Below are 46,600 nucleotides of genomic sequence, written 5' to 3'. Positions count from 1 at the left end.
TTCGGAGGGGATTGCTGGGGACAACGTAGGTTTGTTGCTCCGGGGTGTAAGCCGGGAGGAAGTGGAGCGGGGGCAGGTGCTGGCGAAGCCTGGGAGCATTACGCCGCACACGAAGTTTGAGGCCTCGGTGTACATCTTGAAGAAGGAGGAGGGGGGCCGGCACACGGGGTTTTTTTCTGGGTACCGTCCGCAGTTTTACTTTCGGACGACGGATGTGACGGGGGTGGTGGAGTTGCCCTCTGGGGTGGAGATGGTGATGCCGGGGGACAACGTGACGTTTACGGTGGAGCTGATCAAGCCGGTGGCGTTGGAGGAGGGATTGCGGTTTGCCATTCGTGAGGGTGGGCGGACCGTGGGTGCCGGCGTGGTCACCAAGATCCTGGAGTGAGGTGAAGTATGCCCAAGATCCGCATCAAGCTACGGGGCTTTGACCACAAGACCCTGGACGCCTCGGCCCAGAAGATCGTGGAGGCCGCCCGGCGCTCCGGGGCCCAGGTCTCGGGTCCCGTGCCCCTGCCCACCCGGGTGCGGCGCTTCACCGTGATCCGGGGTCCTTTCAAGCACAAGGACTCCCGGGAGCACTTTGAGCTTCGCACCCACCACCGCCTGGTGGACATCCTGAACCCCAACCGCAAGACCATCGAGAGCCTCATGTCCTTAGACCTGCCCACTGGGGTGGAGATCGAGATCAAGACCGTGGGGGGTGGCAAATGAAGGGCATCCTGGGCATGAAGGTGGGCATGACCCGGATTTACCGGGAGGACCGGGCCATTCCCGTCACCGTGATCCTGGCGGGTCCTTGCCCGGTGGTCCAGCGGCGGACCCCGGAGAAGGACGGGTACACGGCGGTCCAGCTGGGCTTCCTGCCCCAGAACCCCAAGCGGGTCAACCGGCCCATGAAGGGGCATTTCGCCCGGGCCGGGGTGGGTCCGGTGCGCATCCTGAAGGAGATCCGCGACTTCAACCCTGAGGGCGACGTGGTGACCGTGGAAATCTTTAAGGCCGGCGAGCGGGTGGACGTGACCGGCACCTCCAAGGGCCGGGGCACGGCGGGGGTGATGAAGCGCTGGAACTTCGCCGGCGGCCCCGATTCCCACGGTGCCCACAAGATCCACCGCCACCCCGGGTCCATCGGGAACCGCAAGACCCCGGGCCGGGTCTATAAGGGCAAGAAGATGGCCGGCCGCTACGGGGCCGAGCGGGTCACGGTGATGAACCTCGAGGTGGTGGACGTCATCCCCGAGGAGAACCTCCTCTTGGTCAAGGGGGCCGTGCCGGGACCCAATGGGGGCCTGGTGCTGGTGCGCCAGACCAAGAAGGTGGCCAAGTAAAGGAGGGCATGGTGTACCAGATTCCTGTTCTCTCCTCTTCCGGCAAGCGGGAGCTTGCCGCCGATCTCCCCCAGGAGGTTAACCCCCATCTCCTATGGGAGGTGGTGCGCTGGCAGCTGGCGAAAAGGCGCCGGGGGACGGCCAGCACCAAGACCCGGGGCGAGGTGGCTTACTCCAGCCGCAAGATCTATCCCCAGAAGCACACCGGGCGGGCCCGCCACGGGGACATCGGCGCCCCCATCTTCGTGGGCGGGGGTACGGTCTTCGGACCCAAGCCCCGGGACTACAGCTACACCCTGCCCAAGAAGGTGCGGCAGGCGGGGTTGGCCATGGCCGTGGCCGATCGGGCCAAGGAGGGCAAGCTCCTTCTGGTGGAGGACTTCGCCGGGGTTAACGGCAAGACCAAGGAGTTTTTGGCCTGGGCCAAGGGTGCGGGGCTAGATGGATCGGAAAGCGTGCTCCTGGTGACGGCCAGCGAGCTGGTGCGCCGGGCTGCCCGGAACCTTCCTTGGGTGGTGACCCTGGCGCCGGAGGGGTTAAACGTCTACGACATCCTGCGCACCGAGCGCCTGGTCATGGACCTGGCGGCTTGGGAGGCCTTCCAGGCCCGCATGGGGGGTGAGGCATGAAGACCGCCTTTGACGTGATCCTGGCCCCGGTGCTTTCCGAAAAGGCTTACGCCGGCTTCGCCGAGGGCAAGTACACCTTCTGGGTCCACCCCAAGGCCACCAAGACGGAGATCAAAAACGCCGTGGAGGCGGCCTTTAAGGTCAAGGTGGTGGGGGTGAACACCATGACGGTGCGGGGCAAGAAGAAGCGCCTGGGCCGCTACCTGGGCAAGCGCCCCGACCGCAAGAAGGCCATCGTGCAGGTGGCCGCCGGGCAGAAGATCGAGGCCCTGGAGGGCCTCATCTAAACCTAAGCCGGGAGGGGGGCCCGGCCCCGATCCGGCAAGGGAGGCATAGAGGATGGCAGTCAAGAAGTTCAAACCCTACACCCCAAGCCGCCGTTTCATGACGGTGGCGGACTTCTCCGAGATCACCAAGACCGAGCCGGAGAAGTCCTTGGTCAAGCCCCTGAAGAAGACGGGGGGCCGCAACAACCAGGGCCGCATCACCGTGCGCTTCCGGGGGGGCGGCCACAAGCGGCTTTACCGCATCATCGACTTCAAGCGCTGGGACAAGGCGGGCATCCCCGCCAAGGTGGCGGCCATAGAGTACGACCCCAACCGCTCCGCCCGTATCGCCCTTCTGCACTACGCCGACGGGGAGAAGCGCTACATCATCGCTCCCGAGGGCCTGCAGGTGGGCCAGCAGGTGGTGGCGGGGCCGGATGCTCCCATCCAGGTGGGCAACGCCCTTCCCCTCCGCTTCATCCCCGTGGGCACCGTGGTCCATGCGGTGGAGCTGGAGCCCAAGAAGGGGGCCAAGCTGGCCCGCTCCGCCGGCACCAGCACCCAGATCCAGGGCCGGGAAGGGGATTACGTGATCCTGCGCCTGCCCTCGGGGGAGCTTAGGAAGGTGCACGGGGAGTGCTACGCCACCATCGGGACCGTGGGCAACGCCGATCACAAGAACATCGTCCTGGGCAAGGCGGGGCGCACCCGCTGGCTGGGCCGCAAGCCCCATGTGCGCGGCGCCGCCATGAACCCGGTGGACCACCCCCACGGCGGTGGTGAGGGCCGGGCACCCAGGGGCCGTCCCCCGGCCTCCCCTTGGGGCTGGCAGACCAAGGGGCTTAAGACCAGGAAGCGGCGGAAGCCCTCGAGCCGCTTCATCATCGCCCGCCGTAAGAAGTGAGGTGAGCCATGCCGCGTAGCTTGAAGAAGGGCGTTTTCGTAGATGACCACCTCTTGGAGAAGGTGCTGGAGCTGAACGCCAAGGGGGAAAAGCGGCTCATCAAGACCTGGAGCCGCCGCTCCACCATCGTTCCCGAGATGGTGGGCCATACCATTGCGGTCTACAACGGCAAGCAGCATGTGCCCGTCTACATCACCGAGAACATGGTGGGGCACAAGCTGGGAGAGTTTGCCCCCACCCGCACCTACCGGGGGCACGGGAAAGAGGCTAAGGCCACCAAGAAGAAGTAGCCATGGAAGCGAAAGCCATTGCCCGTTACGTGCGCATCTCCCCCAGGAAGGTCCGCCTTGTAGTGGACCTGATCCGGGGGAAGAGCCTCGAGGAGGCCCGCGCCATCCTGCGCTACACCCCTAAGCGGGGGGCCTATTACGTGGCCAAGGTGCTGGAGTCCGCCGCCGCCAATGCGGTCAACAACCACGACATGCTGGAGGACCGGCTTTTCGTGAAGGCGGCCTTTGTGGACGAAGGGCCCGCTTTGAAAAGGGTGCTTCCCCGGGCCCGGGGCCGGGCGGACATCATCAAGAAGAGGACCAGCCACATCACGGTGATCTTGGGAGAGAAACATGGGAAATAAGATCCACCCCATTGGGTTCAGGCTCGGTATCACCCGGGACTGGGAGTCCCGCTGGTATGCGGGCAAGAAGCAGTACCGCCACCTCCTGGTGGAGGACCAGAGGATCCGCGAGGTCCTCACCAAGGAGCTCTACCCGGCTGGTTTGGCCCGCATCGACATCGAACGGGCCGCGGACAACGTGGCCGTGACCGTGCACGTGGCCAAGCCGGGTGTGGTCATCGGCCGGGGCGGGGAGAAGATCAAGGTCCTGAGGGACACCCTTTCCCAGCTCACCGGCAAGAACGTGGCCCTGAACGTTCAAGAGATCCATAACCCCAACCTCTCCGCTCCTTTGGTGGCCCAGCGGGTGGCGGAGCAGATCGAAAGGCGCTTTGCCGTGCGGCGGGCCATCAAGCAGGCGGTGCAGCGGGTCATGGAGGCGGGGGCCAAGGGAGCCAAGGTGATCGTCTCCGGCCGCATCGGCGGCGCCGAGCAGGCCCGCACGGAGTGGGCCGCCGAGGGCCGGGTGCCCCTTCACACCCTTCGTGCTAACATAGACTACGGCTTCGCTTTGGCCCGCACCACCTACGGGGTGCTGGGGGTCAAGGCCTACGTGTTCCTGGGCGAGGTGATCGGCGGACAGAAGCCCAAGGCCCGCCCCGAGGGGCCGAGGGCGGAGGAAAAGCCCCGCCGCCGCCGCCCAGCGGTGCGCGTAAAGAAGGAGGAGTAGGCCATGTTGATGCCCAGGCGCATGAAGTACCGCAAGCAGCACCGGGGTCGCATGAAGGGGGCGGCCAAGGGGGGTGATTACGTGGCCTTCGGGGACTTCGGCCTGGTGGCCATGGAGCCCGCCTGGATCACCTCCCAGCAGATTGAGGCGGCCCGTGTGGCCATGGTGCGCCACTTCCGCCGCGGGGGCAAGATCTTCATCCGCATCTTCCCCGACAAGCCCTACACCAAAAAGCCCCTCGAGGTGCGGATGGGTAAGGGTAAGGGCAACGTGGAAGGGTATGTGGCGGTGGTGAAGCCGGGCCGGGTGATGTTCGAGGTGGCGGGCGTCACCGAGGAGCAGGCCCTCGAGGCCTTGCGCATCGCCGGCCACAAGCTTCCCATCAAGACCAAGATCGTGAGGAGGGACGCCTACGATGAAGCCCAGTGAGATCCGCAAGCTCTCTCCCAGTGAGATCGAGAAGCTGGTTCGGGAGAAGAAGCGGGAGCTGATGGAGCTTCGCTTCCAGGCCTCCATCGGCCAGCTCTCCCAGAACCACAGGATCCGGGAGACCCGGCGCCTCATCGCCCGGCTCCTCACGATCCTGAACGAGAGGAGGAGGGCCAATGCCTAAGAAGGTGCTGACCGGGGTGGTGGTGAGCGACAAGATGCAGAAGACCGTTTCGGTACTGGTGGAGCGCCAGTTTCCCCACCCCCTCTACGGCAAGGTGATCAAGCGCTCCAAAAAGTACCTGGCCCACGACCCCGAGGGGAAGTACAAGGTGGGGGACGTGGTGGAGATCATCGAGTCCCGCCCCATCTCCAAGCGCAAGCGCTTTAGGGTCTTGCGCCTGGTGGAGGGGGGCAGGCTGGACCTGGTGGAGAAGTACCTGGTGCGTAGGCAGAACTACGCCAGCCTTTCCAAGCGGGGAGGTAAGGCATGATCCAGCCCCAGACCTACCTGGAGGTGGCCGACAACACCGGGGCCCGCAAGATCATGTGCATCCGCGTGCTTAAGGGCTCCAACGCCAAGTACGCCACCGTGGGGGACATCATCGTGGCCAGCGTCAAGGAGGCCATCCCCCGGGGGGCGGTGAAGGAAGGCGACGTGGTGAAGGCGGTGGTGGTGCGCACCAAAAAGGAGGTCAAGCGCCCCGATGGCTCCGCCATCCGCTTTGACGACAACGCCGCCGTCATCATCAACAACCAGCTAGAGCCCCGGGGCACCCGCGTCTTCGGCCCCGTGGCACGGGAGCTCCGGGAAAAGGGCTTCATGAAGATCGTCTCCCTGGCTCCGGAGGTGCTCTGATGCAGGCCAAGCTACATGTGAAGAAGGGGGACATGGTTCTGGTGGCCTCCGGCAAGTACAAGGGCCAGGTGGGCAAGGTGAAGGCCGTGCTGCCCAAGAAGGGGGCGGTCATCGTGGAGGGGGTGAACATCGTTAAGAAGGCGGTGCGGGTGAGCCCCCAGCACCCCCAGGGTGGCTTTGTGGAGCAGGAAGCTCCCCTGCATGCCTCCAAGGTGCGCCCCATCTGCCCCGCGTGCGGCAAGCCCACCCGGGTGCGGAAGAAGCTCCTGGAAAACGGCCGCAAGATCCGGGTGTGCGCCAAGTGCGGCGGGGCTTTGGACGTGGAGGGATAAGATGCCGCTAGAGGTTGCGCTGAAGAATAAGTACTACGAGGAGGTACGGCCCGAGCTCATCCGCCGCTTCGGCTACCAGAACATCTGGGAGGTGCCTCGGCTGGAGAAGGTGGTGATCAACCAGGGGCTGGGGGAGGCCAAGGAGGATGCCCGCCTCCTGGAGAAGGCTTCCCAGGAGCTTGCCCTCATCACTGGCCAGAAGCCGGCCATAACCCGGGCCAAGAAGTCCATCTCCAACTTCAAGCTCCGCAAGGGGATGCCCATCGGCCTCAGGGTTACCCTGCGCGGCGATCGGATGTGGATCTTCCTGGAGAAGCTCCTTTCCGTGGCCCTTCCCCGCATCCGCGACTTCCGGGGGGTGAACCCGAACAGCTTTGACGGCCGCGGCAACTACAACCTGGGATTGAGGGAGCAGCTCATCTTCCCGGAGATCACCTACGATATGGTGGACGCCCTTCGGGGAATGGACATCGCGGTGGTGACCACCGCCCGGACCGATGAGGAGGCCAGGGCCCTTTTGGAGCTTCTGGGCTTCCCCTTCCGCAAGTGAGGCGAGCATGGCGAGAAAAGCGTTGATCGAAAAGGCCAAGCGTACCCCCAAGTTCAAGGTGCGGGCCTACACCCGTTGCGTGCGCTGTGGGAGGGCCAGGAGCGTGTACCGCTACTTCGGGCTCTGCCGGATTTGCCTTAGGGAGCTGGCCCACAAGGGGCAGCTTCCCGGGGTGAAGAAGGCCAGCTGGTAGGCCGTGGCCGGTCGGGGGGGTTCCCTCGAGACCGCATGGTCCAGGAGTGAGGTAAAAGGAGAGAGGAAATGTTGACGGACCCCATTGCCGACATGCTGACCCGGATTCGGAACGCCACCCGGGTCTACAAGGAGAGCACCGAGGTACCCGCCTCCCGCTTCAAGGAGGAGATCCTCAAGATCCTGGCGCGGGAGGGCTTCATCAAGGGGTACGAGCGGGTGGAGGTGGACGGCAAGCCTGTTTTGCGCATCCACCTCAAGTATGGGCCCAGGCGCCAGGGACCTGATCCCCGGCCCGAACAGGTCATCAACCACATCCGTCGCATCAGCCGTCCTGGGCGACGGGTGTACGTGGGGGTCAAGGAGATTCCCCGGGTGCGCCGCGGCCTGGGGATTGCCATCCTGTCCACGCCCAAGGGCGTCCTTACCGACCGGGAGGCCCGGCGTCTGGGCGTGGGCGGGGAACTTATCTGCGAGGTGTGGTGATGTCTAGGATTGGCCGGCTTCCCATTCCCTTGCCCAAGGGGGTCACTGTGGAGGTGACCCCGGGGCTCGTCAAGGTGAAAGGCCCCAAGGGCGAACTTTCCGTGCCCATCTCCCCGGAGATGCGGGTGGTGGTGGACGGAGGGGTGGTGCGGGTGGAGCGGCCCTCGGATGAGCGCCGGCACAAGAGCCTGCACGGCCTCACCCGGACCCTCATCGCCAACGCCATCAAGGGGGTTTCCGAGGGGTACGTGAAGGAGCTCCTCATCAAGGGCATCGGCTACCGGGCCCGGCTTGCGGGACGGGCGGTGGAGCTCACCGTGGGCTTTAGCCACCCCGTGGTGGTGGAACCCCCGGAGGGCATCACCTTCGAGGTGCCCGAGCCCACCAAGATCCGCGTTCTGGGCATAGACAAGCAGAAGGTGGGCCAGGTGGCCGCCAACCTGCGCGCCATCAAGAAGCCCAGCGCCTACCACGAGAAGGGCATTTACTACGCGGGCGAGCCCGTCCGCCTTAAGCCCGGCAAGGCCGGGGCCAAGAAGTAGGGGGAACCATGGCACGGCTTACCGCATACGAACGCCGCAAGTTCCGGGTGCGTAACCGCATCAAGCGCACGGGCCGGCTCCGCCTGTCCGTCTTCCGGAGCCTTAACCACATCTACGCCCAGATCATCGATGACGAGAAGGGCCATACCCTGGTGGCCGAGTCCAGCCTGGCCCTGAAGCTGAAGGGCAACAAGACCGAGGTGGCCCGGCAGGTGGGGCGGGCCCTGGCGGAGAAGGCCAAGGCGTTGGGGATCACCAAGGTGGCTTTTGACCGTGGCCCCTACAAGTACCACGGCCGGGTAAAGGCTCTGGCGGAAGGGGCCAGAGAAGGGGGCCTGGAGTTCTAGGTCGCTTAGCGAGGAGGAAGCATGCCCGAGACCGACTTTGAAGAGAAGATGATCCTGGTGCGGCGCACCGCCAAGACCTACCAGGGTGGCCGCCGCTTCCGCTTCGGGGCCTTGGTGGTGGTGGGTGACCGGCAGGGCCGGGTGGGCTTGGGCCTGGGCAAGGCCAAGGAGGTGCCCCTGGCTGTGCAGAAGGCGGGGTACTACGCCCGTCGCAACATGGTGGAGGTGCCCATCCAAAACGGCACCATTCCCCACGAGATCGAGGTGGAGTACGGGGCCTCCAAGATCCTCCTGAAGCCCGCAGCCCCGGGCACGGGGGTGATTGCGGGGGCAGTGCCCCGGGCCATCCTGGAGCTGGCGGGGATCACGGATATCCTCACCAAGGAGCTGGGGAGCCGCAACCCCATCAACATCGCCTACGCCACCATGGAGGCCCTCAGGCAGCTTAAGACCAAGCAGGATGTGGAGCGCCTGCGGAAGGGTGGGGAGGAGTGATGGCCAAGCTCAAGGTTAAGTTGGTGAAGAGCCCCATCGGCTATCCCAAGGACCAAAAGGCGGCCTTGAAAGCCCTGGGGCTGACCAAGCTCCACAGGGAAAAGGTCCTCGAGGACCATCCCGCCATACTGGGCAACATCAAGAAGGTGGCCCACCTTGTGCGGGTGGAGGTGCTGGAATGAAGCTTACCGATCTAAAACCCAATCCTGGGGCCAACAAGAGGCGGAAGCGGGTGGGGCGGGGCCCTGGCTCCGGCCACGGCAAGACGGCCACCCGGGGTCACAAGGGGCAGAAGTCCCGCTCCGGTGGCCTCAAGGATCCCCGCCGCTTTGAGGGGGGGCGCTCCACCACCCTGATGCGCCTGCCCAAGCGGGGCATGCAGGGACAGGTGCCCGGGGAGATCAAGAGGCCCAAGTACCAGGGGGTGAACCTGAGGGACCTGGCCCGCTTCGACGGGGAGGTGACCCCGGAGGTGCTGGTCCAGGCTGGAATCCTGAAGAAGGGCTACCGGCTTAAGGTGCTGGGGGAAGGGGAGGCCAAGCCCCTTAGGGTGGTGGCCCACGCCTTTTCCAAGACTGCCCTGGAGAAGCTGAAGGCTGCGGGCGGCGAGGCCGTCCTCCTGGCTCCCTCGCCCGAAGGGCAAGCACCCAAGGAGGCTTAGGATGCTTAAGGCCTTCCGGAGCGCCCTGGCCATTCCCGAACTGCGCCAGCGGATCCTCTTCACCCTGCTGGTGTTGGCCGCCTACCGCCTGGGGGCCTTTATCCCCACCCCGGGGGTGGACCTGGACAAGATCCAGGAGTTCCTGCGCACCACCCAGGGAGGGGTTTTCGGCATCATCAACCTCTTTTCGGGCGGTAACTTTGAGCGCTTCTCCATCTTCGCCCTGGGAATCATGCCCTACATCACTGCCGCCATCATCATGCAGCTTTTGGTCAATGTGATTCCCACCCTGGAGAAGCTTTCCAAGGAGGGTGAGGAGGGCCGCCGCATCATCAACCAGTACACCCGCATCGGCGGCATCGCTCTGGGGGCTTTCCAGGGTTTCTTTCTGGCCACCGCCTTCCTGGGGGCGGAGGGGGGGCGTTTCCTGCTGCCCGGCTGGGCACCCGGTCCTTTCTTCTGGCTGGTGGTGGTGGTCACCCAGGTGGCGGGCATCGCCCTCCTTCTCTGGATGGCGGAGCGCATCACCGAGTACGGCATCGGCAATGGCACCAGCATGATCATCTTCTCGGGGATCGTGGTGGACTGGTTGCCACAACTTTTCCGCACCGCTGGCCTCATCCGCACCGGGGAGGTCAACCTGGTGGCCTTCCTGTTTTTCCTGGCCTTTATCGTCTTGGCCTTCGCCGGGATGGCGGCGGTGCAGCAGGCGGAAAGGCGCATTCCCGTCCAGTACGCCAGGAAGGTGGTGGGCAGGAGGGTCTACGGGGGGCAGGCCACCTACATCCCCATCAAGCTGAACGCTGCCGGCGTCATCCCCATTGTCTTCGCTGCCGCCATTTTGCAGATCCCCATCTTCCTCACCGCCCCCTTTCAGGACAACCAGGTGCTCCAGGCCATCGCCAACTTCTTCAACCCCACCCGGATCTCCGGCCTCCTCATCGAGGTGGTGCTCATCGTCCTTTTCACCTACGTCTACACCGCGGTCCAGTTCGATCCCAAGCGGATTGCGGAAAGCCTCCGGGAATACGGGGGGTTCATCCCGGGCATCCGCCCAGGCGAGCCCACGGTGAAGTTCTTGGAACACATCGTTTCCCGCCTGACCCTGTGGGGGGCCCTCTTCCTGGGCCTGGTGGCGGCGTTGCCCCAGATCATCCAGAACCTCACCGGGGTGAAGAGCATCGCCTTTTCCGGCATCGGCCTTCTCATAGTGGTGGGCGTGGCCCTGGACACCTTGCGGCAGATTGAGAGCCAGCTGATGCTGAGGAACTACGAGGGGTTCCTTTCCAAGGGCCGCATCCGCGGCCGCACGCGCTAGGAGGGAGGATGGGAGAAGCGGTGATCTTCTTAGGGCCGCCGGGGGCGGGAAAGGGCACCCAGGCGGCCAGGCTGGCGGAGGAGCTGGGCTTTAAGAAACTCTCCACCGGGGACATCCTGCGGGACCATGTGGCCCGGGGCACGCCCCTGGGGCAGCAGGTGAAACCCATCATGGACCGGGGGGACCTGGTTCCGGATGAGCTCATCCTGGCCCTTATCCGGGAGGAGCTTTCGGAGCGGGTGATCTTCGACGGCTTTCCCCGCACCCTGGCCCAGGCGGAGGCCCTGGACCACCTGCTTCAGGCTACCGGGACCCGGCTCCTTGGGGTGGTGCTGGTGGAGGTGCCGGAGGAGGAGCTCATCGCCCGGATGCTCAAGCGGGCGGAGCTCGAGGGGCGCTCGGACGACAACGAGGAGACCATCCGGCACCGGCTCCGGGTCTACCGGGAGAAAACCGAGCCCTTGGTGCAGTATTATGAAAAAACGGGTGCCTTGAGGCGGGTGGACGGCCTGGGTACACCCGATGAGGTCTACGCCCGCATCCGGGCAGCCCTGGGAATCTGATGGCCATCAAGCTGAAGAGTCCATGGGAGATTGAGCGCATGCGGGAGGCGGGGGCCCTCCTCACCGAGGTGGTGGAGGAGGTGGGCCGGCATGTGGAGCCCGGCATCACCACCAAGGAGCTGGACCGGATCGCCTACGAGGCCATAAAAAAGCGCAAGGCCAAGCCGGCCTTCCTGGGCCTTTACGGGTTTCCCGCCACCCTGTGCACCTCGGTGAACGAGGTGGTGGTCCACGGCATCCCCTCGGAGGAGCCCCTGAAGGAAGGGGATATCCTTTCCGTGGACGTGGGCCTCATCTACGGGGGGTTTGCCGCCGACATGGCCCGCACCTTTCCCGTGGGCAGGGTTTCCCCGGAGGCGGAAAGGCTCATCCAGGATACCGAGGCCGCCTTCTGGGAGGGGATGAAGTACCTTAGGCCCGGCTACCGCATCGGGGATGTGGCCCATGCGGTGCAGACGTTTCTGGAAAGCCGTGGGTATGGGGTGGTGCGGGAGTTCGTGGGGCACGGGGTGGGGCGGGAGATCCACGAGGACCCGCAGCTGCCCAACTTCGGCAAACCGGGAACGGGCCCCAAGATCCGGCCTGGCATGACCCTGGCCCTCGAGCCCATGGTCACCCTACGCCCGGCTTCTGTGGTAATATTGGAAGATGGCTGGACGGCGAGCGCCGGACCTGGCAACCTCGCCGCCCACTACGAGAACACCGTCTTGGTGACGGAGGAGGGCCCGGAGCTTCTCACCGGGGTTTCCCTGGTGCGGGCGCGGTAGGAGGGGTATGGCGAAGGAGAAGGACACCATTCGGGCGGAAGGCGTGGTTACCGAGGCTTTGCCCAACACCACGTTTCGGGTAAAGCTGGACTCGGGACCGGAGATCCTGGCCTACATCTCGGGCAAGATGCGCATGCACTACATCCGCATCCTGCCCGGGGACCGGGTGGTGGTGGAGATTACCCCCTACGACCCCACGCGGGGCCGCATCGTGTACAGGAAGTAGGAGGCGAGATGAAGGTACGGGCATCGGTTAAAAAGATGTGCGAGAAGTGCAAGGTGGTGCGCCGGCACGGCCGGGTGTACGTGATCTGCGAGAACCCCAAGCACAAGCAGCGGCAAGGGTAAGGAGGGAACGTGGCGAGGATTGCAGGTGTGGAGATTCCTAGGAACAAGCGGGTGGACGTGGCCCTCACCTACATCTACGGGGTGGGGCCGGCCCGGGCCAAGGAGGCTCTGGAGAAGACGGGCATCAATCCGGCGACCCGGGTGAAGGACCTCACCGAGGCGGAGGTGGTGCGCCTTCGGGAGTACGTGGAGAACACCTGGAAGCTGGAAGGTGAGCTCAGGGCTGAGGTGGCCGCCAACATCAAGCGCCTCATGGATATCGGCTGCTACCGGGGCCTCCGCCACCGCCGTGGATTGCCGGTGAGGGGGCAGCGCACCCGCACCAATGCCCGTACCCGCAAGGGTCCCCGCAAGACCGTGGCGGGCAAGAAGAAAGCCCCTAGGAAGTAGTTCTAGGGCCAGTGGATACTCCTAAAGCTGAGGGAGAGTATGGCCAGAAAAGCGACCAAGAAGAAAGTCAAACGACAGGTGGCCAGTGGGAAGGCGTACATCCACGCCTCCTACAACAACACCATCGTCACCATCACCGACCCGGACGGCAACCCCATCACCTGGTCCTCGGGTGGGGTCATCGGCTACAAGGGAAGCCGCAAGGGCACCCCGTATGCGGCCCAGCTGGCGGCCATGGATGCGGCCAAGAAGGCCATGGCCTATGGCATGCAGAGCGTGGACGTGATCGTGCGTGGCACCGGGGCGGGCCGGGAGCAGGCCATCAGGGCCCTCCAGGCCTCGGGCTTGCAGGTGAAGTCCATCGTGGACGACACCCCTGTGCCCCATAACGGCTGCCGGCCTAAGAAGAAGTTCCGCAAGGCTTCATAAGGAGTAGGAGAAGATGGGTCGTTACATTGGTCCAGTTTGCCGTCTTTGCCGCCGGGAAGGAGTCAAGCTCTACCTGAAGGGGGAGCGTTGCTACAGCCCCAAGTGCGCCATGGAGCGCCGCCCCTATCCTCCGGGGCAGCACGGGCAGAAGCGCACCCGCCGGCCTTCCGACTACGCGGTGCGCCTGAGGGAGAAGCAGAAGCTCCGCCGCATCTACGGGATCTCCGAAACCCAGTTCCGCAACCTCTTTGAGGAGGCCAGCCGCAAGAAGGGGGTTACGGGTACTGTCTTCCTGGGGCTTTTGGAGTCCCGCTTGGACAACGTGGTCTACCGGCTGGGCTTCGCCGCTAGCCGTCGCCAGGCGCGGCAGATGGTGCGCCACGGCCACATCACCGTGAACGGCCGCCGGGTGGACCTTCCCGCCTACCGGGTGAAGCCTGGGGATGAGATCGCCATCGCCGAGGGTAGCCGCAACCTGGCCTTCATCCGGGAGAACCTCGAGGCCATGAAGGGCCGCAAGGTGGGCCCCTGGCTCTCCTTGGATGTGGAGGGGATGAAAGGTAAGTTCCTGCGCCTGCCCGATCGGGAGGACCTGGCGCTTCCCGTGAACGAGCAGCTGGTGGTGGAGTTCTACTCCAGGTAGCCCTAAAGGGGCCCGGCTGGACCGGGCCCATGTGTTGCCGGCAAGGAGGTCTATGTTAGAGAGCAAGCTGAAAGCCCCGGTCTTCACGGTGCGCACCCAGGGGCGGGAGTACGGGGAGTTTGTCCTGGAGCCCCTGGAGCGGGGATTCGGCGTCACCCTGGGCAACCCCTTGAGGCGGATTCTCCTTTCCTCCATTCCCGGGACCGCGGTCACCAGCGTCTACATTGAGGATGTCCTTCACGAGTTCTCCACCATTCCTGGGGTCAAGGAGGACGTGGTGGAGATCATCCTGAACCTCAAGGAGCTGGTGGTGCGTTTCCTGGACCCCAAGATGCAGACCACCACCCTGGTCCTGAAGGCGGAAGGGCCCAAGGTGGTCAGGGCGGGGGATTTCGTGGTGCCCCCCGATGCGGAGATCCTGAACCCGGACCTCACCATCGCCACCTTGGACAAGGGGGGCAAGCTTTACATGGAGGTGCGGGTGGATCGGGGTGTGGGGTACGTGCCCGCCGAGCGCCACGGCATCAAGGACCGCATCAACTCCATTCCCGTGGACGCCATCTTCTCCCCCGTGCGCCGGGTGGCCTTCCAGGTGGAGGATACCCGGCTTGGCCAGCGCACCGACCTGGATAAGCTGACCCTGCGGATCTGGACGGATGGCTCCGTCACCCCCTTGGAGGCCTTGAACCAGGCGGTGGAGATCCTCAAGGAGCACCTTTCCTATTTCGCCAACCCCCAGGCCACCGCCCTGCCTGCCCCGGAGCCTGCCTCCGTGGAGCGTGCGGAAGGGGAGGAAGACCTGGACCTGCCCCTGGAGGAGCTTGGCCTTTCCACCCGCGTTCTCCACAGCCTCAAGGAGGAGGGGATCGAGTCGGTGCGGGCGCTTTTGGCCTTGAACCTCAAGGACCTTAAGAACATCCCCGGCATCGGGGAAAGGAGCCTCGAGGAGATCCGCGAGGCTTTGGCCAAAAAGGGATTCGCCCTAAAGGAGTGAGACCATGCGCCACCTGAAGTCTGGAAGAAAGCTGAACCGTCACTCTTCCCACCGCCTGGCCCTTTACCGCAACCAGGCCAAAAGCCTTCTCATCCACGGCCGCATCACCACCACCGTGCCCAAGGCCAAGGAGCTCACCGGCTTCGTGGACCACCTCATCCACCTGGCCAAGCGGGGGGACCTGCACGCCCGCCGCCTGGTGCTGAGGGACCTGCAGGACGTGAAGCTGGTGCGGAAGCTCTTCGACGAGATCGCCCCCAAGTACCAGAACCGGGCTGGGGGGTACACCCGGGTGCTCAAGCTGGCGGAACGCCGGCGGGGGGATGGGGCGCCCTTGGCCCTGGTGGAGCTGGTGGAGTAGGAGCGCCGAAAATAAGGGAAGGATGCCCCTAAGCGTCGGGCCCCGGGATGGGGTGCCGGCGCTTACGTGTTCTCTCCTCCCCGCCCCTGAAGGAGCCTGAGGAGCTGGTCTTCCAGCTCGCCGATGTAGGCGGCCAAAGTGTTCCCGTGCTTTTCCAGGGTTTCCGCCAGGCGGGCCTCGAGGGCCCGGATCTCCTCCTTCTCCGCCTCCGCCAGGCGCTTGAACTCCGCCTCCAGGTAGCCTCTAAGCTCGGTGTATCGGCTCTGCTCCGCCTCCTCGGCCAGCTTCTTGTAATGGAGAAGCTCCCGGGCGTAGCGCCGCACCTCCAAAAGGGCGGCGGTTTCCAGGCCGATGGTGAAGATGAGGTAGAGGAGGGAAACCACCCCCAGGGCCACCACCAGAACCAGGCCCAAGGGGGCTTCCACCCGGCTGAGGCCCAGGGATAGGGAGGTGGGCTTGGTGATCTCCCCCCAGTTGAGCCAGGAGAAGAGGACCAAAAGAAGGAGGACAAGGAGGGCAAAAAGGGTACGCGCGCTCATAGGTCAGCCTCCATAGGGCACTGGGGGGATTATACACTCTTCCCCATGGGCTACCTGTACCTGCTCCTGGCTGCCTTCCTTTGGGGTCTCATCGGCCCCGTAAGCCGCCTGGCCTTTGAGGAGGGGCTTACCCCCCTGGCCGTGGCCTTCTTCCGGGCAAGCGTTGCCTGGGTCTTCTTCGGCCTGCACGCCCTGCTCCTGCGCCAGGTTAGGGTGGAAAGGCGGGATGCCTTGCCCCTCCTTCTTTTCGGCCTGGTGGGGGTTTCCCTCTTCTACGGTTCCTATCAGCTGGCGGTGGTCTACGGGGGAGCGGCCTTGGCCTCCGTTCTCCTGTACACGGCCCCGGCCTGGGTGGCCCTCCTTTCCCTGGTGGTCCTGAAGGAGCCCCTGGACCGCACCGGCCTTTTGGCGGTGGCCCTGACCCTGCTGGGGGTGGGGCTTATGGGCGTGGGAGGGGGAAGCGGGGTAAGGGTCCTGTCCCTCGCCCTTTTCTTTGGGCTCCTTTCCGGCTTCACCTATGCGCTTTACTACATCTTTGGCAAGCTCTACCTTCCCCGCTACGCCACCCCCACCCTCTTCCTCTACGCCCTGCCCGTGGGGGCCTTGGGGCTTCTGCCCTGGGTGGAGTTTGCTCCCTTGAGCCTAAGGGCCATGGAAGCCTTGCTCTTTTTAGGGGTATTTTCCACATACGGGGCCTATCTGGCCTACTACGCAGGGTTGAAGCGCCTTCCCGCCACCCGGGCCAGCGTGGTGGCTACCCTCGAGCCCGTGGTGGCCAACCTGTTCGCCTTCCTCCTCTTTAGGGAGGTGCTTTCCCTCTGGGCCTACCTGGGGGCAGGCTTGGTGCTTTTGGCCGTGGTCCTCACGGTGCGGCGCTAGGGGTTAGGACAACCAGGCTTGAAGGTAGGGCTGCCAGTCCTCGGGGACCTCCTTCAGGTCGGAAAGAAAAAGGGGCGCCTTGGGCGCCCGGGGAGGCTTTAGTAGGCGCATCCCCGCCTCCTCGGGGGTGCGGTCCCCCTTCTTCAGGTTGCAGGAGCGGCAGGCGGCCACCAGGTTCTCCCAGGTGCTCCTGCCTCCCCGGCTTCTGGGAAGCACGTGGTCCACGGTGAGCTCCCCTCCCTGGCGGCCGCAGTACTGGCAGGTGTAGCGGTCCCGCCTCAGGATGTTGCGGCGGTTTAGGGGGATGCGGCTTGGCCCCCGCCGCACCAGGCGCTTCAAGCGGATGACGCTGGGGACTGGGATCCGGGTGGAGGGAGTGTGCAGGTAGCGCCCGCTTTCCGAAAGCATCTCTGCTCCGCCGGAAAGCACCAGGAGGACGCTTCGCTTGATGCTGGCGAGCCCCAGGACCTCGTAGGCGGCATTCAGCACCAGCACCCTTGGGGCATCCAGGTCCAAGGGTTTAGCAGGGACCCCACCCACGTCCTTAGGATAGCAAAAGGCCTTTCGCCTGGAGCTATGCTATGCTAAGGGCAACGACGGGTTTGGAGGCCCTTATGATGAGACCTTTTCCCAAAGCCCTTTCCCTTCTCCTCGGGCTGGGTTTGGCTTTGGCGCAGACCTCCTTGGAACGGGCGGAATCGCTGTTCAAGGCCGGGGAGTATGCCCAAGCCGTCCTGGCTTATGAGGAGGTTCTAGCCCAGGACTATGGCCGCTTTGAGGCCCACCTGGGCCTAGGGGTGAGCCTCTTCCGCCTGGGCCGCCTCGAGGAGGCCCGCTTTGCCTTTGACCAGATGGTCCGGGTTTTCCCCGACCGTTACGAGGGCCATTACAACCTGGGCCAGGTGTACCTGCGCCTGGGAAAGCCTAAGGAGGCAGCGGAGGCCTTTGCCAAGGCGGCGGAGCTTTCCCCCACGGAGGAAGCCTACCTGGGGTGGGCCAGCGCCCTTGCCGAGGCAGGCCAGGCCAAGGAGGCAGCAGAGGTTTTGCGCAAAGGGCTTACCCCAGAGCGGAGCCCCGCCTACCACCTGGCCCTGGCCCAGGCCCTTTACGCCGCAGGGGCCCGGGCCGAGGCGGTGCCGGTGCTCTATGGGCTTCTCAACCGGGAACCCAGGTCGGCCGAGGGCTGGGACCTGCTGGCCCGCATCCTGGCGGAGGAGGGCTTGAAGGAAAGGGCCCTGAGGGAGCTGGACCGGGGTCTTAAGGCGGTGGAGGGGAAGGCTAGGGCGAGACTCCTTCTGCGCAAGGCCCTTCTTTCCTCCCGCCCGGAGCCCCTGCTTAAGGAGGCCTACGCCCTGGATCCTTCCCTTTGGGAGGCCGCCTACCTCCTGGGGCAAGCCCGCCTCGAGGCGGGGGATGCCAAGGGGGCCTTGGGGTACCTGCTTTCCGCCTACCGGGCCAGCCCCGAGCCCCAGGTGGCCTTGGCCCTGGCGGCGGCCTACCTGCGGCTTAAGGACTATAAGAACGCCTACCGGTATGCGGAGGAGGCAGGACCTCCGGGGAGCTTCCTCAAGGCCCAGGCTGCCTACGCCTTGGGCCGGAAGGAGGAGGCTTTGAAGCTCCTCGAGGGGCTTACCACTCCGGAGGCCCAGGCCCTTAGGGGCACGTTGTTGCTGGAGATGGGCCGCTTGGAGGAGGCCTTGGCCCTCCTGCGCCCCCTTTACGAGTCCGGCCGCGATCCAGGGGTGGGGGTGAACCTGGCAGCAGCCTTGGTGGCCCTGGGGCGCTTCGGGGAGGCGGAACTGGTCCTCAGGGAGGTGCTGGGAAGAGCCCCCAGGCAGGCGGCAGCCTGGTACAACCTGGGTCTGGCCTTAAGGGGCCTGGGCCGGGAGGCAGAAGCCGAGCGGGCCTTGAACCAGGCGGCGGCCCTGGGCTCGAGGGAGGCGCGGGCCCTGCTTCGGAGGTAGAATGCGCTGGCTACGGGAAAACTGGCTGGACTTCCTCATTTTTCTTCTCATCGCTCTGGTGGCGGCGGGCATTGTCCTTTACCTGACCGGCATCAATCCCTTTGCCCGGCCAAGGGAGAGTGCCTCGCCCATGCCCGGGCCTTCGGTCACCTCCTCGCCCCCTCCTTCCCCGGTCCAGCCTCCCAAGGTGGAGCCTGCTCCCCAGGCACCCTCCCCTGAGGCCAAACCGGCCCCTGAACCCGTGGTCACCGTGCTCCCCCTACCCCAGGCTCCAGCGGAGTCCAAGCCAGCACCCCAGGAAAAACCCACAGCCTCGCCTGGAGGATCCCCTCCAAGCGAACCTGCTCCTTCGGCACCTGCGCCGGGGGGAACCTACCGGGTGGCGGTGGGGGCTTTTGCCAATCCGGAAAACGCGGCCAGGCTTCGTCAGGAGCTGGCCCAGAAGGGGTACCCGGCTCGCCTGGAGCCTTCGGGAAACCTGACCCGGGTGGTGGTGGGTCCTTACGCCACCGAGGCCGAGGCCAAACGGGTAGCGGAGGCCTTGGCCGCCTACGGGGCTCAGGTGTACCGCGGCCAGGGAGCGGCCCCGCCGGCCTCGGGCACCCTTTACCTCCAGGTGGGAGCTTTCCAGAAGGAGGAAAACGCCCTGGCCCTGGCCGCGAAGCTCAGGGAAGTGGGCCTGCCCGTGGTTCTGGTGAAGGATGGGGTCTACCGGGTGCGGGTGGGCCCGGTGGCCGAGGGGGAAAAGGAGGCCGTCAAGGCCAAGGTGCAGGCCTTGGGCCTCGAGGCCTTGGAGGTGCGATGAAGGTTCCCAGTGCAGCCATCAGCCGGTTGGTCACGTATCTGCGCATCCTGGAGGAGCTGGAGGCCAAGGGGGTTCACCGCACCAGCTCCGAGCAGCTGGCGGAGGAAGCCCAGGTTACGGCGTTTCAGGTGCGGAAGGACCTTTCCTACTTTGGTTCCTACGGCACCCGGGGGGTGGGCTACACGGTGCCCGTGCTCAAGCGCGAACTCCGCCACATCCTGGGCCTGAACCGAAAGTGGGGCCTGTGCATCGTGGGTATGGGCCGCTTGGGTAGCGCTTTGGCCGACTACCCTGGGTTTGGAGAAAGCTTTGAGCTACGGGGATTCTTCGACGTGGATCCCGAGAAAATCGGCCGCCGGGTGAGGGACGGGGTGGTGGAGCCTATGGATCTGCTTCCCCAAAGGGTGCCCGGCCGCATAGAGATCGCCCTCCTCACCGTGCCCCGGGAGGCGGCCCAGGAGGCAGCCGATCGCTTGGTGGCCGCGGGGATCAAGGGCATCCTGAACTTCGCTCCCACGGTGCTGGAGGTGCCTAAGGAGGTAGCGGTGGAGAACGTGGACTTCCTGGCGGGCCTGGCCCGGCTTAGCTTTGCTATACTGAATCCCAAGTGGCGCGAGGAAATGATGGGGTGAAGGGGGTGAGGTGGATGCGAAAGGGGTTTTTGCCGGTGCTGATCCTGCTCTTGGGCTTGTCCGGTTGCAGTTCCTTCTTCGAGGGGGGCCTTGTGGTGGGTGCCCCCACTGTTCAGGTGGCTCGGGAGAATTTCTCCTCGACCACTGAGCGTGACCAGAACGGCAACGTGGTGGCCTACAACTACACCTACACCCTGGTCCTCTATCCCCTGCCGGGCTCGGGCAGGGGATCTGTGGTGCTCTTGGATGGGAGCGGCAACCGCGTGGAGGCTCCGTTTACCTTTTCCGAGCCCTGCCCGGCTCAGGCCCAGTCCTGTCCCCCGGTTTCCCGAACCATAAGCAAGAGCTCTGCGTCACCCCTTACCCCCATTCAAGTAGTGAGCTATCGTACAGTTTCCCTGGGCGGCCAAGCGAAGGTGGTCCGTTTGCCGGCTCCCATAGAGGTTTACTGAGGCCCCAAGGTCTATACTAGGGGGCGTGGTGGTTCTTCCCGACCTCGAGGCCCCCCTTAACCGTTTTGAGGAGGCTCTCTCCGAGCTGATTGCCTCTGACGTCCTCTTCGTGCGCCTTATCCACCAGGACCTGGTGACGGCGGGGGGCAAGCGCATCCGCCCCCGCTTGGTCTTTTTGGCCTCGAGGGCCATCGGGGGCGCTCCCTTCGAGATGGAGCTGGCCTTGGCGGTGGAGCTTCTGCACTCCGCCACGCTTCTCCACGATGACCTCATCGACGATGCGGAAACCCGCCGGGGCAAGGAGGCGGCCTTTCGCCGGTACGGGAATGCGGTTTCCGTGTTGTCGGGGGATTTTCTCCTTTCCCGGCTTCTCCACGTGATCGCCAAAACGGGAAGAATGGAGCTGGTGGAGCGCTTCGCCCAGGTGGCCAAGACCTTGAGCGAAGGGGAGGTTTTGCAGTTCCAGGTGGCGGCCCTGGAGGACTACTCCCTGGAGAACTACGAGCGCATCATCACCGCCAAAACGGCGGTACTAATGGAACTCAGCACGGAAGGCCCCGCCCTCCTCAAGGGGGTGGATGGGGAGGTGCGGGAGGCCTTGGCCCGCTTTGGCCTTTACTATGGCCAGGCCTTCCAGATGCGGGACGATTACCTGGACCTCATGGGCACCCCTGAAGCCTTGGGCAAACCGGTGGGGGGGGATGTGCGGGAGGGAAAGGCCACGTTGATCACCCTTCTTCTCATGGAGCGCTTTCCCGAGGTGCGGGAGGTTCTGAGGCGGAAGGGAAGGCGTGAAGGGGACCTGGATCGCCTGCGCATGCTGGCTTGGGAAAGCGGGGTGGCGGAGGAGGTGGAAAGGCGTATCCGGGAGAGGGCGCTTCTGGCCGCGGCGGCCCTCAAGCCCCTTCCTCCCTCCCCCTACAAGGAGGCCCTCGAGGCCCTGGCCTTAAGGGAAGCCGAGCGTCTTTCCTGACTTCCTTGAACCTGGAGCCGGGCGGGGCAGCCGTCCCTCCCCGAGCAGGGTATAATCCCCTCCGGTGAGGCTATGGCTATTCCCGCATACAGGTCCCCGGAGGACCCAGGCCTCTGGGAGGCCTTCCTGGAGCGATTGGAAAAGACCTTAAGGGTGGCGACGATCCACCCCACCACGGTGGAGTACCTGGCTCACCCCAAGCGCCTGGTCACGGTTTCCCTGCCCGTGGTCATGGACGACGGGAAGGTGCGGGTTTTCCAGGGCTATCGGGTGGTGCACGATATCGCCCGGGGGCCCGCTAAGGGGGGGGTGAGGATCCATCCCAAGGTAACCCTGGGCCAGACGGCGGGCCTGGCCGCCTGGATGACCTTGAAGGCGGCCGTTTACGATCTGCCCTTTGGCGGGGCGGCGGGGGGGATTGCCGCCGACCCCAGGCTCCTTTCCCACAGGGAGCTTGAACGGCTGGTGCGCCGTTACACCGCCGAGCTGGTCAACCTGATCGGGCCCGACATCGACATCTTGGGCCCCGACCTGGGGACCGACCAGCAGGTGATGGCCTGGATCATGGACACCTACTCCATGACCGTGGGCTCCACGGTGGCGGGGGTGGTGACGGGCAAGCCCCATGCCCTTGGGGGGAGCGAGGGCCGGGACGATGCCGCTGGGCTTGGGGTGGCCCTGGTGCTCAAGGAGCTTGCCGAGCGCCGGGGGCTTCCCCTGGAAGGGGCCAGGGTGGCGGTGCAGGGCTTCGGCCAGGTGGGAGGCAGTTTCGCCTTGCATGCCGAAGGAATGGGCTTGAAGGTGGTGGCGGTATCCACGGCCCGGGGGGCCATGTACCAGGAAGAGGGCCTCGAGGTGGCCGAGGTCCTGCGCCACTACGAGGCCACGGGAGAGCTTCCCCGCTACGACCTCGCCCCGGAGGAGCTTTTCGCCTTGGATGTGGACTACCTGGTCCTGGCGGCCCTCGAGGGGGCCTTGAACGGGGAGATGGCCAAGGCGGTGCGGGCCAAGGTGGTGCTGGAGGCTGCCAACTTCGGCCTGACCCCCGAGGGGGAGGCCTACCTCCTGGGCAAGGGAGTCCTGGTGGTGCCGGACCTCCTCACGGGGGGCGGGGGGCTTCTGGCGGGCTATCTGGAATGGGTGCAGGACCTCAACATGTTCTTCTGGAGCGAGGAGGAAGTGCGGCAAAGCTTCGCTAAGAGCGTGGCCAAGGCGGTGGCTGAGGTGTGCGATAGGGCTGAGGTTCTTTCCACCGATTTGCGCACCGGGGCCATGGCCCTAGCCTTGGAACGGGTGAACGAGGCCACGCGGTTAAGAGGCGTCTACCCCTAAGAGGAGTGTCTATGAAGAGCGAACCCCTTTCCTACCTGGGCAAGGACGGCGGTCCTTGGGAGATCTTCGTGGAGCAGGTGGACCGGGTGGTCCCCTACCTGGGGCGGTATGCCCCTTTGGCGGAGAGCCTTAAGAGGCCCAAGCGGGTCCTGATCGTGGATGTGCCCATCCATCTGGACGACGGCACCGTGGCGTATTTTGAGGGCTACCGGGTCCACCACAACACCGCCCGGGGGCCGGCCAAGGGGGGAGTGCGCTACCACCCCGAGGTGACCCTTTCCGAGGTGATGGCCTTGGCCGCCTGGATGACCATTAAGAATGCCGCCGTGGGCCTGCCCTATGGAGGCGGCAAGGGGGGCATCCGGGTGGACCCCAAGAAGCTTTCCCCGGGGGAGCTGGAGCGCCTGACCCGCCGCTACACCTCGGAGATCGGGATCCTTTTGGGCCCGGATCGGGACATCCCTGCCCCCGATGTGAACACCGGGGAGCGGGAGATGGCCTGGATGATGGACACCTTTTCCATGAACGTGGGCCGCACGGTGCCGGGGGTGGTGACGGGGAAGCCCATTGCCCTGGGGGGTTCCTTGGGAAGGCGGGACGCCACGGGCCGCGGGGTGTTCGTCACCGCCAGGGCGGCGGCGGAGAAGATCGGTCTTCCCATAGAGGGAAGCCGGGTCATCCTCCAGGGCTTCGGCAACGTGGGGAACGCCGCTGCCCGCATCTTCCACGATCACGGGGCCCGGATCATCGCCATCCAGGACCACACGGGCACCATCTACAACGAGGCGGGGATAGATCCCTACGACCTTCTCAAGCACGTGGCGGAGTTCGGAGGGGTGCGGGGTTACCCCAAGGCCGAGCCCCTGCCCAACCCGGAGTTCTGGGCCGTGCCCGCAGAGTTTCTCATCCCTGCGGCTTTGGAAAAGCAGATCACCGAGCAAAACGCCTGGCGGATCCAGGCCAAGATCATCGCCGAGGGGGCCAACGGCCCCACCACCCCGGCCGCCGATGACATTCTCCTGGAGAAGGGTGTCCTGGTGGTGCCCGATGTCATCGCCAACGCCGGGGGCGTCACGGTGAGCTACTTTGAGTGGGTGCAGGACTTCAACTCCTACTTCTGGACGGAGGAAGAGATCAACGCACGGTTGGAGCGGGTCCTTAGGAATGCCTTTGAGGCGGTGTGGCAGGTGAGCCAGGAGAAGAAGATTCCCTTGCGCACGGCGGCCTATGTGGTGGCCGCCACCCGGGTCCTCGAGGCCAGGGCCCTCAGGGGGCTTTACCCCTAGCCTCCGTTAGGCTATTCGTGTGGACTGGCCCCGCTATGGCCGCGTTACCCTGAAGCCCTTTAGCGCGGGGCTCACTGAGGAGGAGTGGAAGGGGCTTTATGAGACCTTCCGCGACCCCGAGGTGGCGGAGTGGAACGGCTCGAGCCCCTTGCGCTCGCCTTTCTGGCTTTTCAAGCGCTTCGTCCTGGCGGAGATGCGCCGAAAGGACCGCCTGGCCTTCGTCATCCTGGACGAGAGGGGAGAGTATCTGGGCACCCTCGAGCTTTACGACCTCACCCCGGAGGAGGCCACCTTGGGCATCCTCATCGGGCGGAAGGACCGCTGGGGCCAGGGCTACGGCACGGAGGCGGTGCGGGCGGCCTTGGCCTATGCCTTCGGTCCCTTGGGGCTTACGCGGGTAAAGCTCCGCACCTTTGCCCATAACCTTAGGGCCAGGCGGGCCTTTGAGAAGGCGGGTTTCCGCCAGGTGGGCCTGGGCCCGGGGCCTAAGGGAAGGGAGGATGTGTACATGGAGGTGACCCGTGGTCAGCCGGAAGGCTAGCGTGCGCATCTTGAGCCCAAGGCTTAGGGAAGAGGTCTTCGCCCTTTTACCCGAAGAGGTGGAGGTGCATTACCTGGACGAGCCTTGGCCCAAGGCGGTGGACTTCTTCCTGCCTCCTTTCGGCCAGGAGGCAGTGGTGCGGCGGGTGCTGGAACAAGTAGAGGTCAAGGTGGTCCAGACCCTTTCCGCCGGGGTGGACTGGATCCTGCCCCTTGTGCCCGAGGGGGTGGTGCTTTGCGATGGCTCGGGCATCCACGACGTGCCCGTGGCGGAGTGGGTGGTGATGAGCCTTTTGGCCCTTCTTAAGGACCTGCCTGCCTTTTTGCAGGCCCAGGGGGAAGGGCGCTGGGCTCCCAGGGTGCTGGCCGACCTCGAGGGCAAGAAGGTGCTTCTATTGGGCTACGGTTCCATCGGGAAAGCCGTGGAGGAGAGGCTTAGGGCCTTTGGGGTGGAGGTGCTTCCCGTGGCCAGGCACGCCCGCCCTGGGGTCTACACTCCCCAGGACCTCCCGCATCTTCTGCCCCAGGCGGATGCCGTGGTGATCCTCCTCCCCCTTACCCCCGAAACCCGGGGGCTGGTGGACCGGGATTTTCTTTCCTGGATGAAGCCGGGAGCTCTTTTGGTGAATGCTGGCCGGGGGCCAGTGGTGGACACAGAAGCCCTCCTCGAGGCGCTACGGGAGGGAAAGGTTCGGGCGGCCTTGGATGTCACCGACCCTGAGCCTCTGCCTTCCGACCATCCTCTTTGGCGGGCTCCTGGAGTCCTCATCACCCCGCATGTGGCCGGGCTTTCCCAGGGTTTCCACCGCCGGGCGGCCCGGTTTTTGGCGGATCAGGTGGGGCGGTACCTCCGGGGTGAGCCCCTTAGGAACTTGGTTTTGGAGGGATACTGATGAAGGTGGTTCTTCACGGGGACCTTAGGCGGTTTGGGGAGGTCCTCGAGGTGGAGGCTAAGACGCCCAAGGAAGCCCTGGAGAAGCTGGGCATTCCCCTGGAGGAGGCCTGGCTTCTGGCGGTGGGCGGAAGGATGGTGGAGCCCCACGAGGAAGTGGAGGGCCCCCTCGAGGTCTACCCCCCCATCGCCGGGGGTGGTATACTGGAAGTCCTGCCCTAAAGGCAGGGGGCGCGAACAAGGGGGGAGCCGCCCGACGCCCACCCCGCGTAGAAAGGAGAAGGATGGAGAAGAAAGAACTCCTCTCTACGCCCGTGGTTCCCATAGACATCAAGGCCTTTGACGCTGGACCCATCCTCGAGGCCATGGGCAAGACTGCCTTCCAGGCCCGGAACCTCTACCGGGCGGCGGAGATCTACCTCAAAATGCTGGAGGACGACGCCGCCGTCATCCTTACCCTGGCGGGGAGCCTGGTTTCCGCGGGCCAGGGCCTCATCATCCACGACCTCATCCGGAAGGGCCTGGTGGACGCCATCGTGGCCACCGGGGCCAACATTGTGGACCAGGACTTCTTTGAAGCCTTGGGCCACCGCCACTACCAGGGGGACCCCAAGGCTGACGATGAAACCCTTAGGCGGCTTTGGATTGACCGCATCTACGACACCTACATCGACGAGGAGGAGCTCCGCCACACGGACTACACCATCGCCGAGATCGCCGATTCCCTGGAGCCTAGGCCCTACTCCAGCCGGGAGTTCATCTGGCACATGGGCCGCTACCTGGCGGAAAGGGGCCTGGGGGAGAAGAGCATCGTCCGGGCTGCTTACGAGGAGGGGGTGCCCATCTTCGTGCCGGCCTTCTCCGACTCCTCCGCGGGGTTCGGCCTGGTCTACCACCAGGTGAAAAACCCCAAGGCCCACGTGACCATTGACTCCGTGGCCGACTTCCGCGAGCTCACCCAGATCAAGCTCAAAGCCGGCACCACGGGCCTGGTGATGCTGGGGGGTGGGGTGCCCAAGAACTTCGCCCAGGACATTGTGGTGGCCGCGGAGGTCTTGGGCCACCAGGTGGAGATGCACAAGTACGCCATCCAGATCACCGTGGCCGACGAGCGGGATGGGGGGCTTTCCGGCTCCACCCTCTCCGAGGCCCAAAGCTGGGGCAAGGTGGACGCCGCCCTTTCCCAGATGGTCTTCGCCGAGGCCACCCTGGCCTTCCCCCTCCTGGCCTCCTACGTTTACCACCGGGCTCCCATGCGGGCCAAGCGGCGCTACGCCGACCTCTTCGCTGAGGAGGTTCCCGCCTAGCGGGCCGGGGTTCCCCCCGCTTGGGGTTATGCCCGGGCGGGGGGTTTCTGCTGGACCAACCCCCCTTCCCTTTGGTAGACTTCCGGCAAATGCCCGATGAGCTAAGGCTATACCTGAAGGAGCGGTTTGGCGTCTTGGGGCCGGTTTCCCCGGGGCGCTTTGAGGCCGAGTTGGCCAAGCGGGTGGGAAGCCCCGCCAAGCGGGAGCCCGTTCTCAAGGCCTGGCGCGCCTACCTTTCGGGGGGCGGCAGGGAGGCGGTGCGAAGTTTCTACCAGGAGATCCTCAAGGTGCCCAAGGGGGAGGCCTTGGTCTACGGCATGCACCTGCCCTTTTTGGAGTTCTACGCCCGGGAGGTGCCTTCCCGCTTGGAGGGGCGGGTTTTGGAGGTGGGGGCCTTCACCGGGGCCTTGGTGGGCTATTTGCAAAGGAAGCGGCCCGAGCTTTCCTTCCACGCCCTGGACGGGGTGGAGGAGGCCGTGGAGCTTGGGAAAAAGCGGGTGCCCGAGGTGGTCTGGCATGCGGCCTGGGCGGAGGAGGCGGAGCTTCCTCCCTTTGACACCCTGCTTCTCCTTTCCGTGTTCCCCGAGGGCTTTGTGGACCAGGAGCTGGAAAGCCGCCTCGAGGCCCCTTCCTTCTGGAAGCGCTTCGGTTTCTTTGATCGCCTTCCCCTTCTGGCCCGGCTTTTGAAGCCCGGTGGGCTTTTGATCTACGGCCACGGACCCTTCCTGGGCAAAAGCCCGGAAGGGGTGGAGGAAGGCCTAAAGCACCTGGGGTTTGACCAGGTGGAGCGGGTGGGGGAAGGGGAGTACTTTCTGGTGCTGGCGAGAAGGCCCGAGGCACTGGAGGTTAAAGAGGAGGCCTGGTCCCTGGCGGTGGACGAGGAAGCTTCCCTGGACCTCGAGGAGGCACCCCTGCAGGTTCCCGTTCTGGTTCAGGGGGATCTTTCCGAGGTGCGGGAGCTTCTGGCCGCAGGGCGGTATGCGGAGGTGCTGGCCCATCTGCCCGAGGGAGTGGAAGGGGAGGCGGCCTGCCTGAGGGGGCGGGCCCTTTTCGCCCTTTCCCGCTATGCCGAGGCGGAGGAGGTCTTAAGGCGGGCCCTTTCCGAGGAGGCGGAGGACCTGAGGGCCATGGTGCTGGTGGAGCTCGGGGAGTACGAGCGGGCCAGGCCGCGCCTCGAGGCCCTGGCCGGGAGGGGAGGAAGGTACCGGATCTACCTGGGCCGGGTCTACCTGAGCCTGGGGCGGTATGCGGACGCCCTCAGGCAGTTTGTGGAATCGGGCCTGCCCGAGGCGGAAGGGTACGTGCGGGAGGCCCTGGAGCGGATCACCGAGCGCATGCGCCGCTTCGCCCGGGAAGGGGAGTGGGCGGAGGTAAGCCGCCGGGCGGAGTTTGTAGAGGATCTTTCCCCAACCCTCCTGACCCGGGAGATGCTCCGGCTTGGCTTAAAGGCCGCCCTGATCCAGGGGCTTTTTGCCCGGGCGGAGCGGTATGCCAGGAGGCTTGCGGATCTGGACGAGGCCGAGGGCTTCTTGGGGCTCGCCCTGGTGGCCCTAAGGGTGCGCTCCCCTCTGGAGGTGCGGCCTCTAGAGGATTTAAAGCCGGTGGAGCCCTACCTCACCGAGGCCTTGGCCCGGGCGGAGATCCCCGAGGCCTTGCTGCTTCTTGGGATGCTCCGGGAACGGGAGGGGCGCCACCTGGAGGCCCTGCGCCTTTTGGAGCGGGCGGCGGAGCGGGGAACAGGGGAGGTGGCGGGCCTGGCCTACCACCACCTGGCCCAGGTGAAGAGGGCCCTCAGGCGGCCCCTTAAGGAGATCCTGGGGGACCACAAGCGGGCCCACGCCTTGAGGGCCTACCCCGCCCCCTACCTTTTCCAGCTGGCCCAGGAGGCCCTGAAGGGGGGAGAGGAGGTCTTGGCCAGGGAGCTTCTCTCCCGGGCCCGGGATGCCGGGCTTTCCGAGGTGGCCGAGGAGGACCTCATGGGGCTCCTTGCCCTTCTGGAGAGGCTGGAGGGTCCCTGGGCTGCCTTTAGCCTTCTCTACCAGGCCCTGGGCCGCACGCCCAAGCCCCCCCTGGAGCTTCTGGCCCTGGCCTACCGGCTTTCCCGTGGTTTCCGGGAAAGCCCCGAGGCCTCGGAGGTGCGGGGGCAGTACCTGGCAGCCCTGTATGCCGAGGGGCGGGGGGAGGAGGTGGAAAGGCTCTTGCTGGAGGAACTGAAGGCTGACCCCCAGGCCCTGGAGGTGCTCTTTGACCTGGCGGAGCACTACGAGGCCCAGGGCAACTGGCGGAAGGCGGCGGAGCACTGGCAGAAAGCCTTGGAGGTAGCCCTCTACCGGGAAAAGGACCTGGACCTTTCCCGGGAGGTCCTGAGAAACCTCCTGTTCCTCAGGCCTCACGACGAGAGCCTTACCCTTTACCTGGAGGAGCTTAAGGCGGTGAGCCGGGGCCTGGAGGCCTTGGGGGAAAGCCCAAAGGCCCTGCCCGAGACCAAGGAGGAGCTCCTGCAGGAGGGCCTGCCCCAGTTCCACGGGGAGCACCTTCTGGTGGTGGGCGGGCACACCCAGCTCAGGAGCCGGCTGGTTCCCCTCCTCGAGGCCCGGGGCCTTAAGGTGGACTGGTTTGATGCGGACACCGCCGGCGTGGGCAAGGAGGCCCTGAGGCGTATCCAGAACCGCCTGGAGAAGGCCCATGGCCTCATGGTGGTTTCCAGCTATGTGGGCCATGACTTCTCCGAGCCCGTGCGCCTCGAGGCGGAGCGCCTGGGGGTTCCGGTCTACGTGATCCCGGGGCGGGCCCGGGGGGCCACGGGGTTTTTAAGAGCCCTCAAGGCCTTCGCCCCCGAGCTCTTCAAACGGGCCCTCAAGGGGGTACAGTAGGGTTCATGGAGGCGCCGGTTCTGAAGCTGGGCTACTCCCCCTGCCCCAACGACACCTTCATCTTCTACGCCCTCACCCATGGCCTTGTGGAAAGCCCCCTTCCGGTGGAGGCGGTTTTGGAGGACGTGGAAACCCTGAACCGCTGGGCTTTGGAGGGGAGGCTACCCCTGACCAAGCTCTCCTATGCCGCCTATGGGAGGGTGCGGGACCGGTATGTGGCCCTACGGAGCGGAGGAGCCTTGGGAAGAGGGGTGGGCCCTTTGGTGGTGGCCAAGAAGCCCTTGAGGAGCCTGAAGGGAGCCCGGGTGGCCATTCCCGGGCGGAACACCACGGCTTTTTTGCTCCTCTCCCTGTACGCGGAAGGGTTTGAGCCGGTGGAGGTGCGCTACGACCGGATCATGCCCCTGGTGGCCCAAGGGGAGGTGGAGGCGGGTCTCATCATCCACGAAAGCCGTTTCACCTACCCGGAGTACGGCCTGGTCAGGGTCCTGGACCTGGGGGAGTGGTGGGAGGGGGAAACGGGCCTGCCCCTTCCCTTGGGGGCCATCCTGGCCCGGCGGGATCTGGGGAAGGAGCTCATCCAGGCCCTGGACGAGGCGGTGCGGCGGAGCCTGGAATACGCCTTTGCCCATCCCGAGGAAACCCTTCCCTACTTGAAAGCCCATGCCCAGGAGCTTTCGGAGGAGGTGATCTGGGCCCATGTACGCACCTATGTGAACGGGTTCAGCCAGGACGTGGGGGAGGAAGGGGAAAAGGCGGTGAAAAGGCTCTTCGCTGAGGCCGAGGCCCGGGGGCTTATCCCTTCCTCCGAAGCCCCCCTCTTTTTGTAAACTCGGGGCATGTTCCAGGAGCTTTCCCTCGAGGCCCGGCGGGAGATGGCCAGGGTGTTCCAGCCCAAGAGGGTCTTGCGGGGTACCCCCCTCTACGCCCTGGGGGACCGGGCGGACGGGGTGTACCTGGTGCGGGAAGGGCTTGTCTGGCTGGAGGGACCCCGCTCGGCGGAAGGGGAGCCCGCCACCTTGGGGGTGGTGGGGCCTGGGGGGCTTTTTGGGGAGGAGGCCCTGGTGGGGGGAGGAAGGCGCACTTCGGGGGCCACCGCCCTGACCTACGCCGAGTTCCTCTTCGCCCCCCAGGAAGCCCTGGCCCCCGTGCGGGCGCGTTTTCCCGAGGTGGAGCGCTTCCTCCTGGAGGCCCTCTACGCCCGGCTGAAGGAGGCGGAGGAGCGGCTTTGGGAACTGCGCCACCTCTCCGTGAGCCAGCGCTTGGCCCGGCTTCTCCTCAGGCTAAGCCAGGCGGGGGAGGTGGCCTTTTCCCACCAGGACCTGGCCCGTATGGTGGGGGCCACCCGGGAGACCGTGACCAAGCTCCTGGGGGAGTGGGCCCTTTCGGGGGTGGTGGACCTGGGCTACCGGAGGGTGGAGGTCCGGGAACCCCAGGCCCTTGCCCGCCTGGCTGAGGCGCTTTAGGCTTTGAAGCATGGAAGCCCAGGTCCTGGCCCAGCTTTTGGGCCTACCCCAGGGGGAAGAGGTCCTCAAAGAGCGCTTGGGCCGGGAAGGCCATCCCCAACTCTCTTCGGCGCTTACCGCTTACCTGAAGCGTCTGCAGGCTCCACGGGAGGTCCTGGCGGCCCTCGAGGGCCTGGGGCAGGGGGCGGTGGTCACGGGCCAGCAGGCAGGGCTTCTGGGAGGGCCGGCCCTGACCTTCTACAAGGCCCACACCGCCTTGGGCCTGGCGGAAAAGGTGGGGGCGGCTTCCCTCTTCTGGGTGGCTTCCCAGGACCACGATGTGGAGGAGGTGCGCCACCTTCACCTTCTCCTGGAGGAGGAGGTGCGTACCCTGTCCCTGCCCCTGCCGCCCCTTCCCGCAGGGCGGATTCCTTTTGCCCCTTACCGAGAGGCGGTGAGGGAGTTTCTGGGCCCCTGGTCCCGGGATGCCCGGGTAGCCTACGCCCTGGAGGGGGAAACCCTGTCCGAGTTTTTCGCCCGCACCCTCTTGGCCTTTCTGGGGGAGCGGGGCCTCATTCCCTTTGACCCCATGGCCCCGGAGCTTGCCCCCCTTTTCCAAAAGGCCCTGGAAAGGGAGTTGGAGGACCCCCTGGCCAGCGCCCAGGCCATCAACCAGGAGGCGGAGCGCATCCGCGCTTTGGGGGGCAAGCCTCCTTTGAAGCGCAAGCCAGGAGCCACCAATCTTTTTTTAGAAACAGACCAGAGAAGACTGCTTTTTTACCAGGATGGTGCCTTTACCGACGGGGTGCGCCGCTACGGCAAAAAGGAGCTTCTGGAGATCCTCAGGACCGATCCCAGCCGCCTCACCCCCGCAGCGGGCTTGAGGCCGGTATTCCAGGACCTGGTTCTGCCCACGGCGGGCTTCGTGGTGGGTCCCAACGAGTTCCGGTATGTGGCCGAGCTTTCCGGGGTCTACGCCCTTTACGGCATCCCCATGCCTGCCCTCTTCCTTCGCCTGAGGGCGGTGGTTTTGGAGCCTCCCATCCGCCGCATTGTGGAGAGGTACCGCCTGGATCCCTGGGCGTTTGTGGATGGGGGGGAGGATGCCTTTCTTAAGGCTGTCAAGGAGGTGCTGGAAGGGTTCAGGGGCCTCGAGGCCGAGCTTTTGCGCCTCTTGGAGGAGGTGGAGGCCCTGGGCCAGAAGGCCCATGCCCTGGAGCCCACCTTGGAAAGGCCTTTCCGCCGCTTCCAGGCGAGGCTGAAGGGGGAGGGGGAAAGGCTTTTGAAGAAGCTCCTTCGCGCCCGCATGGGGCGGGATGCGGTCCTTCTGCATCACCTGGAGCGCCTCAAGCGGCACCTTTTGCCTCGAGGCCTCCCCCAGGAACGGGTCTACCCCTTCGCCATGTACGCCTTGCGCCACCCGGAGGCCCTCTTTAAGCTCCAGGAGGCACCCATCTCGGGAAAGGCCACCTTGGTTTTGGGCTAGGTGGTAGGATGGGGGCAGTATATGACGCATGGGTTAAAGGGTGCCCTTCTGGCATGCCTCCTTTTGCTGGTCTGGCTCCTGCCCTCCCGGGGCCAGAAGGAGGACCTCCTCCTCAGGGTGCTCCTTAAGGAGGTGCCGGAGGGCCAGGAGGTATCCCTTCTCCTGCCGGAGGGCCAGGGAACCGTGCGGGCCAGGGGGGAGGCCCAAGGGGTCTGGGTGGAGGGCAGGCTCCAGCCCTTTTGGGAGTTTCCCGGACCCTATTTCCGCCTGGATGGGCGCACCTATAGGGGTGGGGTGCGCCTTCTTGCCCAGGGGGGGAGGCTTTGGGTGGTGAACCAGGTCCTTTTGGAGGACTACCTCCTCGGCGTCCTCCCTGCCGAGATGCCCGAGGGCTTCCCCCAGGAGGCTTTAAAGGCCCAGGCGGTGGTGGCCCGCACCTTCGCCGTGAACCGCTTGAATCCCCGGGCTCCTTACGACCTCTGCGCCAGCGAGATCTGCCAGGTCTACCTGGGCTTGGCCGTGGAAACCCCCAGGCATACTGAGGCGGTGAGGGGTACCCGGGGGAAGGTCCTCAGCTACCAGGGAAGGGCCATTTCCGCTCTCTACCACGCCGACTCCGGGGGTATGACCGCAGGGAGCGAGGAGGTCTTTCAGAAGGCCCTGCCCTATTTGCGGCCGAGGCCGGACCCCTACGCCCGGGGTCCCAAAAGCCAGTGGCAGCTTTCCGTGAGCCCGGAGCGGGCGGCGGCGGCCTTGAGGGCCATGGGCCGTACGCCCCAGGCTGGCTCCCCTGGGGATTCCCCGGTGGTGCTGGAGCGAAGCGCCTCGGGAAGGGTGTGGCGCCTGCGGCTTTTGGGGGTGGAGGTGCAGGGCCCGGAGGCCCAGCGGCTGGTGCGGAACCTGGGCCTGCCTTCGGCCTTGGTGGAGTTTAGGGGCTGGCAGGCGGAGGGCCGGGGAGCAGGGCACGGGGTGGGGCTTTCCCAGTGGGGGGCCAAGGGCATGGCGGAGGCAGGGTACGGGTACCGGGAGATCCTCGGGCATTACTTCCCCGGCACCTTCCTCTCCGACCTTTTGCTGGGTGGGATTTCGGACCCCGAGGAGGCTTGGGCCACAAGATAGCCTCGGCCGACCCCGCTAAGGAGCCATGTTGATTCCCACGCCCATCGGTCCTTTGTGGCTCGAGGTGAGCCCTGGGGGAGTGCGGCGTTTGGAGCCCACCCTCTTCCCCCGGGGCCTCGAGGCCAGGGGCCCCGTGGCCGAAAGGGTGCGGGAGCGGGTGCTGGCCTACTTTGCCGGGGAAAAGCCCGATTTTTTGGACATCCCCCTGGACTACACGGGAGTTTCCCCCAAGCGGGTGGCCCTTTACGAGAGGGTGCGCCTTATCCCCTACGGGCGCACGGAAAGTTATGGAAGCCTGGCGCGGGAGCTTGGCCTTTCCCCAAGGGCGGTGGGGGCGGGGATGAGGGCCTCGCCCTTTTTCCTCCTGGTGCCTGCCCACCGGGTGATTCATGCGGATGGGCGGCTTGGGGGGTTTGCCGGACAGGAAGGGCTTAAGGCCTGGCTCCTGCGCTTTGAAGGAGCCTGGCCCTAGACCTCCACCCAGATGGCCACGGAAAAAGGGGGAAGCTCGGGCCCGCAAAGGCGTCCTCCCGCCGGGGTGCAGGTTTTCCCGGAGAGGAGGTCCACGGCCTGGGCCCCTCGAGGCAGGGCGCCATGCAGGGGAAAATCCTGGCGGAAAGGCTCGGAAGAGGCGTTCACCACCACCAGGTAGGGCCCCCGGGTGAAGGCCAGGTGCCCGTCTGCTGCATAGACCCGCTGGTAGGGGGCGGTGCGGAGCTCGGGGTGTTCCTGGCGCAGGCGGGCCATGCGCCGCACGGTTTGGCGGATCTCTTCCTTCCAGCGGGCCGGGTCCCAGACCATGCCTGCCCGGTTTTCCGGGTCATGGCCTCCTTCCATCCCCACCTCTTCCCCGTAGTACACCGTGGGGTTTCCAGGCAGGAGGAAAAGCAGGGAAAGGGCGAGCTTAGCCCGTTCCACGCTTCCCCTAAGGAGGGTGAGGAGGCGGGGGGTGTCGTGGGAGGTGAGGAGGTTCATCTGGGCCCGCACCACCTCCGGGCGGTAGCGGCTGAAGAGGCCTTCCAGGCGGTGGCTGAAGGCCAGGGCCTGCAGGGGTTCGATCCGCCCCAGGCCCGAGCGGGAGGATAGCTCCTGGTCCAGGACCTCTCCCCCCACGAAGCCCAGGATGGCCCGGCTCAAGGGGTAGTTCATGGTGGCGTCGAACATATCCCCCTGGAGCCAGAAGTCGGCTTCCTCCCAGATCTCCCCCACGATGTAGGCCTCAGGGTTGGCTCCCTTGACCCTCCTGCGGAAGGCCCGCCAGAACTCGGGGTCAGGGATCTCGTTGGGCACGTCCAGCCGCCAGCCATCCGCGCCGAAGCGGATCCAGTGCTCCGCCACCTCCAGGAGGTACTCCCGCACCGCCGGGGTTTCCACCCGGAGTTTGGGGAGCTCGGGATTGCCCCACCAGGCCTCGTAGTTGGGGTGGCGGCTATAGGGGTTTAGGGGAAAACCCTTCACGTGGTACCAGTCCCGGTAGGGGCTTTGTTCTCCGTTTTCCAGAAGGTGCTGGAAGGCAAAAAAGCCCCTACCCGTGTGGTTGAAGACCCCGTCCAGGATGACCCGCATGCCGTGGGCGTGGGCGACTTCCAGGAGGTGCCTTAGGGCCACGTTCCCCCCCAGGAGGGGATCCACCTGGAAATAGTCCGTGGTGTGGTACCGGTGGTTGGCGGTGGAGGCGAAGACGGGGTTCAGGTAAAGGGCTTCCACCCCCAGGTCCTTGAGGTAGGGGATTTTCTCCGCTATGCCCCAGAGGGTTCCCCCCTTGAAGCCCCTAAGAGAGGGGGGTGCTTCCCAGGGTTCCAAAGGACCCGCCGGGGCAGGCTTTCCGAAAGGGCCAGCCCGGAAGTAGCGGTCGGGAAAGATCTGGTAGAAGAAAGCGCCCTCGTACCAGGTCACGGGGCCAAGTGTACCACGCGGGTAGTGTGTTATAGGTCACAAAAATCCTTGCCTCCTCCAGGTGGCTTTGGTATCCTCCCGGGGTGAGGGGTATGGGGGGCCGCCTTTTCGTCATGACCGGGGCCAGCGGGGTGGGGAAGGGCACGGTGCGGGCCAAGGTGCTGGAGCGCACCCGCCTCTTCTACTCCATCTCCATGACCACCCGTCCCCCGCGTCCCGGGGAACGGGATGGGGTGGACTACTACTTTGTGGACAGGGCCACCTTTGAGGCCCTGTTGCGGGAGGATGGGTTCTTGGAGCACGCCGAGTACGTGGGGCACCTGTACGGTACCCCCAAGGCTCCGGTGGAGCGGGCCTTGGCCCGGGGGGAGGATGTCCTCCTGGAGATCGAGGTCCAGGGAGCCCTGCAGGTGCGCAAGAAGGTACCGGAGGCGGTCCTCATCTTCCTCCTGCCCCCTTCCCTTTCCGAGCTGAAGCGGCGTCTGGTTTACCGGGGCAAGGACGCCCCGGAGAAGATCGAAAAGCGGCTGAAGCAGGCGGAGTGGGAGATACGAAACGCCCACCTCTTTGACTACGTGATCGTGAACGATGTGCTGGAGGAGGCGGTGGCCGACTTCCTGGCCATCCTTACCGCCGAGAGGCGGCGTACCCCCAGGATGGGCCCCGCCTTGGAGAGGGCCTTGAAGCGGGATAAGGACCTGGAAGCTGAGCTGGACGAGATTCTACGGAGGAGTTATGGCGGAACCCGGGATTGACAAGCTTTTTGGCATGGTGGATTCCAAGTACCGGCTCACCGTGGTGGTGGCCAAGCGGGCGGAGCAGCTTCTCCGCCACCGCTTTAAGAACACGGTTCTGGAGCCGGAGGAGAGGCCCAAGATGCGGACCCTCGAGGGGATCCTGGACGACCCCAACCCCGTCACCTGGGCCATGAAGGAGATGCTCACGGGAAGGCTGGTCTTCGGGGAGAACCTGGTGCCCGAGGACCGCCTGCAGAGGGAGATGGAGCGGCTTTACCCGGTGGAAGAGGAGGAGTAGGTGGCCCGGGTCCTGGTGGCGGTGACGGGGGGGGTGGCGGCCATCAAGGCCCCCCACCTCCTCCGTCTTCTCAGGGGCCAGGGCCACGAGGTACGGGTCCTGGCCACCCCCAGGGCCCTGGAGTTCATCACCCCCCTTTCCCTGGCGGTGGCCGCTGGAGGGGAGGTGGCCACGGAGGAGGCCTGGTTCAGGCCGGATGGCCGGGCCTTACATATAGAACTCGCCCGCTGGGCCGATGTGGTTTTGGTGGCTCCCGCCACCGCCGACGCCATGGCCAAGGCGGCCCTGGGTCTGGCCGACGACCTCCTTTCCGCCACGCTTCTCGCAGGGGCTAAGCGGGTGGCCTGGGCCCCGGCCATGAACGAGGCCATGTGGCTTTCCCCCAGGACCCAGGAGCATGCCCGGACCCTCGAGGGCGTGGGCCATGCCCTTTTCGGTCCCGCCCACGGACCTCTGGCGGCGGTGGGGGAGGGGGAGGGATGGGGACGGATGCTGGAGCCCGAGGAGCTTTTGGAGAGGCTTCAGGCCTTCCTCACCCCCAAGGACCTTAAGGGCCTTAAGCTTCTGGTGTCTGCCGGCCCCACCCGGGAGTACCTGGACCCGGTGCGCTACCTTTCCAACCCTTCCTCAGGCCGCATGGGCTATGCCGTGGCCGAGGCTGCCCGGGACCGGGGGGCGGAGGTGGTGCTGGTTTCCGGGCCCACGGCCCTGCCCGCCCCCTGGGGGGTGGAGGTGGTGCGGGTGGAAAGCGCCTTGGAGATGCGCGAGGCCATTCTGGGGCGCTATTCCTGGGCCCAGGCGGTGGTGATGGCGGCGGCGGTGGCCGACTACCGCCCGGCGGAGGTGAGCCGGGAGAAGGAGCCCAAGGTGGCGGCGGAGAAGGTTCTCCGCCTCCTTCCCAACCCCGACATCCTCAAGGAGCTGGGGGAGAACAAGGGACCGAGGGTCCTGGTGGGCTTCGCCATGGAGACGGGGGAGGGCCTGGCGCGGGCCAAGGAGAAGCTTCTCCGCAAGAACCTGGACCTCATCGTCCTCAACTGGGTGAACCGGGAGGGAGTGGGCTTCGGCAGCCTCGAGAACGAGGTGGTCCTCCTCCTCCGGGATGGCCGGGTGCTGGAACTCCCCCGCATGCCCAAGCGGCAGGTGGCCGACCGTATACTGGACTTGGTTAAAGAGTTCTGGAAGGGTTAGAGGGGTGTCTATGCGAAGCAAAGCGGAGCGGCACCGCGCCATTCAGGAGATCGTGAGCCGGGAGGAGATCGGCACGCAGAAGGAGCTGGTGGAGCGCCTGAGGCAGCTGGGGTTTGAGGTGACCCAGGCCACGGTGAGCCGGGACATCGCCGAGCTGAGGCTGGCCCGGGTTTCCCTGGGCAAGGGGCGGCACAAGTACGCCCTGCCCTCCATGGAGCTTCCCGAGGACGTTTACGAGGAACTGAAGCGGCAGTTTGGCCTCTTCGTCAAGGACGTGGACCGGGGGGGGAATATCCTGGTGGTGAAGACGGCGGAGGGCCACGCCTCCGGCATCGCCCTTTTGATGGACCGCCTCAAACGGGACGAGATCGTGGGCACCCTGGCGGGGGAGGATACCATCCTGGTGGTGGCCCGGACCGAGGAAGGGGCGAGGGCCCTGGAGGAGGAGTTCGGGGAACTCCTGGTGGCGGGGAAGATGCGCCTTTAGGCCTTCGTGCTGGAGCTTTTCCTCAAATCCTTCCTCACCCTCTTCGTGGTCATGGACCCGGTGGGGCTGGTGCCGGTCTTTCTGGCCCTGGCCGGGGACCGTCCTCAAAGGAAACAGGCCCAGATCGCCCGGAAGGCGGTGCTGGTGGCGGGGGGGCTTTTGGTCTCCTTTTTTTTCTTCGGGCGGGGGCTTTTGGGCTACCTGGGGATCAGCCTCGAGGCCCTGCGCATCGCCGGGGGCATCCTCCTCTTCCGCATCGCCACCGAGATGGTCTTCGCCCACCACGAGCGGGAAACGGAAGAGGAAAAGGATGAGGCCCGCCTCCGGGCGGATATCTCCGTCTTTCCCCTGGCCATTCCCTTGATCGCCGGCCCCGGGGCCTTGGCCAGCGTCCTTATCCTGGCCGCAGAGGCCCGGAAGGAACCCCTGGGCTTTGTGGTGGTCCTTTTCACGGTCTTTTTGGTCCTGGCCCTGGCCTATCTGTTCCTCCGGCTTGCGGCCCAGGTGCGCCGGGCCCTGGGCCGCACGGGGGTGAACGTGGTCACCCGGGTCTTGGGGATCCTCCTGGCGGCCTTGGCGGTGCAGTACGTGGCGGATGGGGTTAAAGCCCTTTTCTAGCCCTCTTGGCCCGGTACATGCGTTTGTCGGCCTCCTTGAGGAGGGCCTCCAGGTCCTCCCCCTCCACCAGAAGCCCCCCTGCGGCCACCTGGTAGGGCAGGTTCTCCTGAAGCCGGGCGATGAGGGTGGGGATCTCCTCCGCCTTCAGGCCCAGGTGGAGGCTCACGAACTCATCCCCGCCGATGCGGAAGGCCACGTCGCGGCGGCGGGAGAGGTTTCTTAGGGCCTGGGCCAGGCTCTTCAGGGCCTGGTCGCCCACTGCATGGCCCTCCCGGTCGTTCAAGGCCTTAAGGCCGTTGAGGTCCCAGTAGATCAGGGACAAAGGCTCCCCCAGGGTCCGGGCTTCCTGCAGGAGCAGGGGAAAGGCCTCCTCCAGGGCCCGGCGGTTGCCCAAGCCGGTGAGGGGATCGGTGCGGGCGGCCTCCTGCAGGGCCTGGCGCTCCTTAAGGGCCTTGAGGAGGAGGGCGGCTTCCAAGGCGAAGGCCTGGGCCAGCTCCAGGGAAAGGGGGCCGAAGGCCTCGGGGTCCGAGAAGCTATCCAGGTTCATGGTGGCCAGCACCTCCCCCTCCAGGACGATGGGCAGGCCCAAGGTGGCCTGGATTTCCAGAAGGCGGCCGTGCTCGAAGAAGAGGGGCCTGGCCTCCACGGTGCTCAGGCTGGAAAGGTGCCGCACCTCCTCCCCTTTGAGGACCCGGGGCCGGCCCTTTTGCCAGTTGTCCACTCCCAGGCCGTACCAGAAGAGCTCCTCCTCCAAGGAGGTGCGGGCCATGAGCAGGCGCTCGCTGAAACCTTCCTGGGCCACCAGGTAAAAGAAGGCTCCTTCCCTTAGGAGGATGCTGCCCGCTTCGGCTCCTGGCACCACCGCCACGGCTTCGCGGATCAAGTCCTTGAGAAGGCCTTCCGGCTCCTCGTGCTGCATGAGCCCCTTCAGCACCCGAAGGAGGCTTTGGTAGGCCTTGGCCCGCACGGCCAGATGGCTGACCTCGAGGAGAAGCAGGTAGGTGCCCTCCGGGGCGGGCAGGCGCACCACCTGGTAGGTCTTCGTCCCCACCTCCAGGGTGTCCCCCTGGGGGAGGGGGAGGCCTTCGGCCAGGGAGTTGCGCACCACCTCCGTTTCCCGGACAAGATAGACGGGGTAGGGAGCCTCGAGGGGATTCATTCCTGGGCCTCCACCCAATCCTGTGCAAGGTGGCCGTTTCCTTCCAGAAGGAGGCGGGCGTGGGCCAAGGCGGCCTCGGTGTACTGGCCGGAGAGGAGGCGGGCGAGCTCCCGTATGCGCTTCTCCCCTTCCAGCACCTCGATGCGCACCTCTTCCCCCTCCTTCACCACCCTGAGGTGCCTCTTTGCGCGGGCGGCGATCTGGGGCAGGTGGGTGACCACCAGGACCTGCCGGGCCTGGCCCAGCTGGGCGAGCCTTTCCGCCACCTTCCAGGCGGTTTCCCCGCCCACCCCGGTGTCCACCTCGTCGAAGACCACAGTGGGGGCCTCGGCCCCGGTGAGGAGGGCTAAAGCCAGGGCGATGCGGGAGAGCTCCCCGCCGCTGGCTGCGGAAAGGGGAGCGGGGGGAAGGTGGGGGTTGGCGGAGAAGCGGAAGAGGACCTCCTCCAGGCCCTGGGGTCCGGGTTCGGGAAGGGGCTTGAGCTCCACCTGGAAGCGGGCTTTCGGGAAACCCAGGGCGGAAAGCTCCGTCTCCATTTCCTTTTCCAGCTTCCTTGCCGCCTCGAGGCGGGCTTCGGAAAGGCGCTCCCCCGCTTTATAGAGGGCCTCCGAGGCCACCCTTAAAGCCCTTTCCAGCTTCAAAAGCCGCTCTTCCCCTCCCTCCAGGGCCTTCAGCTCCTCCTCTGCCCTTTCCCGGTAGCGCAGGACCTCCTCCAGGGTGGGGCCGTACTTGCGCTTAAGCCTTTCCAGAAGGGAAAGGCGCTCCTCCAGCTGGGCCAGGCGGCTGGGATCTCCTTCCAGGCTTTCCAGGTAGTCCTCCAGCTCCCGGGCCACGGCCCGGCCTCCCTCCAAAGTCGCCTCCAGGTCCTTAGCCAGGGCCTCGAGGGCCGGGTCAAAGCGGCTTCCCGCCCTTAGCTCCCGCAGGGCTGCCTGAAGAAGATCCAGGGCACCTCCTTCCGCCAGGAGGGCGTAGGCCTTTCCCGAGCGCTCCCTCAGGGCTTCCAGATGGCGAAGCTTTTGCGCCTCGGCCTCCAGCTCCTGGTCCTCGCCAGGCCTGGGGCTTGCCTCCAGGATCTCCTTGAGCTGGAAGCGCAAGAGGTCCTCCCGCTCGGTCTTGGCCCTCAGGGCTTCCTCCAGGGTGCGCTTTTCCGCAAGGAGGGCCTGATGCTTCCTGTAGGCCTCCCCGTACTCCTGGAGGAGGCCCGGGGGCAGCAGGGCATCCAGAAGCTCCCGTTGCCTTTTGGGGGAGAGGAGGGCGATGGCCGTGTGCTGGGCGTGGAGGGAAAGCCACCTTTCCGCCTCCTCTTGGAGTTCTTTGAGGCTCACCACCTCCCCATCGATCCGGGGGGTGGAGCGGCCCCCAACGCGGCGGGAGAGGATGTGCTCTTCGCCCTCACCTTGGAAGAAGGCGGTCACCAGGAGGCTGTCGCCAAAAGGCCCCAAAAGCCCCTCGGACCTGGCCCCCAGGAGGAGGGCTAAAGCGTCCACCAGGAGGCTTTTCCCCGCCCCGGTTTCCCCGGTGAGGACGTTGAGCCCAGGCCCGAGCTCCAGGGTAGCCTCGCGGATGACGGCGAGGTTACGCACCTCGAGGCGCTTGAGCATCTTCTTCCATTCTAAGGCTTCCCTAGGGCATGGGGTGGGCGAGGGCGAGCCGCCTAACCTCCTCCCGCAGGGCCTCCGAGGGCCCCTCCATGAGGGCCCGGTCGATGAGCTCCGCCACCAGGGGCATCTCCTCCGGGGTGAAGCCCCGGGTGGTGATGGCCGGGGTGCCGATGCGGATCCCAGAGGTGACCCTGGGGGGCTTGGGGTCAAAGGGGATGGCGTTCTTGTTCACGGTGATGCCCACGGCATCCAGCTTCTCCTCCGCCTCCTTGCCGGTCAGGCCCTTGGGGCGGAGGTCCAGGAGGAAGAGGTGGTTGTCGGTTCCCCCCGTGACCAGGCGGTAGCCCCTTTTGGCCAGCTCCTCGCCAAGGCGCTTGGCGTTTTCCACCACCAGCCGGCTATACTCCTTGAACTCGGGCTGCAGGGCCTCAAAGAAGGCCACCGCCTTGCCGGCGATCACGTGCTCCAAGGGCCCGCCCTGGATGCCCGGGAAGATGATCTTGTCGATCTTTTTGCCCAGGTCCGGGTCGTTGGAGAGGATGAGCCCACCCCTCGGGCCCCTTAGGGTCTTGTGGGTGGTGCTGGTGACCACGTGGGCGTGGGGGAGGGGGTTGGGGTGGAGCCCCGCCGCCACCAGGCCGGCGAAGTGGGCCATGTCCACCACCAGGTAGGCCCCCACCTCCTCGGCGATCTCCCGGAAGGCCTTGAAGTCCCAGAAGCGGGGGTAGGCGCTGGCGCCCGCCATGATCACTTTGGGCCGGTGCTCGAGGGCCAGGCGTCGCACCTCCTCCAGGTCGATGAGCTCGGTGTCGGGCCGGACCCCGTAGGAAACCACCTTGTAGAGCTTCCCGGAGAAGTTCACCTTGGAGCCGTGGGTGAGGTGGCCTCCCGCGGCCAGGTCCATGCCCATGAGGGTATCCCCCGGTTCCATGAGGGCCATGTACACCGCCATGTTGGCCTGGGAGCCGGAGTGGGGCTGGACGTTGGCCCAGGCGGCCCCGAAGAGCTCCTTGGCCCGCTCGATGGCCAGGCTTTCCACCTGGTCGATGATCTCGCATCCCCCGTAGTAGCGGGCACCCGGGTAGCCCTCCGCGTACTTGTTGGTGAGGACGCTTCCCACCGCCTCCCGCACCTGGGCGGAGACGAAGTTCTCGCTGGCGATGAGCTCCAGGCCTTCCCGCTGGCGCTTTTCCTCCAGGGCGATGAGCTGAAAAAGGGCCTCGTCCCGTAAGCTGGTCCTGACCATAGGCCGATTATAGGCCCTGCACCGGGGCGCTACCAGGTTACCTTTACCGGGAACCGGGGCCTTAGGAGGAGGCGGAAGTACCCCGGAAAGGGTCTTTCCTTTGGTAAGCTTGGGACATGAAAGGAAGTGTTTTCCCGATTTTGAAGTGGGGGCTTGCCCTGACCCTGGCTATCCTGCTTGTGGCCATTATTCTCATCAACTTTACCTCCAGCCGCGACCTGCCGGAGCTGGTCCGGGTGCAGGTGGAGCGGTATGCGGTGTGCAGCTACTGGTTCTTCGGCTGGCACCTGGCTTCCACCGGGGCTTTCGCCTTTATCTTCCTGCTGGTGGGGTTTCTCCTGGGCCTTGGGGCGGGGTTTTTCCTGAAGCGGGGGCTGGCCTCGAGGGGCTAAGGCTTGGCTAGGGTGGGGATTAGGAATAGGGCCTAGAGGATTTCCAAGGCCAGTTTTTCCCCTTCCACGGGCACCCCGGCCGGGTAGCGGCCGTTGAAGCAGGCCAGGCACACGGGCCCCCCGATGGCCCGCCTGACTCCTTCCTCCGAGAGGAAGGCCAGGGTATCCGCCCCGATGAAGGCCCGGATCTCCTCCACGCTCTTCTCGGCGGCGATGAGCTCCTTACGGGCGGCGGTGTCGATGCCGTAGTAGCAGGGGAAGCGGATGGGGGGGCTGGAAACCCGGAAGTGGACTTCCCGGGCCCCTGCTTCCTTCAGCATGGCCACGATGTGGCGGCTGGTGGTGCCCCGCACGATGGAGTCGTCGATGAGCACCACCCGCTTGCCCCGCACCGCCGAGGTGGGGGAGAGCTTCAAGCGGGTCTTCAGGTCCCTCAGCGCCTGGGTGGGCTGGATGAAGGTGCGGCCCGCATAGGGGTTCTTGTAGAGGCCGTACTCCAGGGGAAGGCTGCTAGCCTTGGCGTAGCCCACCGCCGCCCCGATGCCGGAGTCGGGCACCGGCACCACCATGTCCGCTTCGGCCGGGGCTTCCCGGAAGAGCTCCATGCCCATGCGCACCCGGGCCTCGTAGGCCTCGACCCCGTCCAGGAGGCTATCGGGCCTGGCGAAGTAGATCCACTCAAAGGCGCAGGGGGCGGGGTTTGGGGGAAGGGCCTGGAGGCTTTTAAGCTCGCCTTCCTCCACCCAGACCACCTCTCCCGGGCGCACATCCCGGAGGTAGCGGGCCCCCATGAGCTCGAGGGCCGGGGGCTCGGAGGCAAAGGCGTAGCCTTTAGGAAGCCTGCCGATGGCCAGGGGCCGCACCCCGTGGGGATCCCGGAGGGCCACCACGGTCCTGCGGTCCATGAGGAGGATGGAATACCCTCCTTCCAGGGCCTTCATGGCCTCGGCGGCCGCCTCGGGGAGGGAGAGGTGGCCCAAGCGGGCGAGGAGGAGGAGCATCACCTCGGTGTCCGAGGTGCTCTGGAAGGTGGCTCCTTCCCTTAGAAGCCGGTCGCGAAGGGGTTTGGCGTTGGTGAAGTTGCCGTTATGGGCGATGGCCAGAACCCCGTGGGCGGTGCGGGCGGTGAGGGGCTGGGCGTTGAAGCGCAGGTTGGAGCCCGTGGTGGAGTAGCGGGTGTGGGCCAGGCCCAGCCGGGCTTCCCCCAGGCGCAGGCGGGCCAGGCGCTCCTCCGTAAAAACCTGGTTCACCAGGCCGAGATCCTTCTCCACCAGGAACTCCTTCCCGTCCGATACGGCAATCCCCGCCGCCTCCTGCCCCCGGTGCTGGAGGGCGAGAAGGCCCAGATGGAGTAGCCCCGCCGCGTCCAGGGGTTCTTCGCTCCAAAGCCCCAAGACCCCGCACTCTTCCCTAGGCTTGTCCATCCAGCACCTCCCTCAGGGGCCGCTTCCAGGCGGCGAGGAGCTCCTGTACCTCCCACTCTAGCACCCCATCCGGGGTGAGGACCGTGAGGGTATTCCCCCCGGTTTCTCCCAGGACGCGGTAGGGAAGGCCCCTTTCCTCCAGCCGGAAGGTGACCTCCTTGAGGTCCTCCTTGGCCACGGTGAAGAGGATCCGGCTCGGTGCCTCGCCGAAGAGGGTGGCAAGCTGGCCTGACGGCTGCTCGAGGCCCCGGGTGCGCACCTCCACCGTGGCCCCCAGGCCGTAGGGGAAGGTCATCTCCGCCAGGGCCACCAAAAGCCCTCCCTCCGCCAGGTCGTGGGCGGTGCGGGTGAGACCCAAGCCGATGAGCTCCCGGATGGCCTCCTGTACCCCCTTCTCCCGCTCCAGATCCAGCTTGGGTGGATGGCCCGCCTCGAGGCCCGTAAGGAGGTGGAGGACCTCGCTTCCCCCAAGCTCCCCCTTCTCCTCCCCTAGAAGGAGGATCACCTCTCCCGGGCGGCGGAAGCCCATCTCCGCCCGCCTCCTGATGTCCAAGACCCCCACCACCCCCACCATGGCCGTGGGGGGGATGCGCCGGCCCCCGCTTTCGTTGTAAAGGGATACATTTCCGGAAACCACCGGCACTCCCAGGGCCTCGCTGGCCTCCCTGAGACCGGCGATGGTTTCCTGGAGTTCAAAGTAGCCTTCCGGGGTTTCCGGGCTTCCCAGGTTGAGGCCGTCGGTGTAGGCCAGAGGTTTTGCCCCCACCACGCTTACGTTGCGGCAGGCCTCCGCCAAGGCGTGCATGGCTCCAAGCCGGGGATGGAGGCGGCTATACCTGGGGTTTTGGTCCACCTTGGCCGCAATGCCCAAGTGGGTTCCCTTCACCCAGAGCACCGCCGCATCCCCCTTGCCCGGCACCAGGGCGGTCCGGGTTCCCACCTGGTGGTCGTAGCGTTCGTAGACGGGTTCCCGGCTTGCCAGGTTGGGGGAGGCGAGGAGCCGGAGAAGAACCTCCTGGGGGTTGGCGGCAAGCGGGGGAAGGGGCATCTCCCGGAGCCTTCGGATCTCGGGATCCTCCCTTCCGATGCGCACGTAGGTGGGGGCTTCCGCCAGGGCCTCCGTGGGGACCTCGGCCACCACCTCGCCCCGGAAGAGGACGCGGAAGACCCGTTCGGGGATGGTTCTGGCCACGGGCACGCAGTCCAGGCCCCACCGCTGGAAGACCTTTTCCAGCTCCTTCTCCTTGCCCTCCTTGGGCACCAGGACCATGCGCTCCTGGCTTTCGGAGAGGAGAAGCTCTATGGGCCCCATGTTCCTTTCCCGGGTGGGGACGCGGTCTAGGTCCAGCTCCACCCCGAGGCCCGACTTGAAGGCCAGCTCCGAGAGGCTACTGGTGAGCCCTGCCGCCCCCATGTCCTGGACGCCTTCCACCAGGTCCTTTTCGATGGCCTCGAGGGTGGCCTCCATGAGGAGCTTCCCCAAAAAGGGGTCCCCTACCTGGACTGCCGGCCGGTCCTCCTCCTTGTCCTCGGAAAGCTCCCGGCTGGCGAAGGCGGCACCCCCAATCCCATCCCTTCCCGTCTTGGCCCCGGCGTAGTAGATGGGCCGGCCTAAGGAAGCCTGGCTACGCCTTAAGTGCTCCTCCCTAAGAAGCCCCAGGCACATGGCGTTCACCAGGGGGTTTTCCCGGTAGCCCTCGTGGAAGTAGAGGTCCCCGCCCACCGTGGGGACCCCGATGGCGTTGCCGTAGTGGGCGATGCCGGAGACCACTCCCTTGAGGAGGTAGCGGCTTCGGGCATCCTCCAGGGGGCCAAAGCGCAAGGAATCCAGCAGGGCGATGGGCCGGG

At 65.7% G+C, this 46,600-nt stretch carries 63 protein-coding genes and 1 pseudogene; 56 read left to right on the top strand and 8 right to left on the bottom strand.

Annotation, left to right across the window (positions count from 1 at the left end; all coding sequences use genetic code 11):
* The 32 genes and pseudogenes from tuf to rplQ form a co-directional block, all read left to right on the top strand.
* Positions 1-388, top strand: a pseudogene (tuf, locus tag TNMX_RS04970) (elongation factor Tu); the annotation flags it as partial.
* Positions 389-396: 8 nt separating this feature from the next.
* Positions 397-714 (top strand): 30S ribosomal protein S10, encoded by a 318-nt coding sequence (gene rpsJ, locus TNMX_RS04965; RefSeq protein WP_015718109.1) that lies wholly within the window; start codon positions 397-399, stop codon positions 712-714.
* Positions 711-1,331 (top strand): 50S ribosomal protein L3, encoded by a 621-nt coding sequence (gene rplC / locus TNMX_RS04960; RefSeq protein ID WP_019550493.1) that lies wholly within the window; start codon positions 711-713, stop codon positions 1,329-1,331. Before rpsJ ends, rplC begins: the two co-directional genes overlap by 4 nt.
* Positions 1,332-1,339: 8 nt before the next feature.
* The gene (rplD, locus tag TNMX_RS04955) at positions 1,340-1,960 is read left to right on the top strand and encodes a 50S ribosomal protein L4 (protein ID WP_019550492.1); all 621 of its coding nucleotides are present in this window, start codon (positions 1,340-1,342) and stop codon (positions 1,958-1,960) included.
* Positions 1,957-2,247, top strand: a complete 291-nt coding sequence (locus TNMX_RS04950; protein WP_015718106.1) for a 50S ribosomal protein L23 — start codon at positions 1,957-1,959, stop codon at positions 2,245-2,247. The genes rplD and TNMX_RS04950 overlap by 4 nt, the downstream gene beginning before the upstream one ends.
* A 52-nt stretch (positions 2,248-2,299) precedes the next feature.
* Positions 2,300-3,130, top strand: a complete 831-nt coding sequence (rplB, locus tag TNMX_RS04945) for a 50S ribosomal protein L2 (RefSeq protein ID WP_015718105.1) — start codon at positions 2,300-2,302, stop codon at positions 3,128-3,130.
* 8 nt (positions 3,131-3,138) lie between these two features.
* Complete coding sequence (gene rpsS / locus TNMX_RS04940; protein WP_011173711.1) at positions 3,139-3,420, top strand: 30S ribosomal protein S19; 282 nt, start codon at positions 3,139-3,141, stop codon at positions 3,418-3,420.
* Between the two features lie 2 nt (positions 3,421-3,422).
* Positions 3,423-3,764, top strand: coding sequence for a 50S ribosomal protein L22 (gene rplV / locus TNMX_RS04935; RefSeq protein WP_015718104.1), 342 nt, complete (start codon positions 3,423-3,425; stop codon positions 3,762-3,764).
* Positions 3,754-4,473: a 30S ribosomal protein S3 gene (gene rpsC / locus TNMX_RS04930; protein ID WP_015718103.1), complete on the top strand. Its 720-nt coding sequence runs from the start codon at positions 3,754-3,756 to the stop codon at positions 4,471-4,473. The genes rplV and rpsC overlap by 11 nt, the downstream gene beginning before the upstream one ends.
* Before the next feature lie 3 nt (positions 4,474-4,476).
* The gene (gene rplP, locus TNMX_RS04925) at positions 4,477-4,902 is read left to right on the top strand and encodes a 50S ribosomal protein L16 (RefSeq protein WP_015718102.1); all 426 of its coding nucleotides are present in this window, start codon (positions 4,477-4,479) and stop codon (positions 4,900-4,902) included.
* Entirely contained in the window at positions 4,889-5,086 is a 198-nt protein-coding gene (gene rpmC / locus TNMX_RS04920) for a 50S ribosomal protein L29 (RefSeq protein ID WP_015718101.1), read from the top strand. The genes rplP and rpmC overlap by 14 nt, the downstream gene beginning before the upstream one ends.
* Positions 5,079-5,396, top strand: a complete 318-nt coding sequence (rpsQ, locus tag TNMX_RS04915) for a 30S ribosomal protein S17 (protein WP_015718100.1) — start codon at positions 5,079-5,081, stop codon at positions 5,394-5,396. Before rpmC ends, rpsQ begins: the two co-directional genes overlap by 8 nt.
* Positions 5,393-5,761, top strand: coding sequence for a 50S ribosomal protein L14 (gene rplN, locus TNMX_RS04910; RefSeq protein ID WP_015718099.1), 369 nt, complete (start codon positions 5,393-5,395; stop codon positions 5,759-5,761). Before rpsQ ends, rplN begins: the two co-directional genes overlap by 4 nt.
* The gene (gene rplX, locus TNMX_RS04905) at positions 5,761-6,093 is read left to right on the top strand and encodes a 50S ribosomal protein L24 (RefSeq protein ID WP_019550490.1); all 333 of its coding nucleotides are present in this window, start codon (positions 5,761-5,763) and stop codon (positions 6,091-6,093) included. The genes rplN and rplX overlap by 1 nt, the downstream gene beginning before the upstream one ends.
* A gap of 1 nt (position 6,094) precedes the next feature.
* Positions 6,095-6,643: a 50S ribosomal protein L5 gene (gene rplE / locus TNMX_RS04900; protein WP_038030053.1), complete on the top strand. Its 549-nt coding sequence runs from the start codon at positions 6,095-6,097 to the stop codon at positions 6,641-6,643.
* Between the two features lie 7 nt (positions 6,644-6,650).
* Positions 6,651-6,836, top strand: coding sequence for a type Z 30S ribosomal protein S14 (locus TNMX_RS04895; protein WP_003043922.1), 186 nt, complete (start codon positions 6,651-6,653; stop codon positions 6,834-6,836).
* A 68-nt stretch (positions 6,837-6,904) separates the two neighbouring features.
* Positions 6,905-7,321 (top strand): 30S ribosomal protein S8, encoded by a 417-nt coding sequence (gene rpsH / locus TNMX_RS04890; RefSeq protein ID WP_015718096.1) that lies wholly within the window; start codon positions 6,905-6,907, stop codon positions 7,319-7,321.
* Positions 7,321-7,863: a 50S ribosomal protein L6 gene (gene rplF, locus TNMX_RS04885; RefSeq protein ID WP_038030051.1), complete on the top strand. Its 543-nt coding sequence runs from the start codon at positions 7,321-7,323 to the stop codon at positions 7,861-7,863. Before rpsH ends, rplF begins: the two co-directional genes overlap by 1 nt.
* 8 nt (positions 7,864-7,871) lie before the next feature.
* Positions 7,872-8,210: a 50S ribosomal protein L18 gene (rplR, locus tag TNMX_RS04880; protein ID WP_015718094.1), complete on the top strand. Its 339-nt coding sequence runs from the start codon at positions 7,872-7,874 to the stop codon at positions 8,208-8,210.
* 21 nt (positions 8,211-8,231) lie between these two features.
* Positions 8,232-8,705 carry a 30S ribosomal protein S5 gene (rpsE, locus tag TNMX_RS04875; RefSeq protein ID WP_015718093.1) on the top strand — a complete coding sequence of 158 codons (474 nt, stop codon included), beginning with the start codon at positions 8,232-8,234 and terminating at the stop codon, positions 8,703-8,705.
* Entirely contained in the window at positions 8,705-8,887 is a 183-nt protein-coding gene (gene rpmD / locus TNMX_RS04870; RefSeq protein WP_015718092.1) for a 50S ribosomal protein L30, read from the top strand. Before rpsE ends, rpmD begins: the two co-directional genes overlap by 1 nt.
* Complete coding sequence (gene rplO / locus TNMX_RS04865) at positions 8,884-9,366, top strand: 50S ribosomal protein L15 (protein WP_015718091.1); 483 nt, start codon at positions 8,884-8,886, stop codon at positions 9,364-9,366. The genes rpmD and rplO overlap by 4 nt, the downstream gene beginning before the upstream one ends.
* Before the next feature lies 1 nt (position 9,367).
* Entirely contained in the window at positions 9,368-10,684 is a 1,317-nt protein-coding gene (secY, locus tag TNMX_RS04860; RefSeq protein WP_038030049.1) for a preprotein translocase subunit SecY, read from the top strand.
* Between the two features lie 8 nt (positions 10,685-10,692).
* Positions 10,693-11,247: an adenylate kinase gene (locus tag TNMX_RS04855; RefSeq protein ID WP_038030047.1), complete on the top strand. Its 555-nt coding sequence runs from the start codon at positions 10,693-10,695 to the stop codon at positions 11,245-11,247.
* Complete coding sequence (gene map, locus TNMX_RS04850; RefSeq protein ID WP_038030045.1) at positions 11,247-12,014, top strand: type I methionyl aminopeptidase; 768 nt, start codon at positions 11,247-11,249, stop codon at positions 12,012-12,014. The genes TNMX_RS04855 and map overlap by 1 nt, the downstream gene beginning before the upstream one ends.
* A 7-nt stretch (positions 12,015-12,021) precedes the next feature.
* On the top strand, positions 12,022-12,240 hold the full coding sequence (infA, locus tag TNMX_RS04845) for a translation initiation factor IF-1 (RefSeq protein WP_003043942.1): 219 nt from the start codon (positions 12,022-12,024) through the stop codon (positions 12,238-12,240).
* Between the two features lie 8 nt (positions 12,241-12,248).
* A complete protein-coding gene (gene rpmJ / locus TNMX_RS04840; protein WP_014514895.1) occupies positions 12,249-12,362 on the top strand; it encodes a 50S ribosomal protein L36 in 114 nt (37 codons plus the stop codon).
* A 9-nt stretch (positions 12,363-12,371) separates the two neighbouring features.
* The gene (gene rpsM / locus TNMX_RS04835; protein ID WP_015718087.1) at positions 12,372-12,752 is read left to right on the top strand and encodes a 30S ribosomal protein S13; all 381 of its coding nucleotides are present in this window, start codon (positions 12,372-12,374) and stop codon (positions 12,750-12,752) included.
* 39 nt (positions 12,753-12,791) lie between these two features.
* Complete coding sequence (rpsK, locus tag TNMX_RS04830) at positions 12,792-13,181, top strand: 30S ribosomal protein S11 (RefSeq protein ID WP_015718086.1); 390 nt, start codon at positions 12,792-12,794, stop codon at positions 13,179-13,181.
* Positions 13,182-13,194: 13 nt separating this feature from the next.
* The gene (gene rpsD / locus TNMX_RS04825) at positions 13,195-13,824 is read left to right on the top strand and encodes a 30S ribosomal protein S4 (protein WP_015718085.1); all 630 of its coding nucleotides are present in this window, start codon (positions 13,195-13,197) and stop codon (positions 13,822-13,824) included.
* Between the two features lie 52 nt (positions 13,825-13,876).
* Positions 13,877-14,818 (top strand): DNA-directed RNA polymerase subunit alpha, encoded by a 942-nt coding sequence (locus TNMX_RS04820; protein WP_015718084.1) that lies wholly within the window; start codon positions 13,877-13,879, stop codon positions 14,816-14,818.
* 4 nt (positions 14,819-14,822) lie between these two features.
* Positions 14,823-15,179, top strand: coding sequence for a 50S ribosomal protein L17 (gene rplQ / locus TNMX_RS04815; protein WP_015718083.1), 357 nt, complete (start codon positions 14,823-14,825; stop codon positions 15,177-15,179).
* A 62-nt stretch (positions 15,180-15,241) separates the two neighbouring features.
* Here rplQ and TNMX_RS04810 read toward each other — a convergent pair whose 3' ends face one another.
* The gene (locus tag TNMX_RS04810) at positions 15,242-15,718 is read right to left on the bottom strand and encodes a hypothetical protein (protein ID WP_038030040.1); all 477 of its coding nucleotides are present in this window, start codon (positions 15,716-15,718) and stop codon (positions 15,242-15,244) included.
* A 45-nt stretch (positions 15,719-15,763) separates the two neighbouring features.
* On the opposite strand from TNMX_RS04810, the gene TNMX_RS04805 reads away from it, so the two are divergent.
* A complete protein-coding gene (locus tag TNMX_RS04805) occupies positions 15,764-16,597 on the top strand; it encodes a DMT family transporter (protein ID WP_019550481.1) in 834 nt (277 codons plus the stop codon).
* A gap of 3 nt (positions 16,598-16,600) precedes the next feature.
* Here TNMX_RS04805 and TNMX_RS04800 read toward each other — a convergent pair whose 3' ends face one another.
* Entirely contained in the window at positions 16,601-17,113 is a 513-nt protein-coding gene (locus tag TNMX_RS04800; RefSeq protein WP_026329021.1) for an HNH endonuclease, read from the bottom strand.
* Between the two features lie 98 nt (positions 17,114-17,211).
* On the opposite strand from TNMX_RS04800, the gene TNMX_RS04795 reads away from it, so the two are divergent.
* The 17 genes from TNMX_RS04795 (at position 17,212) to TNMX_RS04715 (ending at position 34,175) form a co-directional block, all read left to right on the top strand.
* Entirely contained in the window at positions 17,212-18,561 is a 1,350-nt protein-coding gene (locus TNMX_RS04795) for a tetratricopeptide repeat protein (RefSeq protein WP_371180288.1), read from the top strand.
* A 1-nt stretch (position 18,562) separates the two neighbouring features.
* A complete protein-coding gene (locus tag TNMX_RS04790; protein WP_038030039.1) occupies positions 18,563-19,366 on the top strand; it encodes an SPOR domain-containing protein in 804 nt (267 codons plus the stop codon).
* Positions 19,363-19,998: a redox-sensing transcriptional repressor Rex gene (locus tag TNMX_RS04785; protein WP_015718077.1), complete on the top strand. Its 636-nt coding sequence runs from the start codon at positions 19,363-19,365 to the stop codon at positions 19,996-19,998. The genes TNMX_RS04790 and TNMX_RS04785 overlap by 4 nt, the downstream gene beginning before the upstream one ends.
* Positions 19,974-20,450 (top strand): hypothetical protein, encoded by a 477-nt coding sequence (locus TNMX_RS04780; RefSeq protein WP_252829444.1) that lies wholly within the window; start codon positions 19,974-19,976, stop codon positions 20,448-20,450. The genes TNMX_RS04785 and TNMX_RS04780 overlap by 25 nt, the downstream gene beginning before the upstream one ends.
* 28 nt (positions 20,451-20,478) lie before the next feature.
* Positions 20,479-21,423: a polyprenyl synthetase family protein gene (locus TNMX_RS04775; protein WP_015718074.1), complete on the top strand. Its 945-nt coding sequence runs from the start codon at positions 20,479-20,481 to the stop codon at positions 21,421-21,423.
* A 72-nt stretch (positions 21,424-21,495) separates the two neighbouring features.
* Entirely contained in the window at positions 21,496-22,755 is a 1,260-nt protein-coding gene (locus tag TNMX_RS04770; RefSeq protein ID WP_038030038.1) for a Glu/Leu/Phe/Val dehydrogenase, read from the top strand.
* A gap of 11 nt (positions 22,756-22,766) precedes the next feature.
* Positions 22,767-24,041 carry a Glu/Leu/Phe/Val dehydrogenase gene (locus TNMX_RS04765; protein ID WP_015718072.1) on the top strand — a complete coding sequence of 425 codons (1,275 nt, stop codon included), beginning with the start codon at positions 22,767-22,769 and terminating at the stop codon, positions 24,039-24,041.
* 19 nt (positions 24,042-24,060) lie between these two features.
* Positions 24,061-24,582, top strand: a complete 522-nt coding sequence (locus TNMX_RS04760; protein ID WP_015718071.1) for a GNAT family N-acetyltransferase — start codon at positions 24,061-24,063, stop codon at positions 24,580-24,582.
* A gap of 1 nt (position 24,583) precedes the next feature.
* The gene (locus TNMX_RS04755) at positions 24,584-25,474 is read left to right on the top strand and encodes a 2-hydroxyacid dehydrogenase (RefSeq protein WP_015718070.1); all 891 of its coding nucleotides are present in this window, start codon (positions 24,584-24,586) and stop codon (positions 25,472-25,474) included.
* Complete coding sequence (locus TNMX_RS04750; protein WP_015718069.1) at positions 25,474-25,695, top strand: hypothetical protein; 222 nt, start codon at positions 25,474-25,476, stop codon at positions 25,693-25,695. Before TNMX_RS04755 ends, TNMX_RS04750 begins: the two co-directional genes overlap by 1 nt.
* Positions 25,696-25,757: 62 nt before the next feature.
* Entirely contained in the window at positions 25,758-26,780 is a 1,023-nt protein-coding gene (locus tag TNMX_RS04745) for a deoxyhypusine synthase (protein ID WP_015718068.1), read from the top strand.
* An 89-nt stretch (positions 26,781-26,869) separates the two neighbouring features.
* On the top strand, positions 26,870-29,653 hold the full coding sequence (locus TNMX_RS04740; RefSeq protein WP_038030059.1) for a tetratricopeptide repeat protein: 2,784 nt from the start codon (positions 26,870-26,872) through the stop codon (positions 29,651-29,653).
* A 5-nt stretch (positions 29,654-29,658) separates the two neighbouring features.
* Positions 29,659-30,483, top strand: a complete 825-nt coding sequence (locus TNMX_RS04735) for a menaquinone biosynthesis family protein (protein ID WP_015718066.1) — start codon at positions 29,659-29,661, stop codon at positions 30,481-30,483.
* 9 nt (positions 30,484-30,492) lie between these two features.
* Entirely contained in the window at positions 30,493-31,119 is a 627-nt protein-coding gene (locus TNMX_RS04730; protein ID WP_015718065.1) for a Crp/Fnr family transcriptional regulator, read from the top strand.
* A gap of 10 nt (positions 31,120-31,129) precedes the next feature.
* Positions 31,130-32,584, top strand: a complete 1,455-nt coding sequence (gene bshC / locus TNMX_RS04725; RefSeq protein WP_038030034.1) for a bacillithiol biosynthesis cysteine-adding enzyme BshC — start codon at positions 31,130-31,132, stop codon at positions 32,582-32,584.
* A gap of 21 nt (positions 32,585-32,605) precedes the next feature.
* Positions 32,606-33,703, top strand: coding sequence for a SpoIID/LytB domain-containing protein (locus TNMX_RS04720; RefSeq protein WP_015718063.1), 1,098 nt, complete (start codon positions 32,606-32,608; stop codon positions 33,701-33,703).
* A gap of 25 nt (positions 33,704-33,728) precedes the next feature.
* Positions 33,729-34,175, top strand: coding sequence for a methylated-DNA--[protein]-cysteine S-methyltransferase (locus tag TNMX_RS04715; RefSeq protein ID WP_038030032.1), 447 nt, complete (start codon positions 33,729-33,731; stop codon positions 34,173-34,175).
* On the opposite strand, the gene TNMX_RS04710 is transcribed toward TNMX_RS04715, so the two are convergent.
* Positions 34,172-35,599, bottom strand: a complete 1,428-nt coding sequence (locus TNMX_RS04710) for a glycoside hydrolase family 13 protein (protein ID WP_038030030.1) — start codon at positions 35,597-35,599, stop codon at positions 34,172-34,174. The genes TNMX_RS04715 and TNMX_RS04710 overlap by 4 nt on opposite strands.
* 92 nt (positions 35,600-35,691) lie before the next feature.
* Here TNMX_RS04710 and gmk point away from each other — a divergent pair, with 92 nt between their 5' ends.
* Genes gmk through TNMX_RS04685 form a run of 5 tightly spaced genes read left to right on the top strand, consistent with a single transcriptional unit; the run spans position 35,692 to position 38,930 of the window.
* Positions 35,692-36,354 carry a guanylate kinase gene (gene gmk / locus TNMX_RS04705; protein ID WP_015718060.1) on the top strand — a complete coding sequence of 221 codons (663 nt, stop codon included), beginning with the start codon at positions 35,692-35,694 and terminating at the stop codon, positions 36,352-36,354.
* A complete protein-coding gene (rpoZ, locus tag TNMX_RS04700; protein WP_015718059.1) occupies positions 36,335-36,634 on the top strand; it encodes a DNA-directed RNA polymerase subunit omega in 300 nt (99 codons plus the stop codon). The genes gmk and rpoZ overlap by 20 nt, the downstream gene beginning before the upstream one ends.
* Positions 36,635-37,825 (top strand): bifunctional phosphopantothenoylcysteine decarboxylase/phosphopantothenate--cysteine ligase CoaBC, encoded by a 1,191-nt coding sequence (coaBC, locus tag TNMX_RS04695; RefSeq protein WP_038030027.1) that lies wholly within the window; start codon positions 36,635-36,637, stop codon positions 37,823-37,825.
* A 10-nt stretch (positions 37,826-37,835) separates the two neighbouring features.
* Positions 37,836-38,312 (top strand): arginine repressor, encoded by a 477-nt coding sequence (argR, locus tag TNMX_RS04690; protein WP_015718057.1) that lies wholly within the window; start codon positions 37,836-37,838, stop codon positions 38,310-38,312.
* A gap of 6 nt (positions 38,313-38,318) precedes the next feature.
* Positions 38,319-38,930: a MarC family protein gene (locus TNMX_RS04685; RefSeq protein WP_038030023.1), complete on the top strand. Its 612-nt coding sequence runs from the start codon at positions 38,319-38,321 to the stop codon at positions 38,928-38,930.
* Here TNMX_RS04685 and TNMX_RS04680 read toward each other — a convergent pair.
* Genes TNMX_RS04680 through glyA form a run of 3 tightly spaced genes read right to left on the bottom strand, consistent with a single transcriptional unit; the run spans position 38,914 to position 42,936 of the window.
* Positions 38,914-40,089 (bottom strand): diguanylate cyclase, encoded by a 1,176-nt coding sequence (locus TNMX_RS04680; RefSeq protein ID WP_038030020.1) that lies wholly within the window; start codon positions 40,087-40,089, stop codon positions 38,914-38,916. The genes TNMX_RS04685 and TNMX_RS04680 overlap by 17 nt on opposite strands.
* Complete coding sequence (locus TNMX_RS04675) at positions 40,086-41,690, bottom strand: DNA repair protein RecN (protein ID WP_038030017.1); 1,605 nt, start codon at positions 41,688-41,690, stop codon at positions 40,086-40,088. The genes TNMX_RS04680 and TNMX_RS04675 overlap by 4 nt, the downstream gene beginning before the upstream one ends.
* Positions 41,691-41,712: 22 nt before the next feature.
* Positions 41,713-42,936, bottom strand: a complete 1,224-nt coding sequence (gene glyA, locus TNMX_RS04670; protein WP_015718053.1) for a serine hydroxymethyltransferase — start codon at positions 42,934-42,936, stop codon at positions 41,713-41,715.
* A gap of 116 nt (positions 42,937-43,052) precedes the next feature.
* Here glyA and TNMX_RS04665 point away from each other — a divergent pair, with 116 nt between their 5' ends.
* Entirely contained in the window at positions 43,053-43,328 is a 276-nt protein-coding gene (locus tag TNMX_RS04665) for a hypothetical protein (RefSeq protein WP_038030014.1), read from the top strand.
* A 32-nt stretch (positions 43,329-43,360) separates the two neighbouring features.
* Here TNMX_RS04665 and purF read toward each other — a convergent pair whose 3' ends face one another.
* Together purF and purL are read right to left on the bottom strand one after the other, a co-directional pair.
* Positions 43,361-44,752: an amidophosphoribosyltransferase gene (gene purF / locus TNMX_RS04660; RefSeq protein WP_038030012.1), complete on the bottom strand. Its 1,392-nt coding sequence runs from the start codon at positions 44,750-44,752 to the stop codon at positions 43,361-43,363.
* Positions 44,739-46,600, bottom strand: a 1,862-nt coding sequence (purL, locus tag TNMX_RS04655; RefSeq protein WP_038030009.1) for a phosphoribosylformylglycinamidine synthase subunit PurL, incomplete at its 5' end; no start/stop codon positions are given. The genes purL and purF, both read right to left, overlap by 14 nt.

The organism is Thermus sp. NMX2.A1, assembly GCF_000511705.1.
GTDB lineage: Bacteria > Deinococcota > Deinococci > Deinococcales > Thermaceae > Thermus > Thermus scotoductus.
This window is presented reverse-complemented; position numbering and strand designations above follow the sequence as displayed.

Bases quoted from the DNA above. Each gene is read 5' to 3' on its own strand.
- TNMX_RS04855 (WP_038030047.1), top strand. From the start codon at position 10,693: ATGGGAGAAGCGGTGATCTTCTTAGGGCCGCCGGGGGCGGGAAAGGGC.
- TNMX_RS04895 (WP_003043922.1), top strand. From the start codon at position 6,651: ATGGCGAGAAAAGCGTTGATCGAAAAGGCCAAGCGTACCCCCAAGTTC.
- TNMX_RS04715 (WP_038030032.1), top strand. From the start codon at position 33,729: ATGTTGATTCCCACGCCCATCGGTCCTTTGTGGCTCGAGGTGAGCCCT.
- bshC (WP_038030034.1), top strand. From the start codon at position 31,130: ATGGAAGCCCAGGTCCTGGCCCAGCTTTTGGGCCTACCCCAGGGGGAA.
- TNMX_RS04950 (WP_015718106.1), top strand. From the start codon at position 1,957: ATGAAGACCGCCTTTGACGTGATCCTGGCCCCGGTGCTTTCCGAAAAG.
- TNMX_RS04720 (WP_015718063.1), top strand. From the start codon at position 32,606: ATGACGCATGGGTTAAAGGGTGCCCTTCTGGCATGCCTCCTTTTGCTG.
- rplF (WP_038030051.1), top strand. From the start codon at position 7,321: ATGTCTAGGATTGGCCGGCTTCCCATTCCCTTGCCCAAGGGGGTCACT.
- rpsE (WP_015718093.1), top strand. From the start codon at position 8,232: ATGCCCGAGACCGACTTTGAAGAGAAGATGATCCTGGTGCGGCGCACC.
- rpmD (WP_015718092.1), top strand. From the start codon at position 8,705: ATGGCCAAGCTCAAGGTTAAGTTGGTGAAGAGCCCCATCGGCTATCCC.
- TNMX_RS04805 (WP_019550481.1), top strand. From the start codon at position 15,764: ATGGGCTACCTGTACCTGCTCCTGGCTGCCTTCCTTTGGGGTCTCATC.
- rplD (WP_019550492.1), top strand. From the start codon at position 1,340: ATGGTGTACCAGATTCCTGTTCTCTCCTCTTCCGGCAAGCGGGAGCTT.
- rpoZ (WP_015718059.1), top strand. From the start codon at position 36,335: ATGGCGGAACCCGGGATTGACAAGCTTTTTGGCATGGTGGATTCCAAG.
- gmk (WP_015718060.1), top strand. From the start codon at position 35,692: ATGGGGGGCCGCCTTTTCGTCATGACCGGGGCCAGCGGGGTGGGGAAG.
- rplO (WP_015718091.1), top strand. From the start codon at position 8,884: ATGAAGCTTACCGATCTAAAACCCAATCCTGGGGCCAACAAGAGGCGG.
- rplR (WP_015718094.1), top strand. From the start codon at position 7,872: ATGGCACGGCTTACCGCATACGAACGCCGCAAGTTCCGGGTGCGTAAC.
- rpsQ (WP_015718100.1), top strand. From the start codon at position 5,079: ATGCCTAAGAAGGTGCTGACCGGGGTGGTGGTGAGCGACAAGATGCAG.
- rplQ (WP_015718083.1), top strand. From the start codon at position 14,823: ATGCGCCACCTGAAGTCTGGAAGAAAGCTGAACCGTCACTCTTCCCAC.
- TNMX_RS04790 (WP_038030039.1), top strand. From the start codon at position 18,563: ATGCGCTGGCTACGGGAAAACTGGCTGGACTTCCTCATTTTTCTTCTC.
- rpsH (WP_015718096.1), top strand. From the start codon at position 6,905: ATGTTGACGGACCCCATTGCCGACATGCTGACCCGGATTCGGAACGCC.
- secY (WP_038030049.1), top strand. From the start codon at position 9,368: ATGCTTAAGGCCTTCCGGAGCGCCCTGGCCATTCCCGAACTGCGCCAG.
- rpsD (WP_015718085.1), top strand. From the start codon at position 13,195: ATGGGTCGTTACATTGGTCCAGTTTGCCGTCTTTGCCGCCGGGAAGGA.
- map (WP_038030045.1), top strand. From the start codon at position 11,247: ATGGCCATCAAGCTGAAGAGTCCATGGGAGATTGAGCGCATGCGGGAG.
- TNMX_RS04675 (WP_038030017.1), bottom strand. From the start codon at position 41,690: ATGCTCAAGCGCCTCGAGGTGCGTAACCTCGCCGTCATCCGCGAGGCT.
- rplV (WP_015718104.1), top strand. From the start codon at position 3,423: ATGGAAGCGAAAGCCATTGCCCGTTACGTGCGCATCTCCCCCAGGAAG.
- TNMX_RS04795 (WP_371180288.1), top strand. From the start codon at position 17,212: ATGATGAGACCTTTTCCCAAAGCCCTTTCCCTTCTCCTCGGGCTGGGT.
- rpsC (WP_015718103.1), top strand. From the start codon at position 3,754: ATGGGAAATAAGATCCACCCCATTGGGTTCAGGCTCGGTATCACCCGG.
- TNMX_RS04785 (WP_015718077.1), top strand. From the start codon at position 19,363: ATGAAGGTTCCCAGTGCAGCCATCAGCCGGTTGGTCACGTATCTGCGC.
- rplN (WP_015718099.1), top strand. From the start codon at position 5,393: ATGATCCAGCCCCAGACCTACCTGGAGGTGGCCGACAACACCGGGGCC.
- TNMX_RS04750 (WP_015718069.1), top strand. From the start codon at position 25,474: ATGAAGGTGGTTCTTCACGGGGACCTTAGGCGGTTTGGGGAGGTCCTC.
- TNMX_RS04810 (WP_038030040.1), bottom strand. From the start codon at position 15,718: ATGAGCGCGCGTACCCTTTTTGCCCTCCTTGTCCTCCTTCTTTTGGTC.
- rplC (WP_019550493.1), top strand. From the start codon at position 711: ATGAAGGGCATCCTGGGCATGAAGGTGGGCATGACCCGGATTTACCGG.
- TNMX_RS04765 (WP_015718072.1), top strand. From the start codon at position 22,767: ATGAAGAGCGAACCCCTTTCCTACCTGGGCAAGGACGGCGGTCCTTGG.
- rplE (WP_038030053.1), top strand. From the start codon at position 6,095: ATGCCGCTAGAGGTTGCGCTGAAGAATAAGTACTACGAGGAGGTACGG.
- rpsJ (WP_015718109.1), top strand. From the start codon at position 397: ATGCCCAAGATCCGCATCAAGCTACGGGGCTTTGACCACAAGACCCTG.
- rpsK (WP_015718086.1), top strand. From the start codon at position 12,792: ATGGCCAGAAAAGCGACCAAGAAGAAAGTCAAACGACAGGTGGCCAGT.
- rplP (WP_015718102.1), top strand. From the start codon at position 4,477: ATGTTGATGCCCAGGCGCATGAAGTACCGCAAGCAGCACCGGGGTCGC.
- purF (WP_038030012.1), bottom strand. From the start codon at position 44,752: ATGGACAAGCCTAGGGAAGAGTGCGGGGTCTTGGGGCTTTGGAGCGAA.
- TNMX_RS04735 (WP_015718066.1), top strand. From the start codon at position 29,659: ATGGAGGCGCCGGTTCTGAAGCTGGGCTACTCCCCCTGCCCCAACGAC.
- rplB (WP_015718105.1), top strand. From the start codon at position 2,300: ATGGCAGTCAAGAAGTTCAAACCCTACACCCCAAGCCGCCGTTTCATG.
- rplX (WP_019550490.1), top strand. From the start codon at position 5,761: ATGCAGGCCAAGCTACATGTGAAGAAGGGGGACATGGTTCTGGTGGCC.
- argR (WP_015718057.1), top strand. From the start codon at position 37,836: ATGCGAAGCAAAGCGGAGCGGCACCGCGCCATTCAGGAGATCGTGAGC.
- TNMX_RS04730 (WP_015718065.1), top strand. From the start codon at position 30,493: ATGTTCCAGGAGCTTTCCCTCGAGGCCCGGCGGGAGATGGCCAGGGTG.
- rpsS (WP_011173711.1), top strand. From the start codon at position 3,139: ATGCCGCGTAGCTTGAAGAAGGGCGTTTTCGTAGATGACCACCTCTTG.
- glyA (WP_015718053.1), bottom strand. From the start codon at position 42,936: ATGGTCAGGACCAGCTTACGGGACGAGGCCCTTTTTCAGCTCATCGCC.
- TNMX_RS04740 (WP_038030059.1), top strand. From the start codon at position 26,870: ATGCCCGATGAGCTAAGGCTATACCTGAAGGAGCGGTTTGGCGTCTTG.
- TNMX_RS04680 (WP_038030020.1), bottom strand. From the start codon at position 40,089: ATGAATCCCCTCGAGGCTCCCTACCCCGTCTATCTTGTCCGGGAAACG.
- TNMX_RS04665 (WP_038030014.1), top strand. From the start codon at position 43,053: ATGAAAGGAAGTGTTTTCCCGATTTTGAAGTGGGGGCTTGCCCTGACC.
- infA (WP_003043942.1), top strand. From the start codon at position 12,022: ATGGCGAAGGAGAAGGACACCATTCGGGCGGAAGGCGTGGTTACCGAG.
- TNMX_RS04745 (WP_015718068.1), top strand. From the start codon at position 25,758: ATGGAGAAGAAAGAACTCCTCTCTACGCCCGTGGTTCCCATAGACATC.
- TNMX_RS04820 (WP_015718084.1), top strand. From the start codon at position 13,877: ATGTTAGAGAGCAAGCTGAAAGCCCCGGTCTTCACGGTGCGCACCCAG.
- rpmC (WP_015718101.1), top strand. From the start codon at position 4,889: ATGAAGCCCAGTGAGATCCGCAAGCTCTCTCCCAGTGAGATCGAGAAG.
- TNMX_RS04770 (WP_038030038.1), top strand. From the start codon at position 21,496: ATGGCTATTCCCGCATACAGGTCCCCGGAGGACCCAGGCCTCTGGGAG.
- rpmJ (WP_014514895.1), top strand. From the start codon at position 12,249: ATGAAGGTACGGGCATCGGTTAAAAAGATGTGCGAGAAGTGCAAGGTG.